The sequence below is a fragment of the Microbacterium sp. A20 genome (assembly GCF_004794515.1).
GTDB lineage: Bacteria > Actinomycetota > Actinomycetes > Actinomycetales > Microbacteriaceae > Microbacterium.
The window spans coordinates 57,180-111,973 of the sequence record NZ_SSDF01000085.1 but is presented as its reverse complement, the minus strand read 5'-3'; the positions used below and the strand labels follow the sequence as shown (position 1 = coordinate 111,973).

Below are 54,794 nucleotides of genomic sequence, written 5' to 3'. Positions count from 1 at the left end.
TGCAGCTCACCCAGGTTCTGCTGTCCGGCCGCGGTGCGGAAGCGGCCCGTGAGCCAGTTCTGCATCGGGAACGGCGCGATCGTGCCGCTCGCCTCGATCGCCCGCACGGCGCGGTTGCGCGTGCCGCGCGCCAGTCGACCGCTCATGGCCCGCGTGAGCACGGTCTCGTCGGCGGCGGTCGAGCGGATGGCGTCGCGGTGCGCCGGATTCGTGGCCGACTCCGACGTCGCGAGGAACGCCGTCCCCACCTGCACGCCCGAAGCCCCCAGCGCGAACGCCGCGGCCACCCCCCGCCGATCGGCGATCCCACCCGCCGCGATCACGGGCACTCCGACCGCGTCCACGACCTGCGGCACCAGGGCGAACGTCCCCACCAGCGACTCCTCGGCCGGGCGCAGGAACGACACCCGGTGGCCGGCCGCTTCTGCCCCGGTCGCGACGACGGCATCCACGCCCGCCTCGTCCAGGGCGACGGCCTCGGCCACGGTGGTCGCCGTACCGACGACACGGATGCCGCGGCGACGCGCCTCTTCGACGACCGCCGCTGTCGGCACGCCGAACACCACGCTCAGCACTGCGGGCGCGATCTCCCAGATCGCCTCGAGCTGTTCCTCGAGCGGCGGGTTGTACCGCTCCGGCCGGGCCGGCACGTCGACACCGACCGCCTCGTAGAACGGCTGCAGCGCCTGCGCGAAGATCGTGTGCTGCGGGTTCGGCTCGACCTCGTCGCCCGTGGGCAGCCAGATGTTCACCGCGAACGGCCGGTCGGTCGCCGCACGCAGCTCGGCCCCGGTCGCGCGGATGCGGTCGCCGTCGTATCCGTACAGGCCGAACGAGCCGAGTCCGCCGGCGTTGCTCACCGCGGCGGTGAGCGAGGTCGAGGAGAGCCCGCCGAACGGGCCGAGGATGATCGGATGCTCGATCCCGAGCAGGGCGCGAAGGTCACTCATGCTTCGACGTTACGCCCGCAGCGCAGGCGGACGGTCGACCGTGACGGCCGGTCTCGCAGGCCCCGGTGCTACCCTCGGCTGCAGAGGGGAGTGCGCATGAGCGAGTGGTTCGGGCAGATGCTGAGCTTCGTCGCGACCGCACTCGGACTCGTCTCGATGCCGGATGCCGCGGCCCTCGGCCTCGCCATCGCACTGCTCGCCGTGACGGCGCTCACGCTCGCGGTCGTGCTGAGCGTGCGCCCCGGAGCCACCTCAGATGCCCCGCATCCGCTGCGGGCCATCGACGTCGGAACCCTTCTCACGCAGAGCGATCCTGATGCTGCAGGGCATCCGCGCCCACGGGCGCCGGGAGTCGCGACCGCCGCGTAGTCCGTCCGTACGACGGGACAGCGCGGCCTTCGCCGACCCTTCCCGACGCCACGAACGGACACTTCCATGGACCCCTTTGCCTTCCCCCCTCTCGCCGCCCTGCTCGACGCCGCCTACGGCGCACTGACCGGGCTCTCCGACCTCCTCACCCCGATCGCCGGGGCGTCCGCCGCCGCCCTCGCCGTCGTGCTCGTCACGCTCTTGGTGCGGGCACTGCTCATCCCCGTCGGCATCTCGCAGGCCAAGGCCGAGCAGACCAGGGCGCGCCTCGCCCCGAAGCTCCGCGAACTGCAGCGCCGCCACAAGAAGAACCCCGAACGCCTGCAGAAGGAGATGATGGCGCTGTACAAGGCCGAGAACACCTCGCCGTTCGCAGGCATACTCCCGGTGCTGGCGCAGGCCCCCGTGGTCGGCATCCTCTACACGCTGTTCCTCCGGCCGGAGATCGCCGGGCACCCGAACGAGCTGCTCGCGCACGACCTGTTCGGCGCTCCGCTGGGCACGAGCCTGGTCTCGGCGCTGTTCGGCGGCACGGCGACGCCTGCGACGTTCCTCGTCTTCGGGGTGCTGCTCGCGGTGATGATCGCGGTCGCCGAGGTCACCCGCCGGGTGTTCCGCCCGACGCCGGTCGAGGGCGACGACTCGCCGCTCAACTCCCGGACGATGCTGCGTGTGATGTCGTCCCTGCACTACCTGACGGCCGTGTTCGCGGCGTTCGTGCCGCTCGCGGCTGCGCTGTATCTGACCGTCACCGTGGTGTGGACGCTCGTGCAGCGCGTCATCCTGCGTCGACGGTTCCCGCTGCCGACGCCGGAGGTCAGTCGGGCAGCGGTATCGGGGCGGTGAAGGGGCCGGAAGGGCCGCCGTCACGGCGGTCCTTCCGCACACCGAGTGTCGTCCCCACACTGGCGGCGATCACGAGGGCGACGGCCAGCATCCGCAACGGAGTCGCGTCCTGACCGAGGATCAGCCAGCCGGCCAACGTCGCGAACGCGGGCTCCAGGCTCAGGAGCACCCCGAACACGCGCTGCGGCAGACGGCGCAGCGCGGCCAGTTCGAAGCTGTACGGGATCACCGACGACAGCACCGCGGTGATGGCGGCGAGCAGCAGCAGCTGCGGATCCATCGCGACGGTCGACGCTGCCGGGATGCCGACCGGGATGAGCAGCACGGCCGCCACGACGAGCCCCATCGCGAGGCCGCTGTTGCCCGGGATGAGGGCGCCGACGCGGGCGCTCATGCGGATATACATCACCCAGAACCCGGCGGCGATGAGGATGAACACGAGCCCGAGCGGGTCGAGCGGCTCGGCCCCGATCAGGCCGTCGATGCCCAGCGCGACCATGCCGAGGAGGGCGACGCCGACCCAGGCGGCATCCGCGAGGCGACGGGTCAGCACCGCGGCGAGCACGAGCGGGCCGAGGAACTCGATCGCGACCGCCGGGCCGAGCGGGATGCGGTCGATCGCGGCGTAGAAGAAGCCGTTCATCGCGGCGAGCGAGACGCCGAAGAGCACGGCGGCGAGCCACTGCGAGCGGGTCCACTTTCCGGGCCGCGGCCGCACGATGACGACGAGGAGGATCGCGGCGATCGCGACGCGCAGCGAGGTGACACCCCACGGCCCGAGCACCGGGAAAAGCTGTGCAGCCACGGCCGCCCCGAAGGGCAGCGAGAGGCACGAGCCGATGACGAGTGCGACGCCCACGAGGGGTCCGGACGCCGCGGGCTTCTGCACCAGACAAGCTTAGGCGGGCGGCCCGCGTCGCCGCGTCGCCGCGTCGCCGAGACCCCCGGTACGCGCCGAGACCCCGGGCTGCATGCGCCGCTACCCGGGGGTTTCGACGCGAAGGCGGGGTCTCGGCGGCAGAACCGAGCTCAGAGCGGCTTGCCGCCCGTCACCGCGATCACCGAGCCCGATGTGTACGACGACTCGGCCGAGGCGAGGTACACGTAGGCCCCCGCGAGCTCCGCCGGCTGGCCCGCGCGTCCGAGAGGCGTGTCCTGGCCGAAGGTCGCCAACCGCTCGGCATCCCAGCCGGTCGCGGGGATCAACGGCGTCCAGATCGGACCGGGCGCCACGGCGTTCACCCGGATGCCCTTGGGGCCGGCCTCCTCGGCGAGTGCCTTCACGAAAGCGACCTGAGCGGCCTTGGTCATCGCGTAGTCGATGAGGCCCGGCGACGGGTTGTAGGCCTGGACGGATGCCGTCACGATGATGCTCGCGCCCGGCTCCAGGTCGGGGTATGCGGCGCGGGCCGAGAACAGCAGGCCGACGAGGTTCGTGTCGAACACGCGCCGCATCCGGTCGGTCTCCAGGCTGTCGAAGCCGTCGATGTCGTGCTGGTAGGCGGCATTGAGCACGAGGGTGTCGAGTCCGCCGAGCTCGCTCCGCGTCCGGGCGACGATATCGGTCGCGAAGGCCTCGTCCCGCAGGTCGCCGGCAAAGCTCACACCGGTGCGTCCGGCCTCCCGGACCAGGGCGAGCGTGTCCTCCGCGTCGTCCTGCTCCTCCGGCATGTGTGCGATCGCGACATCGGCACCCTCTCGCGCGAAGGCGATCGCGACCGCCCGACCGATGCCAGAGTCGCCACCGGTGATGAGCGCGCGGCGCCCTGCCAGGCGGCCGTGGCCGACGTAGCTCTCCTCGCCGTGGTCGGGGTCGGGACGTGTCAGCTCCGTGAGCCCTGGCTGATCCTGCTGCTGCGCGGGGAAGCCTTCTTCGCGATGCGCGTGCCGCGGGTCGGAAGTGCTGTCGGTCATGGCCGATCCTCCTCGTCTCGGGGTGTCCGACCGACTCTTCCCGATCGACGGCCGCGGGTGCAGGGGGTTGACAGCCCGGCAGGGAGGCGGCGACGTGCGGGGTCCATCCCCGGCCGCTCTCGAGGCCGTGCGCGACGGCAGCGGCGCGGACGCCGCAGCGGATCAGAGCTGAGGCGTGACCGGGATCTCTTCCGTGCCCGGCTCCGTACCGGCCTCGGCGGGCTCGGGTACGAGGTACAGGCCGCTCGGCGCGTTCGCGGTGAAGGCCAGCGCCTCGATCCACGCCCGGTTGATGGACGGCTGGCGGCTGCCGAAGTACTTGAACACCAAGGAGCTGCCCGGCTGGATCCACACGGTCGTGCGTCCGCCACCGACGCTCGCGTCTTCACGCCAGCTGAACGGGAACGGCTCCCCGCGCCGCAGCTTGGCGGTGATGACCAGCTGCAGGTGGGTGAGAGCGCGGTCCTCGATCTCGGTCTTCACTCCGCCTTCGTAGACGAACTTGCCCATTCTGTGCTCCTTGGTCGCAGCCTGGCCGAGACGACGGCTCACTCCATTCTCGCTCACGCGGCGACAGTATTCCGCCTCTGTTCCGCACGAAGGCGGGTGCGTGTCCGCCATCGCGAAGTCAACCCCCTCGGCAGAACACGCACGCCCGCTTAATCTCGGATACCCGAGCTCGAGGAGGGCACTGCCATGAACGCACGACACATCGACGACCGCCCCGACGAGGGCTACACCCCCGGAACCACACACGCCGAATGGGGCGCGGGCAACCCGCGGCTGCGCATCACCCGCGACGACGAGCGCACCGAATTCGCGCTCGAAGCGGATGAGGTGCGGATCGGGTCCGCCGAGGGCAATGAGCTGCGCCTGGCCGACACCGACCCGGTGCACGCCACGATCACGCACGATGACCGCGACGAGTACGTGCTGACCCTGCACGGCGCAGGTGAGATGAACGCCAGTGCCGGCGCAGACGCCACGCACCCGGGCGAGGACACCGAGACGCTCCGCACCGGAGCACACTTCACGGCGGGGCCGTGGACTCTGGTGTTCGCCCGCGACGAGTTCGCCGACCACGGGCGCCCGTACGGCGGCCGCAAGGGTGGCGAGTACTCCGATCAGCCGCTGCAGCCACCGCGTCCGGACTACGACGGCGACGGCGACGGATCCACGCAGGATGGGTCTGCTCAGCCTGACGCCGCGGAGAACGCGTAGGGAAGACACGGGCTGAAGGGCATCTCCCAGTGACCGAACACATCGAGCGACTGAGCGACCTCGCGCGCGAACGCGGTCTCCGTGTGGCCGTGGCCGAATCTCTCACCTCCGGCCAGCTGGCGAGCACGGTGGGAGCGGGTTCCGAGGCGTCCGAGTGGTTCGCCGGCGGCGTCGTGGCGTATCTGACCGATGTGAAGGAGCGCGTGCTCGGGCTCGTCCCCGGCACGGATCCGTGTTCCGCGGCGTGCGCCGAGCAGCTCGCGACGGGGGCTCGCGACCTGCTCGACGCCGACCTCTGCGTGTCGACGACCGGAGTCGGCGGGCCCGATCCCGAGGGAGGCCATCCCCCGGGCACGGTCTACCTCGGATGGGCGACTGCCGATGCCGTCGGACACCGTCGGCTGGCGCTCACCGGCGACCCCGAAGAAGTGCTGGCGGCGACGGTCGAGGCTGCCGTCCGGCTGCTCGCCTTCCATGCGGAAGGTCTGCGACAGGCGGGTCCTCGCCGGAGCGGACAGCAGCCCGCGTAGGTCGTCGGTGGGGCTGGCTGGCGTCGGCGGGTCAGTGCCCCGGCAGCAGGCCGATCCGCAGGGGTGCGCCGGGCGCCGCCGCCTCCGCGAGCGCGGCATCGATCTCGTGGAGCCCGCGCACCGCGCCGACCGCGTCGCCGAACGGATAGGCGCGTCCGCGTCCCGCCAGGAACCCGACGGCTTCGGCGAGCTCGGTTCCCGTGTAGTTGTGGATGCCGGTGACGGTGACCAGGCGCCGCACGATGCTCTCGGCGTCGAACGGCACGGGGTCGGCGGGAAACACGCTGCCGACGAGCACCACCGTGCCGCCGACGGCCACCCCGTCGACGGCCGCGCTCACGGCATGCCCCGAGGCCTCGATAACGACGTCGGGCTCCCGGTCCAGACTCGTCGCCCCGAATCGGGCGGCGAGCGCGCGGCGTTCCGGGTTCGGGTCGAGAACCTCGACCGTCGCTCCCTGCTCCGCGGCGATCGCGGCGGCGGAGAGCCCGACGAGCCCGGCCCCGTGGATCCGCACGGCGGCACCCTCGAGGTCATGGTCTCGCGCAGCCCTGGCGACTGCCGCCCAGGCCGTCGCGGTCGCACACCCTGCGGGGGCGAGGACGGATGCCGGCAGCGCCTCGGGCACGCGCACGATGGCGGTTCCCTCACGCAGCTGCACGTGACTCGCGAACGCACCGGTCAGGTCGCCGTGGGCGCCGACCCGGTCGTGCCCGTACTTTCCCAGGTTGCGGCACTTCTGCGGCATCCCCCGCAGGCATCGGTCGCAGCTCGCGCACGAGATCGTCACCGACCACACCACGCGATCGCCGATGCGCAGCGGGGTGCCGTCGACGGTGTTCGCACCGGTGTCACCGGTCGCGATCACCCTGCCGACGCTCTCGTGACCGAGCACGAGAGGGGTCGGGGCGGATCGTCGTCCCTGCACCGTGTGCACGTCGGAGCCGCAGATCGTCGACATCTCGACCGCCACGAGCACGTCGCCGTCGGCCAGCGCGACCCCCGGCACGGCGATCGTCTCGTGCGGGTGGCCCTCGCCGATCCAGACCATCGCCGTCGCCGCCGGGCGCAGCGCGACGTCACGGCGGTGACCGGGTGGACGGACCAGCAGCGTTCCCATGTCGATCCCGCTCAGGAGGTGGCGACGAGGGGAAGCAGCTCGCGCTGCGCGAGCACGCCGCGGAGGGCCGTCACATCGCTCAGCACGGCATCCGCCCCCGCGGCGCTCAGCGCCGGGCGATCATGGGCACCGCTGAGCACACCGGCGACGAAGCCGGCACCGGCCCGACGCCCGGACTCGACGTCGCTGACGGTGTCTCCGGCGACGGCGACCGCCTGCACCGAGGAGGTCTGGGTGCGGAGCAGCGCCGTGAGCACGAGGTCGGGCGCCGGGCGGCCACGACCCGCGTCGACGGGAGACAGGGCGACATCGACGAGGTCGCGCCAGCCGAGTCCGTCGATCAGCGCATCGCGGGTCACCGGCGCGAACCCGGTCGTCAGCACGACCTTCAGTCCGGCATCCTTCAGATCCTGGATGGCGTCCGCTGCGCCGGGGATCTCGGAGACACCCTGCTCGACGACGATCTCGGCGTACGCCGCCTCGAACGCGGCGGTGGCGCGTTCCGCCGCAGCCCGGTCGCCGGAGGCGAGGTGGGTGAACACGTCGATCTTTGACTGCCCCATCGTCACGCGCACGTAGTCGAGGGCTTCGGCCCACGGCATCCGGTCGGCGACGCCCGTGCGCTCGGCAGCGCGCTGGAACGCCTGCTCCACGACGCCGTCGTCGAGCACGGTGGTCCCCGCCATGTCGAGGACGATGAGTTCGAGAGAGGTGGTCATGATGTTCCTTCCATTGCGGCCGTCCACCCGAAGGCGGCGGTGAGGTTCTCTTCGGCGAGTCCGAGACCCGTCGTCATCCCGATGCCGGTGGTCGCGGCGATCACCAGCACGCCGTCGTCGCCGCGGTCGACCAGGAACTCCTGCGGCCCCTTCGCGTAGACGCCCTGCCACCGCTCGATCACGCGCGGAGCGGGTGCGTCGAACAGCGCCGCAGCCTCGTCGAGGAACGCCGTGAAGGCCGCCTCGGGCTGGAACGGCGCCGGGGCGACCGCGGTCGCATGCGAGTCGCCGATGATGAGCGTTCCGTCCGGCAGCTGCGTGTACATCTGGTTGAGGTCGAGTGCGGCCAGGTCGGGGCGCTCGGTGTGCAGGCGCTCCCGCAGTGCGGTCGCCTCCGGACCGTCCGCGAACCGGCCGTAGCGCACGAGCGACCAGCCGGTGAGCAGCGGTGCGGCCAGCGGATGCCGGAACGACACCGCCGCCCGCATCATGTCGAGGGCGCAGCGCTCGATCCCGTGCCGCTCGGCGACCTCGGGGAGCAGTTGGTCGATGTCGTGGTTCACCGCGACGACGACGCTCCCGCCGCGGATCGGGCCGCGGGTGGTCTCGACCCGCCCCGCTCCCACCGCGGTGACCGCGGTCCGGAACCGGAACTCCACCCCGAGGCTCGCGAGATGACGCACGATCGCGGTGGCCGCGGTGCGCGGATCGGTCTGCAGGTCGACCTCGATGTGCGCGCCGCCGACGAGGCCCTCGGCCCGCAGCGGGGCGAGGCGCAGCATCTCGTCGGCCTCGAGCATGCGGATGCCGCCGTCGCGGGATGCGGCTTCGAGCACTGCGAGCTCGTCGCCGTGGCGAGCGGCCACGAGCGTGCCGGACTCGCGCAGCCAGAAGCCGGCGTCCTGGGCGAGGCGCAGCCACAGCTCGCGGGAGACATCTGCGTAGCGTCGCGCCTCCCCACCCTGTGCGCCGACGCAGAGATGCCCGAAGTTGCGGATCGTGGCGCCGACCGGGGCGTCGGTGCGGTCGACCACGATCACGCGCAGCCCGCGACGGACCGCCGCATAGGCCGCGCCGAGACCGACGATGCCGGAGCCGACGACGACGACATCTGCCGTGTTCTGCGTGCCGTTCATCGGAACACCTTCCGCATCCACATGGCGAGCCCTTCGACCACGAGCACGGTGGCGAGGATCATCAGGACGATCGCGGTCACGGTCTCGTAGCGCGACCCCTGGCTCGCGTTGAGCAGGTAGTACCCGACGCCGCCGCCGCCGACGATGCCGAGGATCGTCGCCGCACGGATGTTCGTGTCGAGCATGTAGAAGCTGTGTCCGATGAGCGCCTGCATCCCCTGCGGCACGGTCGCCGACGCGTAGGTCTGCAGACGCGTCGCACCGACCGCGCGCAGCGCCCGCTCGGGGCCGCGATCGACCTCTTCGAAGGAGTCGGCGATGAGCTTGCCGAGCAGTCCGATGCCGCCGATCGCGAGGGCGATGACGCCCGCCTGCGCGCCGAGGCCGGTGATGACGACGAGCACGATCGCCAGGATCAGCTCGGGGATGCCGCGGATGCCGACGAGCAGCAGCCGAGCCGTTCCCCGTGCCCCTGAGCTCGGAGCGACGTTGCGCGCAGCGAGCGAGCCGAGCAGCAGCGACGGGAGCAGCGTGAGCACGGTGGCGGCGAGCGCGATCGCGACGGTGTCGCGCATGGCTTCGAACATCGCGCTCGCTTCGTAGCTGCCGAACGAGGGCGGCCAGAACCGGGCGGCGACCTCAGGCAGCTTGGCCCAGAAGGTGAAGAAGTCCATCCAGTTGATCTGGCTGACCACGACGCTGCCGATCACGACGAGCACGGCGACGACACCGGCGATCGTGTGGCGCACGCGCTGCGCGGTCCAGGGGCGCCGCACGGCCATCTGCGGGCTGACGGCCCAGGCGGGTCGCCCGTCGGCTGCCGATGTGGTCTGCGCGCCCAGCCGGGGGTGCAGCATCCGGTCCATCCAGGAGCGGGTGTGCCTCTGCTCGCCGAGCATCGCCCCGCGGACCAGGCTGGAGACGATCTCCATCACGATGCAGAGGATGAAGATGACGAGGGCGATGCCGAGGCCCTTGCCGTAGTTGAGCGACTTGAACGCGTACGACATCTCAAGACCGAGGCCGGCGACGCCGACGTAGCCGAGCACGACACTGCCGCGCAGGTTGATGTCGTTGCGGTGCAGCACCGTCGCGACCCAGCTGGGCAGTACCTGCGGGAGGATGCCGGCACTGAACTCCTGCATCTTCGAGCCGCCGGCGGCGCGGATGGCGAGACGGGGGCCCTCGTCGATCTGCTCGATCGCGTCGGCGAACATCTTCGAGATCATGCCGATCGAGTGGATGCCGATGGCGAGGATGCCGGGGAGCGTTCCGAGCGAGAACATCAGCACGAACGCCATCGCGAGCACCACGTCGGGCAGCGCACGGGTGAGCACGCCGATGAACCGGGCTGCCGCGCGCCAGCCGCTCCCCGGTGTCGTGTTGGACGCGGCGAGGTAGGCGATCGGCACGGACAGCACGGCGGCCAGCAGGGTTCCGACCAGCACGAGGCCGACGGTCAGGGCGATCAGCCAGGCCAGGTCGGCGGGCTCGGGGAACGACAGACCGCCGACGCGGGCCATGAAGTTCTCGGCGTTGCCCCAGCTCTGCACCATCGCCGGGATCGAGATGTCGACGTCGCGGACGGCGAGGATGCCGAGCACCACGAGGGCTACGAGGGTGAGGGATGCCGCGATGCGCTCCGCCGAGATCGGCCGCTTCGGTGCACGCTCGGCGACGGTGTGGGCGCCGCCCCGGGGGGACGCTCCCCCGCTCTGGGTCGCCGAGCTCGTCGACGCGTCCAGCGCCGTCATGATGCCGCCACCTGCGCCGCCGCCACGACCAGCTCTTCCTGCACGGCGCGGATCTCGGCGGTGGTGGTCGCGACGCGACCGTAGATCTCCATGACGGCGGCCTTGGTGAGGTCGGTCGTGGGGGTGTCGAGCACGACCTCGCCGTGGCGGAGCCCGACGATGCGGTCGGCCCAGCTGATGGCGAGGTCGACCTGGTGCAGGCTGCACACCACGGTGAGTCCCTCGTCGGCGGCGATCTCGCGGATGAGAGCCATGACCTGCTCGCTGGACTCCGGGTCGAGCGAGGCGACCGGCTCATCGGCGAGCAGGATGTCTGGCTTCTGCATGAGGGCGCGGGCGATGGCGACGCGCTGCTGCTGTCCGCCGGAGAGGGTGTCGCTGCGCTGGTAGGCACGGTCGAGCAGTCCCACGCGGTCGAGGTGCTCGAGCGCGGTGAGCTTGGCGGCCCGCGAGTAGCCCCAGAGCCCGAGGCGCGGCCCCCGCACGCTCGAGAGCGATCCGGTGAGCACGTTCTCGAGCACGGTGAGCGAGGGCACGAGCTCGAACTGCTGGAAGATGAAGCCGACGCGGCTGCGGAGGCCTCGGAGCGCGCGGCCCTTCAGTGAGGGAACCTGCGAGCCGAGCACCTCCACCGAGCCCGCGGTGGGGACCTCGAGCCCGTCGAGGTGGCGCAGCAGGGTCGACTTCCCCGAGCCGGAGAGGCCGAGGAGAACGACGATCTCGCCACGGGAGACCTCGAGCGAGGCGCCCTTCAGTGCAGTGGTCGTGCCGAAGGTCTTCGTCACGCCGTCGAGACGGATGAGGGCGTCGGATGCCGAGGCGGTCATGTCGTAGCTCCTGTGATGTGGTGTGTCGAGCGGCGGGCCCTCCGTCTCGCCGCGCGGGGCGGACGAGGCGGAGGGCACCGGGTGAGGCGAAGGGTCAGACCGGGCTCAGCCCTGGCACTGCTCCGCTTCGGTCTCCTTGCAGATGTCGCGGATCAGGTCGTAGTAGGCGTCATCGACCGGCTTGGTGGCGTAGAAGACGCTGCGGAAGGAGTCGCTGTCGGCGCTGTCGATGCCCGCGGCGATGATGTCGTCGATCGTGACCTCGGAGAGTCCGTCGATGAGCTGCTTCGAGACCTCGTCCGGAAGCGTCGAGGAGTACACGAGCGGGGCGCCGGGCACCATCGTCTCGTCGATGACCTTGACCTTGTCCGACTTCTCGACCTCGGAGTCCTCGGCGAAACCGACCTCGCACTCGACGCCTTCGCCGACCTTGGTGACGCTGACGTCGTGCTTGCCTGCGAAGACCGGGGTGATGTCGGTCTTGGGGTCGATGCCGGCCTCGAGCAGGTTGTACGACGGGAACAGGTAGCCCGAGGTCGAGGACGGGTCGACGAAGCAGACCTTCTTGCCCTTGAAGTCCTCGAGGCTGGAGATGTCGCTGTCCGCGGGGACGATCGCCTGCGAGTAGTAGCCGGGCTCCTGACCCTCTGCGGTCACGATCGAGGAGATCGGGGTGAGCTTGGCGCCGTTGTTCGTGGCGGTGACGTAGGTGAAGCCGGAGAACGAGGCCACGTCGACCTTGCCGGCGACGGCGGCCTCGATGAGCGCCGCGTAGTCGGTGGACTCGTGGTACTCGACGGTCTTGCCGGTGAGGTCGGCGATGTAGTCCATGAGCGGCTGGTAGTTCGTCTCAGTGTCGACCGAGTCGGGGACGACACCGAACACGAGGGTGTTCTCGTCGACGGCGAAACCGCTCGTGGTCGACGAGTCGTCGGCGCCGGGGGTGCCGGTGGCCTCGGCGGAGCCGGCACAGGCGGCGAGGCCGAGGGCGAGGAGCGCGACGCCGGCGAGGGCGGGAAGAGCGCGAAGCTTCATGAGGACCTTTCAGGGTGTGAGGGGTGATCCACGGAAGACTCTCGCAGGTGGAACGCCGAGATATGTACCTAACTCGGATTTGTTCAGAGCTCGTTTACCGAGCATTCGTCTGGATGAACACTCCAGAAACGGGGTCGCAGTCTCCCGCCCTGACCAAGTAATGTACCTATGTGGCTGAAGCTGTGTACACCCAGATCGCCGACGACCTCCGCGCGCAGATCGCTGCCGGAGGGCTTCGTCCCGGCGACGACGTCCCGACCGAGGCGGAGCTCGCCGAGAGATGGCACACCTCTCGTGGCCCGATCCGCAACGCTCTGGCGGCGCTGCGTGGCGAGGGCCTGATCGAGACCAGCCGGGGCCGACCGGCCAGGGTCGTCGCCCGCAAGGCGAATCAGGCAGTGGACGTGTCGGTGCCGTTCACGCGCTGGGCACGCGAGCTGGGGGTCTCCCCCGGGGCCGAGACCCAGGAGCTGAGCCTGCGCCGCGCCGGTGACATGGCGGCGGCACTCGATGTCGACCCGAGCGACACGATCGTCAGCGTCGTGCGGCTGCGGCTGCTCGACGGGCGGCCGACCATGCTCGAGCGCCTCAACTACACCGAGGTCGCGGGCCGGCCGCTGTTCGACGTGGATCTCGACCAGGTGTCGATCACCGAGCACCTCGCGTCGGTCGGGCACCCGATCGTCACGCTGCAGCATGTGATCGATGCAGTGGCCGCCGACGATCAGGATGCCGCCCTGCTGCGCGTTCCGCGCGGCACACCCATCCTCCGCCTGACCCGCACGTCCCGCGACGCGGAGGGGCGGATCTTCGAAGCCTCGGAGGACCGCTACCTGAGCGAGGTCGTGCGCTTCACGGTCGCCGCGTCCGGCATCTCGACCGACGGGCACTACATGCGCGCAGTCGGCGGATAGCGAAGACGAGGACCCCTGCTCGGAGGCCGCAGAATCGGCCGTTAACGCAGAAGGCGATCGCGAGCGCGCAAGTATTTCAGAAGCCAGAAAGACCGCGCCCGCGATCGCAGCGCTGGGGACGCTTTATCTGGGGAGCCTTCAGAATACGGCCGCCTGCAACACGTTCCACAGGGTCGAACGTCGAGACTTTCTTAGACTTTCGTCTAGAATTCCGCGGATCGTGGAAAGGGCGCTCCCACACTCTAGAGCATCAGACCACCGGAAGGCGGGCCGACACGACCCAGGATCCTTCCACTTCGCCGGCACTGAACTCTCCGCTCGCTCCCATGACGCGCTCGGCCATGCGGCCGAGGCCCGTGCGGCTCGAGGAGAGCTCGCGCCGCGGCGTGGTCGGCAGTGGGCTGCGGAGGGTGAGGAGCGCCACCTCATCGTCCACGGCGAGGGTGATCTGCACCTCGCCGGGTCCGGCGTATTTGAGGATGTTCGTGGCCGACTCCCGCGTGATGCGTGCCAGCACGATCTCGACCGCTCGCGGAATTCGCTCGTCCTGCGGATCACCCGCTCGGACGACGGAGTGCCCGGCGGCTTCGAATTCCTCCGCCGCCTCGTCGATCGCGGCGGCGAGGTCGCCGGTCTGCACGCTCGACGACTGCGGTCCGTCGTCGGCGAGTTCGATCACGAAGCGGACATCGGTCATCGCCTTGCGGGCGGCGACACGGATCGCCTCCTGAGAGTCGGAACTCGTCTGAGGGTCTTCGAGCATCTGCACGTGCAGCGCGACCACCGTGAGGTGGTGCGCGATGCTGTCGTGCAGCTCGCCGGCGATCCAGCGTCGCTCGGCGAGGACGGCCTGCCGTTCCTGCTCGGCGCGCGCCTCGAGTTCCCGTTCGAGACGGCTGCCACGGGCGAACGCGAGCCGGAGGGCGAACCCGACGGCTCCGGCCACCGTGGCGAAGACGAGATAGAGACCGACGTTCACGTTGACACCGGGTTCCGCGGCGAAAGGAACGAGCGCCGCGGCGACCAGGAATCCGCCGGTGTAGGAGAGGATCAGCGAGGTCCAGCCGAGCCTCATGACGAGGGCCGCCGAAACGGCGGCGGCTGTGAGGACCTGGAGTTCTGATCCGGGGATGAAGGAGAGCGCGAACACGACGGCGAGAGCGCACGTCGCGAAGAGCGGCTTCCAGAGATAGAGCGCGAACACTGCTGTGGACGCGACGCTCACCAAGAGAGCGACCGGGTTGACCCCCGGTGTGGTGAAGAAGCCGATGACGTCTGCGGCGATGGTGATCGAGACGATCACCAGAACGACGATGCGTTCTATCGCACTGAGCTTCTCGCCGCGGGTGAGGCGGAGCGTGTCCGCGGATTCCCGGGTCGAGTGGTCAAAGGCCATGCTTCACTATCTCCTATTTGCCAACTAGATTAGTTGTGGAGACCAAAGAACTTGCCAACCTGCTGCCAGAAAGTCATAACGTTCACCTCCATTTTGTAGTCGTTCGTCGATGTCTGTATTCATCTTCTCGGCGAATCACGGAGCGCACATCTGTCTCTCGTCTAGAGGTTTTTGGCCAAAGGTCTACATCGCCATCGCCCGTCGCCCGCGCCGTTAGGCTTCCCCCATGCAGGAAATCCGTGTCGTGATCGTCGATGACGATCCCCTGGTCCGCTCGGCGCTGTCGCACTTCGTCTCCCGCGACCCCGAGATCACCGTGATAGCCCAGGCGGAAGACGGCGTGGAAGCGATCGCCACGGTCGAACGCGAGCAGCCGGACGTCGTGATGATGGACGTCCAGATGCCGGAGATGGACGGCATCGAGGCCACCGGTGTGATCGCGGAACGCTGGCCGCACGTCCGCGTCCTCGCGGTCACGACCCTCGACGGCAGCGACACGGTGCTCCCCATGCTGAGCGCCGGCGCCTCGGGTTACCTCCTCAAGGACTCCAGCGCCGAAGAGATCGTCATCGGCGTCCGCGAGGTGCACAGCGGCGCGAGCTCGCTCTCCCCGCGGATCGCCTCGATGCTGATCAAGCACGTGCGCGACTCCACGCCCGTCGCCGCCGACGCCGATGCCCTCGAACCTCTCACCGAACGCGAGACCGAGGTGCTGAACTGCCTCGCGAAGGGCATGTCGAACGCCGAGATCGCGAAGGCGCTGATCGTCTCCGAGGGCACGGTGAAGGCGCACCTCGGACGCATGATGTCGAAGTGGCACCTGCGCGACCGCGTGCAGATCCTCGTCACGGCCGCGCACGCCGGGCTCGTCAGCTTCCGCTGATCACAAGGCCAGCAGGACGATCCCCGCGACCACGACGAGGGATGCTGCGATCCGCCAGCCCGGACGCGACTCCCGCAGCACGAACACGCCGAACAGGCTCACCAACACGACGCTCACCTCGCGCAGCGGCGCCACCAGCGCCACCGGAGCGATCTGGATCGCGGTCAGCACCAGGATGTACGACAGCGGCGACAGGATGCCGAAGACGAGGATCCGCCGCCACTGCGTGCGGCCGAGCGCCCAGACGGCGTCCCAGCGCCGACGCACCGCGATCGAGTAGAACGGCACCTGCAGCAGGCTCGTACCGACCATGAACGCGACCGGTGAGAGGTTCCAGGTGCGCACCGCGTGCGCGTCCCAGATCGTGTAGACCGCGATCGCGACACCCGTGAGCAAGCCGAACAGGATGCCGGGATCGATGCGCCGGGAACGGCTGCCCGTCCCCCGATCGACCAGGCCGATCGCCACGACGCCGACGATCACCGCCGCCACCCCGATCAGCGCCACCACCGAGGGCCGCTCCCCGAGCAGCAGCACCGCCACGATCACCGACAGGAACGGCCCGGTCCCCCGCGCGGTCGCGTACACGGTGGAGAGGTTCCCCTCGCGGTAGCCGCGCTGCAGCACCGTCATGTAGGCGACGTGCAGCACCGCCGAGACCGAGACACCGAGAGCGAAGGAGCCGAGGTCGTCGGCGCCGAGACCGCCGGTGAACGGCACGACGCCGATCCACACGAGCGTGCTGCTCACGGCTCCCCACCAGAGGAACGGCGACCCCGCTCGGCTGACGCCGTGGGCGATGACGTTCCACGCAGCGTGGGCGATGGCCGCCCCGAAGACGAGGACGAACGCGAGAGGGGACACGACGAGACCCTTCCGTCCGACGCGCGGCGCGACGAACAGGGTCCTCCGGGCTTTTGTCCTGTCAGATGACGGCCCTCCTGCGGAGGAGGACCGTGGCGCCGCTCGGACCAGACGGGTGCGAACCCCGGAACCCTAGGCGCTATCGGGACGAGCCTAACGCGCGATTGTGAACGTCCGGCAAACGACGGGCTCCCCGGCCGGGAGCGGAACGGCGCACCGCCCCGACTACGCTCGAAGGACCGCCCGTCTCCAGGAAGGTCCGTCATGCCCGTCACCCCGGTCGCCCTCGCTCACGCCGAGGACCTCGCCGACTTCATCGCCGCCTCACCCTCGAGCTACCACGCGGCGGCGGAGGTCGCTCGACGACTGGAAGCCGCAGGATTCACACGGCTGCGCGAAGAGGATGCCTGGCCGACCGAGGCGGGCGGCCGGTATGTCATCGTGCGCGACGGCGCCGCGATCGCCTGGTCCGTGCCGGCGGATGCCACCGCGACGACCCCCGTGCAGATCTTCGGCGCGCACACCGACTCCCCCGGCTTCAAGCTCAAGCCGCAGCCGACCACGGGTTCGCGGGGCTGGCTGCAGGCCGCCGTCGAGGTGTACGGCGGACCGCTGCTGAACTCGTGGCTCGACCGTGAGCTGCGCCTCGCCGGGCGGCTGGCGCTGGCCGACGGTCGGGTCGTGCTGGCGGACACGGGTCCCCTGCTGCGCCTGCCGCAGCTGGCGATCCATCTCGACCGCGGCGTGAACAACGGACTCGCCCTCGACAAGCAGACCGAGACGCAGCCGGTGTGGGGACTCGGCGACCCGACGGAAGCCGACATCCTGGCCGAGCTCGCCTCGTCCGCCGACGTCTCGGCGTCCGACATCCGCGGGTATGACGTGGTCGTCGCCGACTCCGCACACGGAGCGGTGTTCGGCAAGGACGACGCGTTCTTCGCCTCCGGGCGCCTCGACGACCTCGCCTCGGTGCACGCCGGCCTGGTGGCCCTCGAGCCTCACGGTCCGGCAGCGGGCGGACCCATCGCCGTGCTCGCCGTCTTCGATCACGAGGAGCTCGGCTCGGAGTCGCGCTCCGGTGCAGCCGGTCCCTTCCTCGAAGACGTGCTCGAGCGCGTGTACGCGGGGCTCGGCGCCGATGGATCCGCGCGCCGCCAGGCCTACGCCTCGTCGTGGTGCCTGTCGAGCGATGTCGGACACTCGGTGCACCCGAACTACGCCGCCAAGCACGACCCCGTGGTGCAGCCGGTGCTCGGCTCCGGCCCGATCCTGAAGCTCAACGCCAACCAGCGGTACGCGACCGATGCCGTCGGCACGGCATCCTGGCGGTCCTGGTGCGAGCGCGCGGGTGTTGCGACGCAGGATTTCGTGTCGAACAACAGCGTCCCGTGCGGATCCACGATCGGCCCGATCACCGCGACGCGGCTCGGCATCCGCACCGTCGACGTCGGCATCCCGATCCTCTCGATGCACTCCGCGCGCGAGCTCGCCGGGGTCTCCGACCTGCATGACCTGACCCGCACCGCGCAGGCGTTCTTCGCGGGCTGACTCCGGGGGCGATCCGCGAGGAATCCGCGCCGTGAAGTCCGCCCGGTGGCGTCCCGGCAGTGCCAGGATGTCAGCATGACGGACATCAAGCCGGCCCTGATCGAGCGTGCGGGCATCGAGATCATCCCCGAGTCCGAGCGCACCGCGAAGCCGCGCGACCTCTTCTGGCCCTGGTTCGCGGCGAACGTCTCGGTGTTCGGCATGTCGTACGGCTCCTTCGTCCTGGGCTTCGGCATCTCGTTCTGGCAGGCGACGATCGTCTCGGTGATCGGCATCGTCGTGTCCTTCCTGCTGTGCGGGCTCATCGCCATCGCCGGCAAGCGCGGGTCGGCGCCGACCATGGTCCTCTCGCGAGCGGCCTTCGGCGTACACGGTCAGAAGGTGCCGGGCGTCGTCTCGTGGCTGACGTCGATCGGGTGGGAGACGTTCCTCGCGATCATGGCCGTGCTCGCCACCGCCACCGTGATCACGCAGCTCGGCGGCGACGGCGACAGCATCGCGCTCAAGATCATCGCGACCGTGATCGTCGCAGCCCTGATCGTCACCGCATCCGTGCTCGGCTATCACACGATCATGAAGCTGCAGTCGGTGCTCACCTGGGTCACCGGCGTGGTCACCGTGCTCTACATCATCCTCGCGGCGCCGAGCATCGACCTCGCCGCGGTGCTGGCCCGCCCCGACGGCGGCATCGGCCAGGTCGTCGGCGCCCTGGTCATGGTGATGACCGGGTTCGGACTCGGCTGGATCAACATCGCCGCCGACTGGTCGCGCTACCAGAAGCGCACGGCATCCGACGGGGCGATCGTCGCCTGGAACACGATCGGCGGATCGGTGGCCCCGGTGATCCTCGTGGTGTTCGGTCTGCTGCTGGGTGGCTCGAACGACGACCTCATGGCCGCGATCGCCGCCGACCCGATCGGCGCGCTCGCCTCGATCCTCCCGGTGTGGGTGCTCGTGCCGTTCCTACTCACGGCTGTGCTCGCCCTCGTCTCGGGCGCCGTGCTGGGCATCTACTCCTCGGGCCTCACGCTGCTCAGCCTCGGCATCCGCATCCCGCGCCCCTCTGCCGCCGCGATCGACGGAGTGATCCTCACGATCGGCACGATCTACGTGGTGTTCTTCGCGACGGACTTCCTCGGCCCGTTCCAGAGCTTCCTGATCACGCTCGGCGTGCCGCTCGCGTCATGGGCAGGCATCCTGATCGCCGACATCCTGCGCCGGAAGAAGGACTACGACGAGGAGGCGCTGTTCGACAGCCGTGGCCGCTACGGGGCCTGGGACTGGACCTCGATCGGCACCATGGTCGTCACGAGCGTGATCGGCTGGGGTCTGGTGCTCAACGGCTTCGCCGAGGACGCGCCCTGGAACAACTGGCAGGGCTATCTGCTGTTCCTCGTCGGCGGCCCCGACGGCGCCTGGGCGTACGCCAACCTCGGAGTGTTCTTCGCGCTGGTGCTGTCGTTCCTCGTGACGTACTTCGCGCGGGCCGGGAAGATCCGCCGACAGGAGGGCGTGTGACCGCTCGGGCCCTCGATGACGCCTGGCTCGTGGTGATCGACCCGCAGGCGATCTTCGCTGCCCCCGACTCCGCCTGGGGCTCGCCGTTCTTCGCCGAGGCGATGCCGCGCATCCGCGCGCTGGCCGATGCGTTCGGCGACCGGGTGCTGGTGACCCGGTGGATGCCGACCGCCGACCGGTCGACCTCGTGGGGCGACTACTTCGCCAGCTGGCCGTTCGCCGACCAGCCGCCGAGCCACCCGCTGTTCGACCTCGTCCCTGACGCGGTGGGGTTGTCGCCGCATCCGACGATCGACCTGCCGACGTTCGGCAAGTGGGGTTCCGAGATCGAAGCTGTCGTGGGGCGCGGAGCGCACGTCGTGCTGGCCGGCGTCTCGACCGACTGCTGCGTCCTCTCGACCGCACTGGCCGCCGCCGATGCCGGCGCGCACGTCACGATCGCCGCGGACGCCTGCGCCGGTTCGACCGCCGAGAACCATGCGGCCGCCCTGCAGGTCATGGGGCTCTATCCCCCGCAGATCACGATCGGCGACACGGCCGCCATCCTCGCCTGACGAAACGCCGAGCCGATGACGATCCGCCGACGAATTGACTTTGATCGTTCGGCGAATCGTCCGGGGCTCGGCGAACCGTCCGGCGCTCGGTCCGTCAGTGGCTCGGGCGATCGTCCGGGGGGCGGTCCGTCAGCCCGCGGCCCGCACGGAGGCCGCGATGTCGGAGGGAGAGCCGTGCCAGGGAGCCCCGTGCCCCGGCAGCACCCACGACGCCGAGACGGCGGCCAGGCGGTCGAGCGAAGCACGCGCCTCTTCGGGCTCGTCCGTGAACGGCGCGGGCTGCGGTCCCGTGCGCCCGGTGAGCACGTGCCGGGTGGTCAGAGCGTCACCGACGAAGACCGCGTCGACGGCGGGCACATGCACCGCGATGCTCCCTGGCGAGTGGCCGGGCATGCCGATCACGACGGGAGCACCCGGCAGGTCGAGCACATCGCCGTCTGCCACCTCCGTCACCACGGATACGTGGTGCGTGCGCAGCGCGCTCTTGCGGATGCCGTAGGCGAAGAAGCCCGCCGTCGGGCCGAGCTTGGCCGGCCCCATCGGCGTCTTCGGCTTCTCGCCCGTGCGTACGCGGTGGCTGTCCGCGGCATGGATGAACACCGGCACTCCCGCCTCCCGCCGCAGCCGCTCCGCGAAACCGATGTGGTCGCTGTCGCCGTGGGTGAGGACGAGGCCGCGGATGTCGGAGAGCGGACGACCGATCTCGTCGAGCTCGCGCTGGAGATCATGCCAGTGCCCGGGGAGACCCGCGTCGACGAGGGTGATGCCCTCGGGCAGGTCGACCAGATTCGCGGCGACGATGTCGTTGCCGATGCGGTGCAGGTGGGGTGCGAGCTTCATGGCGGATCCTCTCGGGATGTTTGCGATGGCTACGATACGTAGCTATCATGGCTATTGTCAATAGCCATGAAGGAGGCGCCATGCCGGCACCCGAGCGCACATCCGTCGCCGAGATCGTCGAGGCCGGGCGGGAGATCCTCGAGACCGTCGGCCCTGCGGGGCTGACGATGCAGGCGGTCGCGACGCGGGTGGGCGTGCGCGCGCCGTCGCTGTACAAGCGGATCCGCGACCGAGACGCCCTGCTCGCCGCGGTGGCGACCGCATCCATCGAGGCGCTCACGGCTCGACTCGATCCCTCAGGCGACGACCTCACCGCCCTCGCCCGCGGCTATCGCGCGTTCGCACACGCGCATCCGGAGGGTTTCCGGATCATGTTCACCGTCGCCGCGCCGCAGGATGCGCTCGAGCGCTCGGCCGCGCCGGTCATCCGCGCCGCGTCCGCACTGGTCGGCGAAGACGATGCCCTCGATGCCGCCCGCCTCTTCACCGCGTGGGCGACGGGTTTCCTGCAGATGGAGCTCTCGGGGGCCTTCCGCCTCGGGGGCGACGTCGACCGCGCCTTCGACTACGGGCTGCAGCGACTCCTCGCCGGACTCACCAGCTGATCCCCCTCGGGCGTTCGAGTCGCGTGGATGCGCGATTCGAACGGCGGCGGGGGCACCGGAGTGCTGGCACACTGATCGGTGGAGGGGTCCATGAGCATCGACGCGCATACCGAAGAACCCGCACGCCCGACGAAGGTGCGCAAGCCGTGGCACCGAACGAAGGTCACACTCGGCATCATCGTGGCCGTGATCGCCGTGGTCGCGATCGTCGGGACGATCACGCCCTGGCCGTCAGCGATGGTCATCCGTTCCGTGTTCACGAAGGGCGGGAACGAGACGGCCGCCGAGATGGACAAGCACGTCCCCGACACGAAGCTCTCCGTGCAGGAGGATGTCGCGTACGGTGACGACGGCGCCGACACCACGATGGACGTCTTCCGCCCGGCATCCGCCGACGACCCCCTGCCGACCGTCGTCTGGATCCACGGCGGCGCCTGGATCTCGGGCTCGAAGGAGAACGTCGACCCGTACATGCGCATCCTCGCCGCCGAGGGCTACACGACCATCGCGGTCAACTACACGATCGGTCCGGAGGGCGTGTACCCGCTCGCCGTGCACCAGCTCGACGCCGCCCTCGCCTACATCGACGAGCACGCCGAGGAACTGGGCGTCGATGCGAAGCAGATCGTCCTCGCGGGCGACTCGGCGGGAGGACAGCTCGCCAGCCAGATGGCGACCCTCATCACCAGTCCGGAGTACGCCGAGATCATGGGCATCACCCCGTCGCTCGAGGCCGACCAACTGGCCGCGACCATCCTCAACTGCGGCGTGTACGACCTCGCGGCGCTGGCGCAACTCGACGGGCTCGCCGGCTGGGGGTTGAAGTCGGCCATGTGGGCGTACTCGGGCACGAAGACCTGGGCCGAGGACTCGACCGGTGCCACGATGTCGACGATCGACTGGGTCACCGAGGACTTCCCCACGACCTACATCTCCGGCGGCAACGGCGACGGACTCACCTGGCTGCAGTCGATCCCGATGGCGCAGCGCCTGGACGAGCTCGGCGTCGACGTGACGACCCAGTTCTGGCCAGCCCCGCACGAGCCGCAGCTCCCGCACGAGTATCAGTTCCACCTCGACCTGCCGGATGCGCGGACCGCCCTGCAGAAGACGATCGACTTCCTGGACGCGAACACCACGCGCTGACGCGACCTTTCCTGATCTGCTCCGACCGGGCGATTGTCGGGAGAACGGACGGATGTCGGGAGAATCGCCGCGGATCCTTCCTGCATCCGTGATTCCTCCCGACGGATGGGCCGTCGCTCGGCGCACACCGACCCAGACATTTCACTTCTGTGACGCTCGCCGCAGAAGTGATATGTTCGGCGCATGCACACCGAGAACGAACGCGCCCTCGAGTCCGGGATCGTCACCGACCTGTCCGGACGGATGACCTACGGGTCATACCTGGCGCTGGACCAGCTGCTCACTGCGCAGCATCCGGTGAGCGAACCGCAGCACCACGACGAGATGCTGTTCATCATCCAGCATCAGACCACCGAGCTCTGGCTCAAGCAGCTCCTGCACGAGCTCTCCTCAGCGCGCGAGCTGCTGGCACGCGACGACCTGCGTGAGGCGCTCAAGCGCATCGCCCGGGTCAAGCGCATCCAGGACGTGATGACGCAGCAGTGGTCGGTGCTCGCCACCCTCACCCCCACCGAATACGCGCAGTTCCGCGGCGCACTCGGCAACTCGTCCGGGTTCCAGTCGGTGCAGTACCGCGCGGTGGAGTTCGCCCTCGGCAACAAGAACGAGAAGATGCTGACCGTCTTCGCCGACCACCCCGCCAACCTCGCGCTGCTCACCGCCGAGTGGGAGAAGCCCACGCTGTACGACGAGTTCCTGCGCTTCGCCGCGCGTCGTGGACTGCCCGTGCCGGCTGCGATCCTCGACCGCGACGTGCGCGAGCCCTACCGCGAGACGCCCGAACTCGTGCCGGCGATCCGCGAGATCTACCAGGACCCGAGCCGGTACTGGGATCTGTACGAGGCGTGCGAAGACCTGGTCGACCTCGAGGACAACTTCCAGTTCTGGCGCTTCCGACACCTCAAGACCGTCGCGCGCACGATCGGCATGAAGGTCGGCACCGGCGGCTCCAGCGGCGTCGGCTTCCTGCAGCGCGCCCTGGATCTCACCTTCTTCCCCGAGCTCTACACGGTGCGCACGGAGATCGGCAGCTGATGAAGGCCGTCACGTTCTTCGACGGGATCGGCTGGCGCGAGGGCGTCGTCGAGCTCGTCGAGGGGCGCGTGCGATTGCGGGACGAGGTTCCGGCCACCGGGCTCCCCCGCCTCGACGGCGTCGTCGTCGGCGGATTCACCGACCACCACGTGCACCTGCAACTGGTGGATCACGCCCAGCTGTCGGGTTCGCGCCTCGGCCGCGTGGTCGATCTCGGCGGAAATCCCGAGGTGGTCCGGCGGCTCGCCGTTCACCCGGTCCGCATCGAGTTCGCCGGGGCCTTCCTGACCGCGCCGCTCGGCTACCCGTCCGACCGCGCCTGGGCACCGGACGGCTCGGTGCGCGAGATCTCCGATGCGGATGCCGCCGCCGCGGCGGTGAGCGAGATGGCCGAGGCCGGAGCCTCGTGCATCAAGGTCACCAGCAACAGCGTCGCCGGGCCCGTCTTCACGGACGAGCTCCTGCGCACCATCGTCGAGCTGGCCGCCGACCACGGACTCCTCGTCGTCGCGCACGCCGAGGGCCCGGGCGAAGCCGAGCGCGTCGTCCGTCTCGGCGCCGCCCGACTCGCACACGCGCCCTTCACCGAACGCCTCGACGATGACGAGATCGCCCGGCAGTCGGCCGGCGCTTCGTGGATCTCGACCCTCGCGATCCACGACGACCCCGCGCGCGCGGTCGCGATCGACAACGTGCGTCGCTTCCACGCGGCGGGTGGCACCGTGCTCTACGGCACCGATCTGGGCAACGGCCCGATGCCCGTCGACCTGAATCCGCGTGAGGTCGCCGCCCTCCGCGAGGCCGGGCTCGACGATGCCGCTCTCGTGCGGGCACTCTCCCCGGTCGACCCGCTCGACCCCGACTCGAATCTCCTGTTGCTCCCCGGGGGCTCCCCCGCAGCCGCCGACGCGCTCGCCGCCCGCCCCCTCACCCCCGCCGACCTGAAGGTGTGACCATGACCGACCCCCGCGACACCGACCTGCTCGACACCGCCCGTGCCCTCGACGCCGCCGACCCGCTGCGCGCCCACCTCGACGCATTCGCCGAGGCACCGGGCGTCACGGCCTACCTCGACGGCAACTCGCTCGGCCGTCCGCTGCGCGACATCCCGGAGAAGCTCGCCGCGTTCGTGCGGGAGGACTGGGGCACCCGGCTGATCCGTTCCTGGGACGAGCAGTGGATGGCGCTGCCGATGGAGCTCGGAGACCGCATCGGCCGGGTGGCGCTCGGTGCCGCCGCCGGCCAGACCGTGGTGGCCGACTCGACGAGCGTGCTGATCTACAAGCTCATGCGCGCCGCCGCAGCCGCCGACCCTGACCGCACCGAGCTCGTGATCGAGGCCGGCAACTTCCCCACCGACAGGTTCCTCGCCGAGGGTGTCGCCGCCGAGACCGGCATGACCCTGCGCTGGCTCGAACCCGATCCGGTGCACGGCGTGACCGTCGCCGACGTCGAGGCCGTCGTCTCCGAGCGCACGGCCCTGGTCTCGCTGAGCCACGTCGACTACCGCTCCGGCGCCCTGGCAGATATGCCCGGCATCACGGCGGCGGCGCACGAAGCCGGAGCGCTCATGATGTGGGACCTCTGCCATTCGGCCGGCGTGGTCCCGATGCAGCTCGACGAGTGGGGCGTCGACATGGCGGTGGGCTGCACCTACAAGTACCTCAACGGCGGGCCGGGCTCCCCCGCGTTCGCCTACCTGCGCCACGGACTCCAGGGCGTGCTGCGTCAGCCGATCCAGGGCTGGTGGAGCGCGGCCGACATCTTCGCGATGGGACCTGCGTACGTGCCGTCGGGCGACATCCGTCAGCTGCTGAGCGGCACCCCGCCGGTGACCTCGATGCTCGCGATGCAGGGGATGCTCGACCTCATCGAGCAGTCCACGATCGCCGGAGTCCGGGCGAAGTCGCAGTCGCTGACCGACCTCGCGGTGCGTGCGTACGACCAGGTGCTCGCGCCCCTCGGCGTGCGGCTGCTGAGCCCGCGCGACGCCGATCTCCGCGGCGGCCATGTGACGATCGGGCACCCGGACTTCCGCGATGTGACGCGGCGACTGTGGGCCGACGGCATCATCCCCGACTTCCGCTTCCCGAACGGCATCCGGCTCGGGCTCTCCCCGCTGAGCACCTCGCACGTCGAGACGATCACCGGCGTGCTGGCCGTGCGTGACGCCCTGGAGTCCGGTGACTTCTGACCTCGCCGCCGCGCCCGTGCTCGACGACATCGATGCGCGCCCGGGCAGTACCGCCTCGCTGCTGCGGACGCTCATCGGAGTGTTCCTGCGCCCGCTCGGCGGCTGGATCTCGACGGCGGACCTGGTGTCGCTGGCCGGCGACCTCGGGATCGCGGCAGGCCCCGCCCGCACCGGCATCACGCGTCTGAAGCAGAAGGGGCTCCTGCTCGCAGAGCGCGATGACGGTATCGGCTACCGCCTCAACCCGGCGGCGATCGGGATGCTCGAACGCGGTGACCGCCGCATCTTCGAGATGCGCGAGATGACGGATGCCGATCCCTGGTGCCTGGTCTCGTTCTCTATCCCTGAGAGCGCACGGAGCATCCGTCATCAGCTGCGTCGCCGCCTGCAGTGGATCGGCGCGGGCGTCGTGTCACCGGCGCTGTGGATCTGTCCCGGGCATCTCCAGGACGAGGTGGAGCAGATCCTCGAGGAACTCGACGCGCGCCGCTGGGCGACCCTGTTCCAGGCATCCGCCCCCGCACCGGCCGGCACGCTCGTCGAGGCCGCCGCGCAGTGGTGGGACCTCGAGGCCCTGCGTACCGAGCACCTCACCTTCCAGACCTCTCTCCGCACCCTGCCCGCCGAGCCGTTCGCCGCGTACGTGCACCTCATCGACCGCTGGCGGGTGCTGCCGTACACCGATCCGGGGCTCCCCCCGTCGATGCTGCCGGCCGACTGGCCGGGACGCCGCAGCTTCGACGAGTTCGCCCGCCGGTCGGCGCAGCTGTCAACACCCGCCTGGGCGCACGTGCGCGCCCGGATGGCCTAGCTCGGTCATCCACCCCCGCCGTTCCGGTCGCAGTTTCTGTCGCCCACGCGCCTCGCGAGCGGCAGAAACTGCGACCGGAGCAACCGAAGTCGGGATCAGCCGGCGACCTCGGCGAGGAAGCCCGCAACGTGCTCCTGCAGACGCAGGATGCGCAGGTCGCGCGCGAACTCACGGTCGAAGCCCTGATAGGCGAGCGGCGGGAGGATGCGCACGTTCCGGTTGCAGCCGAACTCGGCGCACGTGAGAACGCCGACCGAGTCGCCCTTGCGCCCGGCAGCGCCGGCCTTGCGTGCCACGAACAGCTGCACGTCGTTGCGGAGCGTGACGTCTTCGCACCAGGAGCACTGCGCCCGGACGATCACGCGCTGCTCGGCACGCTGCAGGAAGACGCCGACCGGGGCGTCGTCGATCCAGGTGATGACGTAGGCGCGGCGGGGCATCTTCGGGTCGACCCAGCCGAGGAAGTCGAGACGATCGAAGTCGATCTCGGCGAAGCCGGGCGGGAGGGTCAGGTCGGAGACCTCCTTGCGGGAGGCGTTGAGGAAGGAGGCGCGGATGCCGCGCTCGTCGATGGGACGCATGAGAGAAGTGCTTTCGGAGTGGTCGCCACGAAGGGCGAGTCGATCGGGTGAGGGTCCCGGACGGATGCCGGGGTATGACGCAGCACCGGGGACGGGGGTTCCGCCTCCGGCTGGTCCTCAGCCTCTGCCTGCGGCGCGGAAGGCGCCTGCAGCTCCGCTCTGCGCCCGAAGGGCGCTCATCGACGACAGCACCCCGAGAGCCTACACCCGTTTGTTTCACTGCGTGTCGGACGGCCTGGCTCCGACACCGAAGCCGTCTTAGTCTTTCCGGAACGTCGACCCCGAAGGAGACCACCGTGTCCACGCCGCTGAACCGCCTTTCGCCCCTCCCGGTGCGTGAGCGTGCGGCGTGCATGTGCAGCCACGGCGACCGGTGCTCCTCGTTCGCACCCGGCCACGCGCTGCATCTGATCCAGGCGCGCATCGCTTCGGCGACGCCCGCGGGGTGGGTCGACGCCCTGGTCGTGGCGACGGATGCCGTGACCGGCGACCTCGTGGTGCGCACCCTGGACGGTGAGGTCCACGCACTGTGGAACGCCTCGGGTGCCGCGCTCGAAGCGGCCCCGGGAACGCCGGTCGCACTGCACGTCCGCTACGGCGTGCTCGCCGTCGGGCGCACGCAGTTCAACGTCGCCTCCGTCTGACCCGACCCGTCACCGTCTGACCCGACCCGTGACCGCCGGGCCGTGAAGAGCGACCGCCGCTCAGGCGCTCGCCATCATCATGTCCTTCATGGCCATGCAGGCATCCATGCACGCCTGGGATGCCTGAGCGCACATGCGGCACACGTCGCTGTCGTCGGCGTGCCGCATGCACTGGTCCATGCAGACCTGGCACATCGCGATGCACGCGTTGAGCATCGCCATCATCGCGGCCGGGGTCATGCCCTGCATCCGCATCATCGAGCGCATCATGGTGTTTGCCATGTCGGCGCAGTTCATGCACGCCGGCGAACAGTCCATCATCTGCGTCGAGCACACCGTGCAGGCCTGCTCGCAGGCGGCGCACGCATCCATGCACGCCTGCATGACGGACATGTCCATCATCCCCATGTCGGGCATCGACTCCATGTTCTTCGACATGGCGCCCATCATCATCGAGTCCATCGCTCACCGCTTCCTTCGAGGTCCGCGGGCAGGACCACCCGCCTGGCGCCAGGCTAGCCCCTCGCCGGGCCCGCGTCGATGGGGCGGAGCGCTGACATGACCCGCGCTGATTGTCAATCCCGTGGCCCGTTCCGCGCCCGCGTGGAAGTGTCGGGATCAATCGAATCCGCCCCATGAGAGGAGCAAGCATGAGTGCTGCAGATGACATCAAGAACGCCGCCGAGAAGGCCGCCGGAAAGGTCAAGGAAGGCGTCGGCAAGCTCACCGACAACGAGCGACTCGAGACCGAGGGTCAGGCGGACCAGGTGAAGGCGTCGACCAAGCAGGCCGGCGAGAACGTCAAGGACGCGGCTCAGAAGACCGGCGACAGCGTGCGCGACGCGTTCGACAAGAAGTAGGACGAGAATCCCCGGAAACTGAAAAGAGGTGGGGCCCGCCATCGGGCGGGCCCCACCTCTTCGGGATCAGACCTCGGTCAGACCTTGCGGCTGCCGCTGATCGCTCGGATCAACCAGGCGATCACAGCGATCGCGAGGAGGACGAGTCCGACCCACAGGAGGAACTGGAGCGACTGCACCAGTCCTCCGGTGATCGCGAGGATCACTGCGACGACGATGACGATGATCAGGAGGATGTTCATCGGTCTTTCCCTTCTTTCGGGGCGCGAACGCCCGACTGCGGTGACCCCACGCTAGCCTCCACGAGCCATCTCCCAGAGGGGGTTGACTTCCACCCTCCGAGTGCGCGAAAGGAAAGAGCACATGCCAGGACGACGGAACAATTCGCTGAAGGACCCCGAGCTGTACGAAGAGCTCAGGGGCGACGGGGCTTCGAAGGAGAAGGCCGCACGGATCTCGAATGCCGCCGCCAAGGAAGGGCGCAGCGCCGTCGGGCGCCGGGGCGGAGAGCACGGTGACTACGACGACTGGACCGTCCCGGAGCTGCGCAAGCGGGCGAAGGAGCTTGGCCTGACCGGCTACAGCGGCAAGCGGAAGTCCGAGCTGATCTCCGCCCTCAGGAATCACTGAGGCCGGGGATGACCCGCTTCGGCGTCGAGGAGGAGTTCCTCTTCCTCGACGAGCACTCGCTGGCGCCCGTGGCTCTGGCCGCCGGCACGCGCGAGCGCATCACCCGGCTCCGCACGGGCGGCGAGGTCACGACGGAGTATCTGACCTCGCAGATCGAATGCCTCACCGAGCCCGTGTCGACCGGAGCGGATGCCGCGGCGCAGCTGCGTCACCTGCGGGAGCTGATCGGGTGGCACGCCCAGGAGCAGCACGCGATCGCGGCCTCGTCCGGGACGCCCTTCGCGACGACGCGCTCTTCGACGATCTCCCCCTCCCCGCACTACGACGTGGTCGCCGAGCAGCTCGGCCATCTGAGCCGCGATCATGAGGTCAACGGGCTCCACGTGCACGTCGAGGTCCTGGATGAGGAGGAGCGCGTGCGCGCACTCGACCGGGTGCGCGGCTGGCTGCCGGTGCTGCTCGCCCTCACCGGGAACAGCCCGTTCGTGGAGGGCCGTGACACGGGTTTCGCCAGCTGGCGCAGCATCCAGATCCGTCGGCTGCCCGCATCGTGGAGCCCGCCGCACTTCCGCGATCTCACCGACTACCGCGCGGGGGTGCAGCGACTCATCGACCTCCATGCCATCGCCGATGCCGCGTCGCTCGCCTGGGCGGTGCGGATCTCGGACCGCTACCCGACGGTCGAGGTGCGGGTCTTCGATGCGCAACTGACTCCGGAGGAATCGGTGCTCGCCGCGCTGCTCAGTCGCGCGATCGTGCTGACGGATGACCAGCCTCCGGCCATGATCGGTGCGGATGTGATCGATGCGTCGCTGTGGACCGCCGCTCGTCGCGGCATGGATGCCCGCGTGATCGACCCGACCACCGGCGAGGTCGACGATGCGCGCACCGTCGCCGAGCGCATGCAGGCCGTGATCGCCCCCGCGCTTCGTCGACTCGGCGACGAGGAGCGGGTCCGCGATGGTCTCGCTCGGCTGCGCAGCGCCGGCACCGGGGCGAGCCGGCAGCGCCGCAGCGTCGCGCAGGACGGGACGGCCGGGCTCGCGCGCCTCCTCCGCGCCGGAGCACCCGCACCCATTCCTGCACCGCCTGCACCGCCTGCACCGCGACTCGACGCCCAGGAGGAACGACAGGAGCCCGAACCGACACCGGCATCCTGACCGCCGTCGCCCCACTGTCCCCCGCCGGGAGTAATGTCGGCCTGTGGCCTCCTTCGCCCCTCTCCAGCGGCTCGTCATCTCGATCGCCGTGCTCGCATCGTTCGTGACGTTCCTCGACGGCACCGTCGTGAACGTCGCCCTGCCCGCGATCAGCCGTGAACTCGGCGGCGGCATCACCACTCAGCAGTGGGTGGTCGATGCGTACCTGATCACGCTGAGCGCGCTGATCCTGCTCGCCGGCTCGGTCTCCGACGCCTACGGGCGCGTGCTCGTGATGCGCATCGGCCTGATCGCGTTCGGCGTGGCATCGATCGCCGTGGCCGCAGCCTTCGACCCGCTGATGCTGATCATCGCCCGCGCTGCACAGGGTGCGGCCGGCGCGCTGCTGGTGCCGAGTTCGCTCGCACTCATCACCGCGACCATGCGCGCCGACGTGCAGTCCAGGGCGATCGGCGTGTGGACCGCGTTCACCACCGCGGCGCAACTGGTGGGCCCGCTGCTCGGCGGCCTGTTCGTCGACTACCTCTCCTGGCGCTTCGTCTTCCTCATCAACGTGATCCCCATCGGCATCACCCTGCTGCTCCTCGCCCGTCTCAAGCTGCCGGAGCACCCGCGCGGCATCAAAGTCGACTGGTGGAGCGGTGCCCTGTGCGCGGTCAGCCTCGGCGCCGTCGTGTTCGCCCTGATCGAGCAGCCCAACATGGGGTGGCAGTCGCCGGCGATCTGGATCCCCGCGGTCGTCGGCGCTGCCCTGTTCGCCCTGTTCCTGTGGCGCCAGCAGCACTCGACCGCGCCGCTCATGCCGCTGTGGCTGTTCCGGGTGCGCGACTTCGGCTGGGGCAACCTCGCCACCCTCTTCGTGTACGCCGCCCTGTCGCTCAACGGGTTCGTGGTCGGCGTGTACCTGCAGCAGGGCGCGGGGCTGAGCGCCACGGCCGCCGGGCTCGCGAGCCTGCCGATGACCATCCTGATGATCCTCCTCTCCTCGCGCGCCGGGCAGTGGGCCGGCCGGTGGGGGCCGCGGATCTTCATGACGGTCGGCCCGCTGATCATGGCGGTCGGTGCACTCATGCTGCTGCTCGTCGCGGCCGACTTCGACTACTGGTGGCAGGTGCTGCCCGCGATGATCGTGATGGGCCTCGGCCTCTCGCTCACCGTGGCGCCGCTGACCGCAGCCATCCTCGGCGCGATCGACGAGAACCACTCCGGCATCGCCTCGGCGGTGAACAACGCCGTCTCCCGCGTCGCCGGTCTGCTCGTCGTGGCCATGCTCTCGACCATCGTCGGCGGCACGCTCGACCTCGACGGATTCCACAGCGCCGCCTGGGTGACCGCCGCGTTGCTCGTCGTGGGCGGAGTGGTGTCGTGGATCGGCATCCGCCGCAACCCTTCCGAGCCGGCAGCGGCCGACGTCGCCGCCTCCGGCGCCCCGCAGTGAGCATGACCACGCGCACGCGCCGTGCGGGGACACTGCTCGCCGTCGCGATCCTGGCATCGGGGCTCGGCGGATGCGCGACGCCCTCCGATCCATCCGGCGCCGGCGAATCGCCCGCACCCGCCGCGTCCTACGACCTTCCGCCGGCCGGAGCGACCCCCGACTATCAGCTCGGCGGCGCCTACGAACCGGCGCCCGAGGTCGGGATCGTCGGCCGGGATCGGAGCGCGGAACCGGCCGAAGGCGTGTACTCCATCTGCTACGTCAACGGCTTCCAGACGCAGCCCGCCGAACTCGACTCCTGGCCCCGCGACCTCCTGCTCCAGCGCGACGGCGAGGTGGTCTTCGACCCGGATTGGCCCGACGAGGCGCTGCTCGACACATCGAGCGCCGAACGCCGTGACCGGATCGCCGCCACGGTGATCCCCTGGATCGAGGGATGCGCGGATGACGGTTTCGATGCGGTCGAGTTCGACAACCTCGACTCGTACTCGCGGTCGGACGGGACCCTCTCGCTCGACGACAACCTGGCTCTGGCCGCCGCATTCGTCGACGCCGCCCATGCGGCCGGACTCGCGGCCGGACAGAAGAATGCCGCCGAAGATGCGGCTGTGCTGCATAAGCAGGCCGGTTTCGACTTCGCCGTGACCGAGGAGTGCGCGGTCTACGTCGAGTGCGGCGCCTACGCGGCCGTCTACGGCGAGCACGTCATCGACATCGAGTACGCCGACGAGCTCCCCCGCCCGTTCGCCGAGATGTGCGCGGACGACGACTCCCCGGCGTCGATGGTGCTCCGCGACCGCGACCTGGTCACCCCGTCCGACGACGACCACGTCTTCGAGACCTGCCGCTGACGGCGACGGCGGATCAGCGCGGGGTGAGCACGATGACGCGCCCGCCGATCACCCACTCCGATATCGCGATCGTCCCTGCGTCGTCGACCGCGATGCCGTGCGGGCTCCGGAAGACCCCCGGGGTGAGGGCGGAGCGCTCCACCTCCTCGCCGACGATCGTGTTCGGCCAGCCCGGCGCGTCCACTCCGTCGGTGTCGCCCAACCTGGCGGCGACCGTCTCATCCGACCCGAAGGCCACGATCGCGCCGTGCAGCTCGGTGACCCACACCCAGTCCCCGTCGAACGCGAACCCCGAAGGGCTCGTCAGCTCGCCTTCGCCATAGGCGCGGAGGAACCGGCCATCCGTGTCGAGCACGACGATCCGCCTGTTGTTCCGGTCCGCCACCAGCAGCTCGGGCACGGGTCGACGCGTGTCGAGGATGATCGCGTGCGGCGAGGCGAGAGCCAGACCGCTGTCGCCGCCATCGGTCGTCCACAGCGGTTCGCCCTCTCGGGAGAAGCAGTGCACGCGGCTGCGGCCGTAGCCGTCGGCGACCCAGATGCGTCCTCCGTCCTTCTCCGACTCGCTCGTCACACCCGTCGGACGCCACCCGCGGGAGCCGTCGTCGAGCCCCCTGTCGTCGATGACCTGCTGCACCCGGCCCGAGACATCGACCCGCACGACCTGGCCCGGTCGATCGATGTCGAGGTGTTCGCCTCGCTCGCGGTGGTCGAACTTCGTACCGTTGTCCGCGATCCAGATGGCGTACGCCGAACCGAACGCGTCCACGCTCATGCCATGGCACTCCGTCACGGGAAGGTCGGCGGTGCGCGACCCTCGTCCTCCGCGAAGTCGCACGAGCGCGTGACCATCGGGCGAAGCCACCACGAGCCCCTCACCGCCGGGGCCGACCACGACGCCGTGATGCGACCATCCCTTGACCGGCTCGGCGCTGGTCGCATACTCGCTCCAGTCGTAGAGCCAGCCGCCGATGTCGACGGCGCTCCGGGCGGAGCGGTTCTCGGCGTCCCAGTCGGGGGCGGAGTTCCCGAGGTCGAACACGTCGTTCACAATCCGTCGTCCTCGTGCCAGTGCTCCTGCCACCGCCAGTCGATCGGCTCGGACGCACGCTGGTAGCGGATGTCGGTGGACAGCCGGATGCGGTCGAGCGGATCGACGTTGTCGGTGCTGGCATGCACGACGTACGAAGAGTGGACCATCACGTCGCCCGCCCGGTAGTTCGCCAGGAGCCACCGGGCGTCGTGCTTCTCGGCGAGGCCCGGAAGATCGGCCGTGATCGATGCGGCCGGGGGCTTGTCGCCTCGCTCGCGCTCGTCGGCGAGGGCCCAGTGGTGGCTGCCCTCCAGGTAGGCGAGGCCGCCCTGCTCGACCGGGCAGTCGCCGAGTGGGATCCACATCGACAGCACGCGCTCACTTCCCTCACGCAGATACACGAGGTCGTAGTGAGCCTGCGTCGCGGTGCCGATCCCGGACTCCCCCGGACGGATGTGGCGGATGATCTTGCGCTTGTGCAGGTGCACGTCCTCGCCGAGGAACCACTCGAACCACCCGCGTACATCGGGGTGGCCGGTGAGCGCCGCGTAGCGCTCGCCGGGAACGATGTCGTCGAACAGAGCGGAGCGGATCTTCGCCCGGTCGATCTCGCCCTGAGCGCCGACACCGACGGCGGGATCGGAGTCCGCAGCGATGATCCCGGTGTCGGCCATCGCCGTGAAGTAGTACTCGCGGAACTCCTGCACCAGGGTGGGGTCGAGCTGCTGCGGCAGGAACAGGTAGCCGTCGCGACGCAGTCTCTCCCACAGCGCGTCCTTGTCGCCGCGGATCGCGTCCGGGACGGGCTCCATCCAGCCCATCCGCGCGGCAGATTCGTCGAGGGTGTATCCGTTGGAGGTGAACATGAATCCAGGATCGGCGCCGCACGGACTTCAGTCCATGGACCATTGCGCACAGGTATTGGATTCTCTGAGGCCATACCGCGATGACGGAGTGCGGCGGTAGCCGACCCCCCGCATGCCCTGAGCGAGCGCCCGAGTCAAGTCCCTATATCCGCTCCGCGCTTCCGCGCGAGGATGCTGATGACCGCACCGATCGGAGTCAGAATCATGTCCGCATCCGCCGCTGCCTCGGCCCTCACCACCACCCTCCCCTTCACCGACCGCGGACCGCTGAGCCGCGCCATCATCTCCCGCCTCACGGTCGACGACAACTCCGACCACACGGCCCTCGCGAGCGCCGCCGTCGCCGCGAGCGCCGACATCGTGCGCGATGACGACATCCAGCTCGCGCTCTTCGTCCTCTACGCCTCGGCCTACGGGTCTCTCCCGCAGCTCGACGCCGACCTGGAGTGGGATCCCGCCCTCCTCGCCACCCGGCGCGTGCTCGAGGAGGCGTTCGAGAGCACGCTGCGCGCGAGGGTGCCGATGCCGGAATCCCCCGAGCCGACCGTCGATGCCGTCGGGCGCGCTCTGTTCGCACTGGCCGCCGCCGACACGGGTCCGAGCGTCGCGCGGCACATGGCGAAGAAGGCCACCAGGGAGCAGGCGGAGGAGACGCTCATCCTGCGCTCGGTCTACACGCTGCGTGAGGCGGATCCGCACTCGTGGGCCATCCCCCGGTTGGAGGGACGCGCCAAGGCCGCGCTCGTCGAGATCCAGTCGGACGAGTACGGCGGAGGTCGTCCGCAGCGCGTGCACGCCGAGCTGTTCGCGCGCGCGATGCGTGCCGCGGGTCTCGACGCGACCTACGGCGCGTACGTCGATGATGTCCCGGCGATCACCCTCGCGTCTCACAACATGATGTCGCTGTTCGGGCTCAATCGCCGTCTCGTCGGCTCGATCATCGGGCACCTGGCCGCCTACGAGATGACCTCGTCGATCCCCTGCCGCCTGTATGCGGACGGCCTGCACCGGCTGGGCTTCGATCCGGATGTGGCGGCCTACTTCGAAGAGCACGTCGAGGCGGATGCGGTGCACGAGCAGATCGCCGCACGCGACCTCGCCGGGAGTCTCGCCGAGGACCACCCCGAGATGCTGCCGGACATCCTGTTCGGCGCGGTGGCCTGCCTGACCGTGGACGGCTGGAGCGGCGAGCACATCCTGGAGTCCTGGTCGGCCGGCACCTCTTCCCTCCGACCGCGGGTGGCGTCATGAGCGCCCGCAGCGAGCCGGCGTCGATCACGCCGTATCCGGACGGACCGCTGCTCGTGCGCGGGGCCGTCGAGCTGTACACGGCCGACGGGGAGACGATCGAGCCGCATCGCCGCACCATGGCCCTGTGTCGTTGCGGGCTGTCGGCGGTGAAGCCGTTCTGCGACGGCACCCACAAGGCGGCAGGCTTCCGGACCGACGACTGAACGCGGCCGCACCGCCGCACGCGGTCTCAGGCCTCGGGCCAGTAGTAGCTGTCCGGCAGGGCGCGGGCGCCGAAGATCGCCTGTCCGACGCGCACGCAGGTCGCCCCCTCCTCGACGGCGATCTCGTAGTCGCCGGACATGCCCATCGACAGCTCGCCGGCGCCGATGAGGTCGGGGGCGTCGTCTCTGGCCTGGTCTCGCAGCGTGCGCAGGAGCGAGAAGCACTCCCGCACCCGTTGGTCGTCGGGCGTCAGGATGGCGAGCGTCATGAGTCCGCGCACGCGAAGGCTCTGGTACGAGGGCAGCGCCTCGAGGAACGGGGGCAGCTCCTCCGGAGGCATCCCGAACTTGGAGTCCTCGGCCGAGGTGTTCACCTGCACGAAGACGTCGAGACTGCGTCCGGCCGCCTGCAGACGTCGGTCGAGCGCTTCGGCGACGCGCAGTCGGTCGAGCGCCTGGAACTCCGAGGCGAAAGCGGCGACGTCTCTGGCCTTGTTGGTCTGCAGGTGCCCGATGATCGACCACGACACGTCGAGGTCGGTCGTCTCGCCGTGCTTGCGCACCGCCTCCTGGACCTTGTTCTCTCCGAGCAGTCGCATGCCCGACTCGATGGCGACCCTGACGCGCTCGGTGGGGACGGTCTTGCTCACGGGAAGCAGCGTGACCTCTTCCGGGCGCCGCCAGGCTCGGCGCGCCGCCTCGTCGATACGCGCCCGAACATCCGCGATGTTGTGGTGGAAATCGTCGACGGTGAACGCCGTGGGGTATCGATCCTCGACCCCATCCGATCGTTCTGTTTTTGACATAGGCCAAAGCGTAACACGGCCGCCGGTCGATCGAGGATGCGCGCAGACTCACCGGTCGACGCGCCTCAGTCGCGGACGCCCTCCACATCCACGGCCAGGACCCCATCACGCCACCGCACATCGCGAAGGTCGCCGATCACCAGATCGGGGTTACCTCCCGCCGACGCGGCCCCGATGCCGATCACCACTCCGGCACCAGCCGCCCGTGCGGACCGGATGCCGGGCACCGAGTCTTCGAACACGACGCATTCCTCGGGGCTGCGCCCGAGGCGGCGCGCGCCGAGGAGGTAGGGGTCGGGTTCAGGCTTGCCGCGCTCGACATCTTCCGCGGCGACGAGGATCGTCGGCTCGGGCACTCTCGCGCTCCGCAGCCGCGCCGTCGCGACAGCGCGGTTACTGCTCGTGACGACCGCCCACGCTCCCGAGGGCAGGGAGCCGACGATCCGCGCGGCACCGGCGATCTCGGTCGTGTGCACGGCCGCTTCGATCTCGAGGGCGACGAGATGCGCCGTCGCCGCATCCGCAGCCCGCCGACCCACGAGAGCGGCGACCACCTCGCTCGGACGCATGCCGTGCTCTGCGTCCCGCAGGAAGTCGAAGGACGGCGCGTAGCTGCGCGCCCACTCCGCCCACGCCGGGGCGGCAGCGGCCGCAGAATCCACCAGCACGCCGTCGCAGTCGAAGAGCAGCCCCGCATCCGTGAACTGCCACGATCCAGCGCGGGTGACATGTGGTAATTTTGGCATAGGTCAAAATTACCATCCCACACCTTCGCCTCCCTTTCTCCGAGAGACTCCGATTCATGACCACCCCCGCATCGCCGCCACGCCTCGCCCTCGCATTCCGGCACGTGCACTTCGAAGATCTGGGCATCCTCGAACCGCTGCTGATCGAGCGCGGCTATCACGTGGAGTACGTCGACCTCGGCACGCAGGCGATCGACATCGAGCGCGTCGACGATGCCGACCTGCTCATCGTGCTGGGTGGCCCGATCGGGGGGTACGACACCGCGACCTATCCGTTCCTGCACGCGTCGAAGGAGGCGATCGCCCACCGGCTGCGCCAGGGCCGGGCACTGCTGGGCATCTGCCTGGGTGCACAGCTGATCGCCGAGGAGATGGGCGCCGAGGTGCGTCCGACGGGTGCGGTGGAGATCGGCTATGCCCCGCTCCAGCTCACCAAGGAAGGGCACGACTCCCCCCTCCGCCCCCTCGACGGACTTCCCGTCCTGCACTGGCACGGCGATGCCTTCACCATTCCCGACGGCGCCCGCCATCTGGCTCGCACTCCGGACTTCCCGAACCAGGCGTTCTGCACCGACGCCGTGCTCGCACTGCAGTTCCACCTCGAGGCCGACCATCGCACGATCGGGAACTGGCTCATCGGACACGCGCACGAACTGCATCACCACGGCATCGACCCGCGCACGATACGCGAGCAGGCCAGGAACCACGGTCCGCGGCTCGAGGCCGCTGCTCGCACCGCGATCGGCGCCTGGCTGGACGACGTCGAAGGCCGGGCACGCTCCACCGACGCGGGCTAGGCAGGCACGACGAAGGGCCGGGACCTCACGGACCCGGCCCTTTCTCTGCGGCGTTTCAGCTCGCGCGGCGCAGTGCCACGCTCGGGAAGTCCACCGGGACGTCGAGGGCGATGTTCACGTAGTTCGTGAACAGGTTCAGCGCCACCTGACCGATGGTCTCGACGATCTGCTCGTCGTTCCACCCCTGCGCGCGGACCGCGTCGACATCGGCCGCAGACACCTGACCGCGGGCGTCGACGAGCTTCAGCGCGAACGCGAGCAGCGCCGCGGTGCGCGGATCGTCGGACTCGCCGAGCTGTGCTGCGGCGAGCGTCTCGCGCGTCAGGCCGGCCTTCTTGCCGAGCGCGGTGTGCGCGGCGAGGCAGTAGTCGCACGAATTGCGGTCGGCGACCGCCACGGCGATCTGCTCGCCGAGCGCCGCACCGAGGGTGCCGCCCCCGTACGCACCGAATGCGCTCCACATGCTCGTCAGGGCAGCCGGGGAGTTGGCGACGGCGCGGAACATCGCCGGCACGGTGCCGAAGGCACCATGGATCTGGTCGAGCTGCTCCTTGACGGGACCGGTGGCCGCTTCGCGTTCGATGAGTGAGACGTTGGGCATGTGATGCTCCTTCGTTAGCCGAGTGAGGCCGATCGGCCTCACCTCGAGTCTTCCGGGTACCGTCGGACGATGCGCACCAGAACGTCTTGCATTCATGACGGATCGTCCAGATACTGGAGGTATGCCCTCCGTCGACCGCCTCACTGCGCTGCTCGAGCGGTTCCGCGTGCGCACGCGCCTGTTTCACTCCGGCCCCCTGTGCGGCACGACGGTCTTCCCCGCGAGCAGCGGCCATGGCTACCTGCACGTGCTGCGTCGCGGCGAGATGGAGGTGACGCACCGCCGCCCCGACGGCAGCACCGAGCGCGAGCTCATCACGCGACCCAGCCTGCTGTTCTTCCCCCGCCCGCTCGATCACACCTTCCTCAACGCGCCGACCGACGAATCGGACTTCGCCTGCGCGACGCTGGACTTCGACGGCGGTGCCACTCATCCGCTCGTGCGCACGCTCCCCTCGACGATCGTCCTGCCCCTCGACGAGGTCGCCGCCCTCGCCCCGGCGCTCGATCTGCTGTTCTCCGAGGTCGACAACGTCCGCTGCGGACGCCCGCTCGTCGCCGACCGCATGTTCGAGGTGGTCCTGATCCAGCTGCTGCGGTGGATGCTCGACAACAGCGGTCGACTCGATCTCCCGCCCGGCCTGCTTCCCGGCCTTGCGGACGAACGCCTCGCCCCGGCACTGGTCGCCATGCACGAGGCACCCGGCGACCCCTGGAACCTGGAGTCGCTGGCCCGCCGGTCGAACATGTCGCGCAGCGCATTCGCCGCACGCTTCAAGGACGTCCTCGGGCGATCGCCGGGAGACCACCTCACCGACTGGCGGCTGACCGTCGCACAGGAGCAGCTCCGCGCCGGGATGTCGGTCAGCACCGTCGCCGCCGAGCTCGGCTACGCCAGCGCCTCGGCGTTCTCGCGGGTCTTCGCCCAGCGCATCGGCCGTTCGCCGCGCGCGTGGCTCGCCCTGGCCGCCTGACCCCGCAGCGGAGGCCCGGCGGTCATCCGCCGGCCGACATCACAACCTCGAGGCCGCTGACGATCCGGCCGAGGTCGTCGGGCGTGAGCGACGGGTGCACCGGGATCGAGAGCACCTCCTGCGCGGCCCGCTCGGTCTCGGGCAGGTCGGCCTCCGGGGCGTACCGCTGCAGCGAGGGCAGCCGGTGGTTGGGGATCGGGTAGTAGACGCCCGCTCCGACCGCGTGCTCGTCGCGCAGGGCATCTCGCACGCGGTCGCGCTCACCGTCGGCGATGCGCACCGTGTACTGGTGATACACGTGCTCGACGCCGTCGGCGACCCGCGGGATCGTGAGCCCGTCGATGCCGGCGAGCGCCGCATCCAGCACTGCCGCGTTCCGCTGCCGCTGCCGGGTCCACTCCCCCACCTTGCGCAGCTGCACGCGCCCCACGGCCGCATGCACCTCGCTCATCCGGTTGTTGTACCCGACGATCTCGTTCGCGTACTGCGTCTCCATCCCCTGGTTGCGCAGCAGCCGCACGGTGCGGGCGATGTCCTCGTCCGCGCACGCGACGATGCCGCCTTCGATGGCCGTCATGTTCTTGGTCGGATACAGGCTGAACATCCCGAACGCGCCGATGGTGCCGGCCGGACGACCGCGCCAGGCCGCGCCGTGCGCCTGCGCCGCATCCTCGTAGATCGCCAGACCGTGCTCGGCCGCCACGGCTTCGATCTCGTCGACGAGGAACGGGTGCCCGTACAGATGCACCGGCATGATGCCCTTCGTCCGCGGGGTGATCGCCGCGCGCACCCGCGCCGGATCGAGGGTGAAGTGCACCGGCTCGATGTCGACGAACACCGGGGTCGCACCCGCGAGGACGACGGAGTTCGCCACCGCGGCGAACGTGAACGAGGGCACGATCACCTCGTCTCCCGGGCCCACCCCCGAAGCGATCAGGCCCAGCAGCTGCCCGCTCGTGCCCGAGTTGACCGCGACGGCAGTGCGCCCCTGCAGGAACTGCTCCGCGAACTCCGCCTCGAACGCGGCGACCTCCGGGCCCTGCGCGAGCATCCCGCTGCGCAGAACTCGCTCGACGGCCGCCACCTCCTCGTCGCCGATGAGCGGTTTGGCTGCGGGGATGAAAGCGTCGTCCATGAGGGATGCCCTTCGTCGGCGTCGGCTCTCTCGAGCCCGGTCTGAGGTGGAGGCAGGAATCGAACCTGCGTGCACGGTCTTGCGGACCGCGACCTGGCCACTCGGTCACTCCACCGGGTCGGAGGCGCTCAGCTCCCCGGCGGCGAATACCCGCTCAGGAAGGCACCGAAGCGCCGGAGCGCATCGGTGAGCACGTCGGTCTCGGGGAGGAAGGCGATCCGGAGGTGATCGGGGGTGCGCAGGTTGAACGCCCTTCCGTGCACGAGGAGGATGCGCTCCGCATCGAGGAGGTCGAGGACCAGTCGCTCGTCGTCGTCGATGCGGTGCAGCTCCGGATCGAGGCGCGGGAAGAGATACAGCCCGCCACCCGCGGCCTGGGCGCGGACACCCGGAATCACGTTGAACGCATCGAGCGCCGCATCCCGTTGCCGCGTGAGCCGGCCATCGGGAGCGACCAGTGCGCCGAGCGACTCATCCTGCGTCAGAGCCGCCGTGATCGCATGCTGCGCGGGCACCGACGCGCACATCCGCATGGATGCCAGCAGTCGGACGCCCGAGAGGAACGGGTCGTCGGCGTCGAACCCCGTGGTCGTCATCCAGGCGGCACGGCAGCCGGCGACACGATGGGTCTTGGACAGCCCGGCGAACGTGACGCAGGGCACGTCCGGCGCGACCTGCGCAGTGGAGTGATGCACGAAGCCCGGATAGACGACACGGTCGTAGATCTCGTCGGAGAGCAGCAGCAGTCCGTGACGCCGGGCGAGCTCGGCGATCTGCTCGAGCACTTCGCGCCCGTACACCGCTCCGGTCGGGTTGTTCGGGTTGATGATGACGATCGCCGCGGTGCTCGGGCCGATCAGCGACTCCATGGCCGCGACATCCGGAATCCAGCCCTCGGACTCGACGCAGGGATAGTGCACCGCCCGCCCTCCGGAGAGCACGGTCGATGCGGTCCACAGCGGATAGTCCGGGCTCGGGATCAGCACCTCGTCGCCCGGTTCGAGCAGCGCCTGCAGCGTCAGCCCGACCAGCTCGGAGACGCCGTTGCCGACCGTGATGTCGTCGATCGAGAGAGCGGGGAAGCCGCGGCGGTGGGCGTAGTGCGCGGCGATGGCCTCGCGCGTCTCGGGCAGACCAGCCGATTCCGAGTACCCGTGCGCGTGCGGGAGCGCGGAGCGCAGCGCCTCGACGATCGCTGCCGGAGCCTCGAACCCGAAGGGGGCCGGGTTGCCGATGTCGAGCCGGAGGATGGACTCGCCACTCCGCTCGAGCTCGGCTGCTCGCGCGGCCACGGGTCCGCGCAGGTCGTACAGCACGCCTTCGAGACGAGAGGAGCGTCCGATGCGGTGCGTCGCGCTCGCCATACTGCCCGCGGTCATGCCTCGGCCCGCACGCCGGCGATGACGGTGGCGAGGTCGTCGACGAGACGCTGTGCATCGGCGTCGTCGAGGTCGTGCACGGTCAGACGCAGGCGCGAGCCGCCGGGCGAGCTCTCCGGATCGAGCGCGAACTCCGCACCGGAGCGGACCAGCCAGCCCCGCACCGCCAGAAGACGGGCGGCCTCGGCGGTATCGCCCTCGACGTCGACCCAGACGTTGAGTCCGTCGTCGCTCTGCGCGCGCACTCCTCGTGCGGCCAGCAGCGCGACGAACGCGCGGTTGCGTGCCGCGTAGTGTGCGCCGGCTTCCGCGATCGAACTCTGCGTGGCGGCATCGCGCAGCATCCCGGCGGCGAGCCGCTGCATCACATGGCTCACCCACATCGTGCCAGGGCTGAGCCGCAGGGCCAGCCGGTTCGCGGTGACCGGATCGGATGCCGTGACGGCGAGGCGCATGTCGGGTCCGAGGAACTTCGACACCGAGCGCACCAGCGCCCACCGCTCGTGCGTCGGCGCGATGATGCTCGAGTACGGCGTCGTGGAGAGCAGGGAGAAGTGATCGTCTTCGATGATCAGGACGTGCGGGTGGTCGGCGAGCACCTCGCGAAGAGCCATCGCCCGCGTCGCGGTGATGCCGACCCCGGTCGGGTTGTGCGCGCGCGGCGTGCAGACGATCGCGCGGGCCCCGCTCTCCAGGGCGGTGCGCAGCCCCTCGACCGTCATGCCCTCGCGGTCGACGGGGATCGCGACGGGCGCGTATCCGGCGAGGCGTGCGGTGTGGATGCTGGAGAGGAAGCACGGGTCTTCGAGGCCGATGCGGTCGCCCTGGACCAGGCTCTGGGCGAGCAGGCGCTCGACGGCGTCCACGGCCCCGGCGGTGATCGACAGACGGAACGGGCGAGGGTGGTCTGCGGCGATCCACTCCGTAGCCCATTCGGCCAGGGCGGGGTCGATCACGGATTCCCCGTAGAGCACGTGCGCGGGCTCTACACCGGCGAAGGCGGCGGCGAGGTCAGGAAGGTGCGCGGCATCGGGATTGCCGCTGCCGATGTCGCGGAGCACCGTCCCCGCGGTGAAGCCCTCGTCAGGGTTCTGCGCGGGACCGAGCACCGTCGTGCCGGTGCGACCGCCCGTGATCGCGATGCGCGCCGTGACCAGCGAACGGTAGGCAGCGAGCACCGTGTTGCGGTTGACGCCGAGCCGCGTCGCGAGCGCTCGCACCGAGGGAAGATGATCGCCCGGGGCGATCTCGCCGCGCTCCACGAGATCGCGCACGCTCTCGGAGATCTCGGCGGCGGTGGAACCGGTGATGCGGTCGGAGACGACGTCGCGATCGGGTGCCTGAGCCATGGCTCGACGCTATTCGAGATTTTGACCTATGTCAAAGTCGTGCGTTCGATGGAGAAGCGGGACCGGCGTGGGCGGCCCCGCTTCTCCTCCCTCGCCGCTACGACGCGACCAGTACCGCCTGCGCCGCTTCGAGCCCACTGGAGTGCGCGCTCGCGACCGAGCTCTTGATCGCACCCGCCCAGAACAGCGTGTCCTTCGACGGGCGGTAGATCGTGTCCTCGTCGCGCTCCCCCGTGGCGTACGCACCGAGGGCGAACTCGTCGTTTCGCCAGTCGTAGTTCGACGCGTTCACGTAGTTCAGCCCCTGGTCGCCGGCGAGCTTGCGCACTCCGGCGAGCGCCGCATCGAACCGCTCCTTCTCCGGCAGCGCGAGCAGCTCCCGCGCGCGATCCCCGGTGTCCCAGGCCACGATGAGCTGGCCGTCGTAGCCGGGCATCCCGGTGGACTCGTCCCAGAACTGGCACGGACCCTCGTCATGCTGGTTGACCATGTCGAAGCTCTCCGGGCGCACCGGGTGGTCGAACTCGAGGATGGTCTTGTACGCGACGGTCTGCTTCACGGCGTAGATGGCCGCCATCCGGTCGTCTTCCAGCGGCGGCGAGAACGTGATCGACCGCTTCTGAAGCACCCCGATGGGCACCGTGACGACGCAGGCATCCGCCTCGAACGTCTCGGATCCCGCCTGCACGCTCACTCCGGATCCGGAGTAGTCGATCGTCTCGATCGGCGTCTCCAACCGCACCTCCACGCCTTCCCCCACGGCGTTCAGGATGTCGACGTACGGGGCGAGCAGCTTGTAATCACCGGCGTAGCCGTCGGGCTCGATCACCCCGGTCTTCGACACCGTCAGGCAGGCGGTCAGCGTGTCGACCACCCCGTAGGCCGGGTAGACGGCGAACTGCTCGGTGTCGACCTGGATGCCCAGCAGCGCGAGCGGGTAGTTCGTCGGCGCGATACCGAGACGTTCCAGGTACTGCAGCGCCGACTCCTTCTCCGTCGGCTCGGGTAACGGCACCGCGAGCGCGGGCGTGCCCTCGGGGAAGGCGTAGAAGTCGGGGGTGTCCCAGCCGACCCACGGCGTGCTCGGGCTGTAGCGGGAGAACTTGTTCTCGAACTTCCGCCCCTCGATCCCGAGCTTCTGCGCCCAGGCCCAGGTCTCGGTGTCCGGGCCGCCGTGACACAGCGATGCGCCCCGCTCGTGCGGGATGCTCATCAGCGTGCGGTCGGTCCACATGCGCCCGCCCACGCGGTCGCGCGCCTCGAGCACGATCACCTTCTTGCCGGCGTCCATCAGCTCCCGCGCGGCCGCCATTCCGGCGGAACCAGCCCCGATGACGATGACGTCGTAGGACCCTCCTCCGCTCCCCGCGGAAGGCGAGGGCGATGCCTCATCCGGCCCGCACCCGACGAGCATGATCGCACCCGCTCCGAGCATCCCGCCCAGCAATGCACGCCGTGAGAAGACGACGTCGCTCATGCGCTTTTCCATCAACGAACTCCTTTGATCGTGGAAGACCGAAAACTGCTGTGTGCCTGACTGCAGCCCCCTGCAGTCCCCCAGATCGGAGCGAGCACCGCATCCGGCGACGCCCGCGCCCGCGTCAGTGGCGCTCGTCGACCTCCTTCCCGAGCCGCTGTGAGATCCACACCGGGATGAAGGACGCGACGATGACGACCGTCGCGACGACGTTGACGACGTTGGCCTCGTTGGGCCGCGCCATCTGGTTCATGATCCACAGCGGCAGGGTGTCGACGCCGGGAGGAGCGGTGAAGATCGTGACGTACACCTCGTCGAAGCTGAGGGCGAAGGCGAGGATGGCGCCGGCGATGAGAGCGCTGCGGAACTGCGGGAGGGTCACCAACACGAACGTCTGCCACGGGCTCGCCCCGAGATCCTTCGACGCCTCTTCGATGCCGGGGTTCATCCGTCGCAGCCGGGCGAGCACGTTGTTGAACACCATGACGATGCAGAAGGTGCCGTGCGCGATGATCATGCCGTAGAAGCCGACCTGGATGCCGATGGGCTCGAGCAGCTGGTTGTAGGTGTTGTTGAGCGCGACACCGGTGACGATGCCCGGCAGGGCGATCGGCAGCACCACGAGGAGGTTCACGGCGCGCTGGCCGAAGAACGAGTACCGCTGGAGCGCGAAGGCCACGAGCGTTCCGAGGATCACCGCGATCACCGTCGCCCCGGAGGCGACGAGCACCGAGTTCAGCAGAGCTGCGCGCACGGGTTCGCTCGTGAACGCCTTGCCCCACCATTCGAGCGAGAACCCGGCGACCGGCCAGCTCACGATGCGGGCGGAGTTGAACGAGTTGAGCACGACGAGCGCGAGCGGGATGTACATGAACGCGAGCACGATCGCGACGATGACGCCGAGCACGATCTTGGAGGTGCGGGACAGTCTCAGCATGCGCGACTCACATCCTTTCCAGGGCACCGGTGCGCTGAACGCTCACCAGGTAGACGACGACGAACGCGATGGGGACCAGCGAGTACGCGGCCGCCAGCGGCGGGTTCAGGTTGATGTTCGACGCGATCACGCTGCCGATCATCTGCGTGTCGCCGCCGACGAACCGGGCGACGAGGTAGTCGCCGAGGCTCAGCGAGAACGTGAAGACCGATCCGGCGATCAGGGCCGGTTTGATGAGCGGGAGCACGACCGAGATGATCGTGCGCCACGACCCCGCACCGAGATCGGCGGAGGCGTCGAAGAGGTTGGGCGGCACCTGGCGGATCGCGGTGTAGACGGGCACCGCCATGTACGGCAGCCACAGGTACGTGAGGGTCAGCACGACGGTCAGGATGCTGAAGCCGGGGCCGGAGAGCCCGAACGGCGCGAGCAGCCAGTTCGCGAAGCCCTGCTCCGTGAACGTGATCCGCATCGCGAGCACCTTGACCAGGTATCCGGCCCACAGCGGCAGAGTGATCGAAACCGCGAGCAGCGCCCGCAGCCAGGGCGACGCGACCTTCGCCATGAAGATGCCGAGAGGCACGGAGATGAGCACCGCGAGCACCGTCACGGCCAGCGCGATCCCGAGGGTGCGTAGAGACGTCGACAGGTAGGCGGGGTTGACGAAGAGCTGCTCGAAGTTGCGCAGCGTGAATCCGGGCTTCACTTTCGAGGTGAAGGGGTCGGTGATCCAGAAGGCGGTCACGAGGAGCATGACCAGCGAGAAGATGTAGATCCCGATGAGCCAGGTCATCGGAAGAGCGAGGAGCCCGGCGATGCGGAGGCGGCGCTTCATGTCGATCCCGTTCGTGGTGGCGGAAGATCTGCGGAGGTGAGGGGCGGGCCGGGAGACCCGCCCCTCGATGCGGCTCAGCCCTTGACCGAGAGCCAGGCGTCCGTCCACTGCTGGAAGTTGGTGCAGGTGACTTCGGTGCGGCCGTCGATGCACTGCTCGATCGGAGTCGTCCAGAACCACACGTCCTTGAAGTACTCCTCGTCCGTGGCGTTGAAGTAGTCGCAGTGCGCCTTCGCCTCGTCGCTGGTGTCGCAGAAGGCGGCGTTCGCGGGAGCCATGCCGAAGTTCATCGCGATCGCGCCGTTCACCTCCGGCGAGGACGAGTAGTCCATCCACGCGTAGGCGCAGTTCGGGTTCTTCGACTCGGTCGCCATCATCCAGGCGTCCGACCACCCGGTCGAGCCCTCTTCCGGGAGCACGCTCTTGAACTTGTCGTCCTCGGTCAGCTTGCGCAGCACCTCCCACGACGTGCCGAGCACCGTGGTGCCGCCCGCGAACGAGGTGATCTGCGCGGCCGGGTCGGACCAGTACTCGGAGACGATGTCGTTCTGCTGCTTGAGCAGCTCGATCGCCGCATCCAGCTGCTCCTGGTCGAGCGCGTAGGGGTTCGTGATGCCGAGGTCGGGCTCGTGCGCCATCAGGTACACCGCGGCGTCGGCGATGTAGATCGGGGCGTCGTAGGCGATGACCTTGCCCGCGTAGGGGCTGTCCTTCTCCCACGCGATGTCCCAGCTGGTGGGCTCCTCGGTGACGACCTCGCTGTTGTACTGGAGGATGTTCGCGCCGCGGCCGATCGGGATGCCGTAGGACTTGCCGTTGATGGTGTCGTAGATCTGGCCCTTCATGCCCTCGACGATGTCGTCGCCGAAGTTCGGGATGAGCTCGAGGTTCAGCGGCTGCACGTCGCCGCCCGCGATCAGGCGCAGGCTCGCGTCACCCGAGGCCGAGACCAGGTCGTAGTCGCCGGTGCGCATGAGCTGGACCATCTCGTCGCTGGTGCCGGCGACGCGGCGGTTCACGACGCAGCCGGTCTCGGTGGTGAAGGCGTCGCTCCAGGCGGGCTCGACGAAGCCACTCCAGGCGACGATGTTGACCTCGCCCTCGTAGTCGCCGAGCTCCTCCTGCATGGCGATGTCGGGAACGTCGATCTGGAGTCCGCCGCCTCCTTCGGCCGGCGCCTCCTCTCCGCCGGTGGAACAGCCGGACAGGGCCAGGGCGGCGACCGCGGTCATCGCCGCGGTGGCCAGGATCTTCTTACGCATGGATCGCTCCTTCGTGATCGGTGCTGCAGGTATGTGCATGGGTGTTCGTGTGTTGCGGTGTTTCGGGTTCGGTGTTTCAGGGAAGCCGAGCCGCGTGGTCGGGAGACCAGACGGCACGGACGTGGTGCCCTCGGCCGAGATCGTCGTCGGCGGAGTGGCGCGCGTTCGGGCGCTCGGCGATGAGGTCGAGGCCCGCGTCGGTCGCGACGAGGTAGCGGGTGGCGGGGCCGGTGTAGACGACCTCGCTGATCGTGCCCGTGAGAGACACCTCGCCCGCGGCGAGCGCCGCATCCGGTCCGGTCAGCCGCATGCGCTCGGGCCGCACGCTCATGGTGCGTCGGTCGCCGGTCAGGCTCTCGGCCAGCTCTCCGCCGATGAGGTTCGACAGCCCGAGGAAGCGTGCGACGAACTCGGTCTGCGGGCGCTCGTACACGTCGCGTGCAGTGCCCACCTGCTCGATCCGGCCGCCGTTGAACACCGCGACGCGGTCGCTGAGAGTGAGGGCCTCCTCCTGGTCGTGCGTGACGAAGATGAAGGTGATGCCGACCTCGCGCTGGATCTGCTTGAGCTCGATCTGCATCTGCTCGCGGAGTTGCTTGTCGAGCGCGCCGAGCGGCTCGTCGAGCAGCAGCACCTGGGGGCGCAGGATGAGGGCGCGGGCCAGCGCGATCCGCTGCCGCTGCCCGCCGGAGAGCTGGTGCGGCAGGCGGTCGGCGACGTGGTCGAGGCGCACTTGCTCCAGCGAGGTCTGCACCCGTGCAGCCCTGGCGCTCTTGCCCTCGCCGCGGACGCGCAGTCCGTAGCCGACGTTGTCGGCGATGGTCAGGTGCGGGAAGAGCGCGTAGTCCTGGAAGACGGTGTTGACCGGACGGGCGTGCGGAGGGGTCTTGGTCACGTCGACGCCGGAGAGGCGGATGCTGCCGGACGTGGTGTCTTCGAAGCCGGCGATCATGCGCAGCACCGTCGTCTTGCCCGAGCCGGAGGGCCCGAGCATCGACAGGAACTCCCCCGAGGCGACCTCGAGGTCGAGGTCGCGGACGGCGGTGAACTCGCCGAACGACTTCGTGACGCCGCTCAGGGTCACCGTCCCGTCGGGGCGGGCGGCCTCTGAGGGTGCGGGTGCTGCGGGTGCCGTGGCGATCATCTCGCGCTCCTCGGTCATCGTCGAACTCGGAAGATTCCCAAAACATATAAACCCAGAGGTAATATGTCAACAGCGAGTTTCTTGGGTATGGTGAGCGCGGAAGGGAGAATCGCAGAATGGCATCGAGCACGACGACGCATCCGACGCACGCCCCTGCCGCGCCTTCTCCCGACGCGGAGCACGAACAACCGCACCGACTGCAGGGGGCTCTGTTCCAGCCCATCGGCGACGAGGGCAGGGCCGAGCTCGTCGAGCGTCGCCTGGTCGACGCGATCACCCGCGGCCACCTCCGTGCCGGCGAGCGCCTCCCCTCCGAGGCCGACCTCAGCAAGAGCCTCGGGGTCGCTCCGGTGACCGTGCGCGAGGCGTTGCTCGCGCTGCGTGGCCGCGGCCTCGTCGTGACCCGACGGGGGCGCAACGGCGGCAGCTTCGTCGCTGCGCACGCCGATCCCCTGACCTTCGCGCGGGAAGCGGTGCGGCGCACCTCGCGCCTCGCCCTGCGCGATCTGGGCGCGCACTACGCCGCCATCACCGGTGCGTGCGTCCGCCTGGCCGCGAGGCGCGCCGACCCCAGCGAGACGCAGCGGGTGCGCCGCCGGATGGACCGGATCGACGAGCTCGACACCGAGGCGCAGCGCCGGCTGCTCGACGACGTGCAGATCGAGATCGTCGCCCTCAGCCAGTCCGCGCGACTGACGCGCGAGCAGATGAAGCTGCAGGCCGAGCTCTCGCCGTACCTGCGTCTCGTCGCGCACGAGACCGAGAACCTTCGACGGCAGGCCGCGCACCTCGCCGCCGTCATCGACGCCGTGGAGGCCGGAGACCCCGACGCCGCCGGGGCGAGGACCGAGCTCATGGCCGCCGAGACCATCGACGCGCTGATCCGGCTCCAGGCCGCGAACGGCTAGTTCCGAAGACCCGCATCGACGTGCACAGGAGGACGCGATGAACACAGCAACCGACACCGCCACCCAGGCCGCGGCCGCGATCGTGGAGGACTACTTCTCCGCGCCCGTGCGCGCCCTCGTCGACTGGGTGGGGCCGTTCGCCACCCAGGTCGCCGGTGCCAGGGCCACCGGACCGCTCACCCGCTCGAAGATCGATGCCCTGGTGCGCCCGCATGCCCTGAAGACACTCGACCTGCGCGGCGTGCCCGTCTACGGCGCCGGGTTCATCGCGGCGATCGATCTGCTCGCCGACGCCCACAGTCACCTGGCGTGGTGGCAGGGCGACGACCGGCGCCAGCTCGTGCTCGCCTCGCAGTCGCTCAACAAGGAGAACATCGACTACAGCGCGCTCGAGTGGTACCGCGTGCCGATGACCACCGGCGAGCCGCATGTGGCCGGCCCGTACGTCGACTACCTCTGCAGCGACGAGTACACGATCACGATCGCCGTGCCCGCCGATGTGGACGGACAGCGGATCGGCGTCGCCGGACTCGATCTGCTCGTCTCAGCGGTCGAGCGGGACCTGACCCACCGGTTCGCCGCGCTGGGCAGCGAGGTCACGCTGACGAACGGCGTCGGGCGGGTGGTGGTGTCGACCGATCCGCGATGGGCGACCGGCGACTCGGTGCGCGGCAGCGGTCTCGCCGACCTCCCGCGGGTGGCGTGCCCCACCGTCGCGCTCGACGTGATCGTCGGCTGAACTGACTGACCTGAGCTGTGCGCGCGTCGGTGGCACCGGGCACGATGGAGACATGACCGACGGCTACGACCCGGAATTCCTCGCCGACCGAGTGCCCCTCCCGCGCCCGGCACAGGCCGTGCGCCCGCTTCCCTATCCGCGCTTCACGGTGCTCCTCGATCCCGCGCGGCGGCTCGCCGCAGTGACCGCGGTGAACATCGACGGCGCGTCCCTGCAGGACCTGCCGCGCACCGGCGACTGGCGGCTCGACGAACGCGTACCGGCCGCCGAGCAGACCGGAGCCGAGGTATACGCGCGCAATGACCTCGACCGCGGGCACCTCGTGCGCCGCCGTGATCCCGGATGGGGGTCGGCCGACGCGGCACGAGCCGCCACCGAGGCGACCTTCTTCTACCCGAACGCCGCGCCGCAGGCTGCGGGGTTCAACCAGTCGAAGGAACTCTGGCTCGGCCTCGAAGACCATGTACTGGCCTACGCCGAGGCCACCGATCAGCGGGTGTCGGTCTTCACCGCGCCGATCCTCGCCGACGACGACCCGCCCTACCGCGGGATCCGGATCCCGCTGCGGTTCTGGAAGATCGCCGCCTGGCAGGGTTCCGAGGGGCTCGCCGCCACCGGCTTCGTGCTCGATCAGTCCGAGCTCGTCGACACGCGGGAGGGGGCGCTCGCCGTGCCGCCTCTCGGGGCTTTCCGCACCTTCCAAGTGCCGGTCGCCGACATCGCGGCCCTGACCGGCATCGGCCTCGGACCGCTGCCGGAAGCGGATGTGGGAGAGCGACGGGGAGCCCGCGAGATGGGATGGCGGAGTCTGGACTCTGCGGACGACATCCTGTTGTGACGCGGCCCGACGGGGCACACTGGACCGATGGAGTTCAGCGGAGTGGTCCCGATGGATGCGCCGGACCCGAGCATCGAGTCGGAGGCCCGGGTACGCAGCCTTCCCTTCCCCGTCTTCGAGCTCAGGCCGCAACCGGCGCTCACGCGCATACCGATCGCCAGCTTCACGGAGATCGGCGGCGCAACCGGGCGCGAAGAGATCTCCGCGGCGTTCAGCTACACGCTGTGGCGGTATCCCGACGACCACGCCGACCCGCGCAATGAGATCGAGCTGGACGAGGCGACGAGGCGTTCCCTCGACGACGAACCTCCGTGGGGACGACCGGCCTGGCTGATCGAGCAGGTGAAGGTGTTCCGGTACCCGATGCTGTGGGAGGCGGTGCGCACCACCTGGAATGCCTCGCCTGCCCGCGAGGGGACCAGCCTCGCTGAGCAGCTCGTCGACCACACCAACCACATCCTGCGCAACCAGTTCCGCGAAGAGCTCGGCCTCTCCTGGGATCCGCGCGCCGACGATGACGCGTGGGCCGCCACGACCACCGCGGCATCCGAGACCTCGGTCGAGGTCGACGGACGTGATCACCCCGCGTTGCAGATCGACACCGACCCGTTCGTCTACGGCGTCGGATTCCGGATCGACGAGCATGTCGTGTGCACGGCCGTGGTTCCGCGCGACGCTCTGCCCCTCGTCGACCTCTCCTTCACGCTGTTCTCGACGCGGGAAGAGGAGCCTCATCCCTAAGCGTCGAGAGCTTTACGACGTTGTATCATCAAGGACGGTGTTGACGTCTGGGAGGTCGAATGGCAGCCACCCTCCACGACGTGGCGAATCTCGCCGGCGTCTCGATAAAGACGGTCTCGAACGTCGTCAACGACTATCCGCACGTCAAGGAGTCGACGAGAACCCGCGTTCGCGAGGCGATCGAGGAGCTCAACTACCAGCCGAACCTGTCGGCACGCTCGCTGCGTTCCGGGCGGAGCGGGGTGATCGGGCTGGTGCTTCCCGAGTTGAGCCTCAGCTACTTCGGGGAACTCGCTGACGCGGTCATCGCCGAGGCGGAGAAGCACGGTCTCGTGGTCTTGATCGAGAAGACCGGCGCCGACCGCGACCGCGAGATCGCCGTTCTGACGAGCCCGCGCATGCAACTCACCGACGGACTCATCTTCAGCCCGCTCGGCATGGGCCCGGCGGATGCTCATCACTTCGAGGTCGACTTCCCGGTGGTGCTGCTCGGTGAGCGCATCTTCGGCGGACCGGTCGATCACGTCACCATGCGCAACGTCGAGGCTGCGCAGGCCGCGACGGAACTCCTCCTGAAGGCCGGGCGACGACGCATCGCCCTCGTCGGCGCGCACGTCGATGAGGATGTCGGGTCCGCCGCCCTGCGCACGCAGGGCTACGAGCAGGCACTCGCCGCAGCCGGCATCGAGATCGATCCGTCGCTGGTGCGGTACACGACCCTCTGGCATCGATCGAACGGCGCCGCCGCGATCCGGGACCTTCTGAACGACGGCGTCGCGTTCGATGCCGTCTTCGGGCTCAACGACGCCCTCGCGCTGGGTGCGATGCGCGCCCTCCAGGAGGCCGGTCTCCGCATCCCCGACGACGTCTCGGTGGTGGGCTTCGACGACATCGACGAGGCCCAGTACACGCTCCCGAGCCTGTCGACCATCGATCCCGGCCGGGAGCAGATCGCCGCTCTCGCCGTGGAGCTCCTCCTCGCCCGCATCCGCGACGGCGGCGGTCGACCAGCGGAGCCTCGAGAAGTGCTGGTCGACTTCGAGGTGGTCGTCCGCGAATCCGCCGTCCCTGCGGACTGAACCGCGTCGGGCAGAGACGCGGAGCGGCCGATGTCTCCGACCGCTCCGCGCCCCTCATCACTCCGGCGTCACTGGATGCCCTCCTTGACGAGGCGCCACTCCTGGCACGCCGCTCCTGTCGGGCCCCACTGCTGCGCGACCGCACCGTCGGTCGTCGAGCAGGAGCCGATCTCGAGGAGCTTCGCGCTGTTCGCGTTGGCGACGGTCCAATACCCCGCGCTGTTGGGCGACAGGTTCCAGCGCTGCGTCGCGGTGCCGGTCGCCGACCGCTGGACTGCGCCGACACCGTCAGCGGTGGAGGCGCCCGGGATCTCGAGCAGCTTCCGGCTGTTCTTGTTCACGAGCTCGAACGTCCCCCCGGTCGCGGGCTGCACCTTCCACACCTGAGTGGCGTTCGCCGTCGGCCCCCACTGCCCGGCGGCGGCGCCGTCGGTCGTGAGTGCCGACAGGATCTCGAGGAGTTTCCCGCTGTTGCGGTTCTGCACCTGGAACGTCGCCGGCAGGGTCGTGCCGCTCTTGTGGAGCTGGATCTGATCGAGTTCCGCGAAGGTTCCCGAGTAGGCGAACCGCACCGTGTTCGAACCAGCGTTGAGGGTCACGGTCTTCTGCGCCCAGAGGTAGCGCCCCCAGTCAGCGGTGGCGGGATAGCTGATGTTCGTCGCTGCCCCTCCGTTCACCGAGACCGCGTGACCGCTCGTGGACCCCATGCCGTTGGCGTACCTCACGTTGAGCTCGTAGGTACCCGCCTGCGGAGCATCGACGGTGAAGGTCACCGAGCTGTCCGCGAAGTTGATGTTGCCGA

The 54,794-nt window shown here is 69.6% G+C and carries 60 protein-coding genes and 1 tRNA gene (2 of these 61 cut by a window edge); 30 read left to right on the top strand and 31 right to left on the bottom strand.

All coding sequences use genetic code 11. The annotated features are described in order from the left end of the window. Positions 1-950, bottom strand: the 5' portion of a protein-coding gene (locus DW298_RS14560; protein ID WP_136043177.1) for a nitronate monooxygenase. 97 nt of this gene lie to the left of the window's left edge; only the first 950 of its 1,047 coding nucleotides appear in the window; it begins with the start codon at positions 948-950; its stop codon lies beyond the left edge, outside the window. A 96-nt stretch (positions 951-1,046) separates the two neighbouring features. Here DW298_RS14560 and DW298_RS14555 point away from each other — a divergent pair, with 96 nt between their 5' ends. Beyond that, positions 1,047-1,319, top strand: coding sequence for a DUF6412 domain-containing protein (locus tag DW298_RS14555; protein ID WP_136043176.1), 273 nt, complete (start codon positions 1,047-1,049; stop codon positions 1,317-1,319). Positions 1,320-1,385: 66 nt separating this feature from the next. Next, on the top strand, positions 1,386-2,165 hold the full coding sequence (yidC, locus tag DW298_RS14550; RefSeq protein ID WP_136043175.1) for a membrane protein insertase YidC: 780 nt from the start codon (positions 1,386-1,388) through the stop codon (positions 2,163-2,165). Here the strand turns inward: yidC and DW298_RS14545 are convergent. The 3 genes from DW298_RS14545 to DW298_RS14535 all read right to left on the bottom strand — a co-directional run bounded on the left by DW298_RS14545 (position 2,137) and on the right by DW298_RS14535 (position 4,589). Next, the gene (locus DW298_RS14545) at positions 2,137-3,054 is read right to left on the bottom strand and encodes a DMT family transporter (RefSeq protein ID WP_136043174.1); all 918 of its coding nucleotides are present in this window, start codon (positions 3,052-3,054) and stop codon (positions 2,137-2,139) included. The two genes, yidC and DW298_RS14545, sit on opposite strands and share 29 nt — an antisense overlap. 140 nt (positions 3,055-3,194) lie before the next feature. Further along, positions 3,195-4,079, bottom strand: a complete 885-nt coding sequence (locus DW298_RS14540; RefSeq protein ID WP_136043173.1) for an SDR family oxidoreductase — start codon at positions 4,077-4,079, stop codon at positions 3,195-3,197. Between the two features lie 162 nt (positions 4,080-4,241). Continuing rightward, on the bottom strand, positions 4,242-4,589 hold the full coding sequence (locus DW298_RS14535; RefSeq protein ID WP_136043207.1) for an ATP-dependent DNA ligase: 348 nt from the start codon (positions 4,587-4,589) through the stop codon (positions 4,242-4,244). Positions 4,590-4,775: 186 nt separating this feature from the next. On the opposite strand from DW298_RS14535, the gene DW298_RS14530 reads away from it, so the two are divergent. Together DW298_RS14530 and DW298_RS14525 are read left to right on the top strand one after the other, a co-directional pair. Beyond that, a complete protein-coding gene (locus DW298_RS14530) occupies positions 4,776-5,300 on the top strand; it encodes an FHA domain-containing protein (RefSeq protein WP_240745146.1) in 525 nt (174 codons plus the stop codon). 29 nt (positions 5,301-5,329) lie between these two features. Continuing rightward, positions 5,330-5,830 carry a CinA family protein gene (locus DW298_RS14525; protein ID WP_136043172.1) on the top strand — a complete coding sequence of 167 codons (501 nt, stop codon included), beginning with the start codon at positions 5,330-5,332 and terminating at the stop codon, positions 5,828-5,830. A 31-nt stretch (positions 5,831-5,861) separates the two neighbouring features. Here the strand turns inward: DW298_RS14525 and DW298_RS14520 are convergent, their stop codons facing one another. The 6 genes from DW298_RS14520 to DW298_RS14495 form a co-directional block, all read right to left on the bottom strand. After that, a complete protein-coding gene (locus tag DW298_RS14520) occupies positions 5,862-6,950 on the bottom strand; it encodes an alcohol dehydrogenase catalytic domain-containing protein (RefSeq protein WP_136043171.1) in 1,089 nt (362 codons plus the stop codon). 11 nt (positions 6,951-6,961) lie between these two features. Then, entirely contained in the window at positions 6,962-7,669 is a 708-nt protein-coding gene (locus tag DW298_RS14515) for a phosphonatase-like hydrolase (RefSeq protein WP_136043170.1), read from the bottom strand. Beyond that, positions 7,666-8,805, bottom strand: a complete 1,140-nt coding sequence (locus DW298_RS14510; protein ID WP_136043169.1) for a TIGR03364 family FAD-dependent oxidoreductase — start codon at positions 8,803-8,805, stop codon at positions 7,666-7,668. Before DW298_RS14510 ends, DW298_RS14515 begins: the two co-directional genes overlap by 4 nt. After that, complete coding sequence (phnE, locus tag DW298_RS14505; protein ID WP_168429574.1) at positions 8,802-10,559, bottom strand: phosphonate ABC transporter, permease protein PhnE; 1,758 nt, start codon at positions 10,557-10,559, stop codon at positions 8,802-8,804. The genes DW298_RS14510 and phnE overlap by 4 nt, the downstream gene beginning before the upstream one ends. After that, on the bottom strand, positions 10,556-11,386 hold the full coding sequence (gene phnC, locus DW298_RS14500) for a phosphonate ABC transporter ATP-binding protein (protein ID WP_136043168.1): 831 nt from the start codon (positions 11,384-11,386) through the stop codon (positions 10,556-10,558). Before phnC ends, phnE begins: the two co-directional genes overlap by 4 nt. A 105-nt stretch (positions 11,387-11,491) precedes the next feature. Continuing rightward, entirely contained in the window at positions 11,492-12,421 is a 930-nt protein-coding gene (locus DW298_RS14495; RefSeq protein ID WP_136043167.1) for a phosphate/phosphite/phosphonate ABC transporter substrate-binding protein, read from the bottom strand. 170 nt (positions 12,422-12,591) lie between these two features. On the opposite strand from DW298_RS14495, the gene DW298_RS14490 reads away from it, so the two are divergent. Beyond that, the gene (locus DW298_RS14490; RefSeq protein ID WP_240745145.1) at positions 12,592-13,335 is read left to right on the top strand and encodes a GntR family transcriptional regulator; all 744 of its coding nucleotides are present in this window, start codon (positions 12,592-12,594) and stop codon (positions 13,333-13,335) included. Between the two features lie 250 nt (positions 13,336-13,585). On the opposite strand, the gene DW298_RS14485 is transcribed toward DW298_RS14490, so the two are convergent. Continuing rightward, positions 13,586-14,731 carry a histidine kinase gene (locus DW298_RS14485; protein ID WP_136043166.1) on the bottom strand — a complete coding sequence of 382 codons (1,146 nt, stop codon included), beginning with the start codon at positions 14,729-14,731 and terminating at the stop codon, positions 13,586-13,588. A 226-nt stretch (positions 14,732-14,957) separates the two neighbouring features. Between DW298_RS14485 and DW298_RS14480 the strand changes: the two genes are divergently transcribed. After that, positions 14,958-15,614 carry a response regulator transcription factor gene (locus DW298_RS14480; RefSeq protein ID WP_240745144.1) on the top strand — a complete coding sequence of 219 codons (657 nt, stop codon included), beginning with the start codon at positions 14,958-14,960 and terminating at the stop codon, positions 15,612-15,614. On the opposite strand, the gene DW298_RS14475 is transcribed toward DW298_RS14480, so the two are convergent. Further along, the gene (locus DW298_RS14475) at positions 15,615-16,478 is read right to left on the bottom strand and encodes an EamA family transporter (protein WP_136043165.1); all 864 of its coding nucleotides are present in this window, start codon (positions 16,476-16,478) and stop codon (positions 15,615-15,617) included. A 264-nt stretch (positions 16,479-16,742) separates the two neighbouring features. Here DW298_RS14475 and DW298_RS14470 point away from each other — a divergent pair, with 264 nt between their 5' ends. The 3 genes from DW298_RS14470 (at position 16,743) to DW298_RS14460 (ending at position 20,098) form a co-directional block, all read left to right on the top strand. Further along, on the top strand, positions 16,743-18,026 hold the full coding sequence (locus DW298_RS14470; protein ID WP_136043164.1) for a M18 family aminopeptidase: 1,284 nt from the start codon (positions 16,743-16,745) through the stop codon (positions 18,024-18,026). Between the two features lie 75 nt (positions 18,027-18,101). Then, the gene (locus tag DW298_RS14465; protein ID WP_136043163.1) at positions 18,102-19,544 is read left to right on the top strand and encodes a cytosine permease; all 1,443 of its coding nucleotides are present in this window, start codon (positions 18,102-18,104) and stop codon (positions 19,542-19,544) included. Further along, a complete protein-coding gene (locus DW298_RS14460; RefSeq protein WP_136043162.1) occupies positions 19,541-20,098 on the top strand; it encodes an isochorismatase family protein in 558 nt (185 codons plus the stop codon). Before DW298_RS14465 ends, DW298_RS14460 begins: the two co-directional genes overlap by 4 nt. Positions 20,099-20,227: 129 nt before the next feature. Here DW298_RS14460 and DW298_RS14455 read toward each other — a convergent pair whose 3' ends face one another. Next, a complete protein-coding gene (locus DW298_RS14455) occupies positions 20,228-20,938 on the bottom strand; it encodes an MBL fold metallo-hydrolase (RefSeq protein WP_136043161.1) in 711 nt (236 codons plus the stop codon). 80 nt (positions 20,939-21,018) lie between these two features. On the opposite strand from DW298_RS14455, the gene DW298_RS14450 reads away from it, so the two are divergent. The 6 genes from DW298_RS14450 (at position 21,019) to DW298_RS14425 (ending at position 26,729) form a co-directional block, all read left to right on the top strand. Then, entirely contained in the window at positions 21,019-21,543 is a 525-nt protein-coding gene (locus tag DW298_RS14450) for a TetR-like C-terminal domain-containing protein (RefSeq protein WP_136043160.1), read from the top strand. A 90-nt stretch (positions 21,544-21,633) separates the two neighbouring features. After that, positions 21,634-22,689, top strand: coding sequence for an alpha/beta hydrolase (locus DW298_RS14445; protein WP_136043159.1), 1,056 nt, complete (start codon positions 21,634-21,636; stop codon positions 22,687-22,689). 183 nt (positions 22,690-22,872) lie between these two features. Further along, complete coding sequence (locus DW298_RS14440; protein WP_136043158.1) at positions 22,873-23,724, top strand: tryptophan 2,3-dioxygenase family protein; 852 nt, start codon at positions 22,873-22,875, stop codon at positions 23,722-23,724. Beyond that, positions 23,724-24,677 carry a hydrolase gene (locus DW298_RS14435; protein ID WP_136043157.1) on the top strand — a complete coding sequence of 318 codons (954 nt, stop codon included), beginning with the start codon at positions 23,724-23,726 and terminating at the stop codon, positions 24,675-24,677. Before DW298_RS14440 ends, DW298_RS14435 begins: the two co-directional genes overlap by 1 nt. Positions 24,678-24,679: 2 nt before the next feature. Then, positions 24,680-25,918 (top strand): aminotransferase class V-fold PLP-dependent enzyme, encoded by a 1,239-nt coding sequence (locus tag DW298_RS14430; protein ID WP_136043156.1) that lies wholly within the window; start codon positions 24,680-24,682, stop codon positions 25,916-25,918. Then, positions 25,908-26,729 carry a PaaX family transcriptional regulator C-terminal domain-containing protein gene (locus tag DW298_RS14425; RefSeq protein ID WP_136043155.1) on the top strand — a complete coding sequence of 274 codons (822 nt, stop codon included), beginning with the start codon at positions 25,908-25,910 and terminating at the stop codon, positions 26,727-26,729. The genes DW298_RS14430 and DW298_RS14425 overlap by 11 nt, the downstream gene beginning before the upstream one ends. Positions 26,730-26,824: 95 nt before the next feature. Here DW298_RS14425 and DW298_RS14420 read toward each other — a convergent pair whose 3' ends face one another. Next, positions 26,825-27,310: an FBP domain-containing protein gene (locus DW298_RS14420; protein WP_136043154.1), complete on the bottom strand. Its 486-nt coding sequence runs from the start codon at positions 27,308-27,310 to the stop codon at positions 26,825-26,827. A gap of 296 nt (positions 27,311-27,606) precedes the next feature. On the opposite strand from DW298_RS14420, the gene DW298_RS14415 reads away from it, so the two are divergent. Further along, entirely contained in the window at positions 27,607-27,954 is a 348-nt protein-coding gene (locus DW298_RS14415) for a hypothetical protein (RefSeq protein WP_136043153.1), read from the top strand. A gap of 60 nt (positions 27,955-28,014) precedes the next feature. Here the strand turns inward: DW298_RS14415 and DW298_RS14410 are convergent, their stop codons facing one another. Continuing rightward, entirely contained in the window at positions 28,015-28,416 is a 402-nt protein-coding gene (locus DW298_RS14410; RefSeq protein ID WP_136043152.1) for a hypothetical protein, read from the bottom strand. Positions 28,417-28,604: 188 nt separating this feature from the next. Here DW298_RS14410 and DW298_RS14405 point away from each other — a divergent pair, with 188 nt between their 5' ends. Then, a complete protein-coding gene (locus DW298_RS14405; RefSeq protein ID WP_136043151.1) occupies positions 28,605-28,814 on the top strand; it encodes a CsbD family protein in 210 nt (69 codons plus the stop codon). Positions 28,815-28,891: 77 nt separating this feature from the next. On the opposite strand, the gene DW298_RS19390 is transcribed toward DW298_RS14405, so the two are convergent. Further along, positions 28,892-29,056 carry a hypothetical protein gene (locus tag DW298_RS19390; RefSeq protein ID WP_017201713.1) on the bottom strand — a complete coding sequence of 55 codons (165 nt, stop codon included), beginning with the start codon at positions 29,054-29,056 and terminating at the stop codon, positions 28,892-28,894. Between the two features lie 121 nt (positions 29,057-29,177). Between DW298_RS19390 and DW298_RS14400 the strand changes: the two genes are divergently transcribed. Genes DW298_RS14400 through DW298_RS14385 form a run of 4 tightly spaced genes read left to right on the top strand, consistent with a single transcriptional unit; the run spans position 29,178 to position 32,893 of the window. Then, positions 29,178-29,444 carry a Rho termination factor N-terminal domain-containing protein gene (locus tag DW298_RS14400; protein WP_136043150.1) on the top strand — a complete coding sequence of 89 codons (267 nt, stop codon included), beginning with the start codon at positions 29,178-29,180 and terminating at the stop codon, positions 29,442-29,444. Between the two features lie 8 nt (positions 29,445-29,452). Continuing rightward, a complete protein-coding gene (locus DW298_RS14395; protein WP_136043149.1) occupies positions 29,453-30,604 on the top strand; it encodes a YbdK family carboxylate-amine ligase in 1,152 nt (383 codons plus the stop codon). 43 nt (positions 30,605-30,647) lie between these two features. Beyond that, positions 30,648-32,042 carry an MFS transporter gene (locus DW298_RS14390; RefSeq protein ID WP_136043148.1) on the top strand — a complete coding sequence of 465 codons (1,395 nt, stop codon included), beginning with the start codon at positions 30,648-30,650 and terminating at the stop codon, positions 32,040-32,042. A gap of 2 nt (positions 32,043-32,044) precedes the next feature. Continuing rightward, on the top strand, positions 32,045-32,893 hold the full coding sequence (locus DW298_RS14385) for an endo alpha-1,4 polygalactosaminidase (protein WP_136043147.1): 849 nt from the start codon (positions 32,045-32,047) through the stop codon (positions 32,891-32,893). Positions 32,894-32,906: 13 nt separating this feature from the next. Here DW298_RS14385 and DW298_RS14380 read toward each other — a convergent pair whose 3' ends face one another. Next, complete coding sequence (locus DW298_RS14380; RefSeq protein ID WP_136043146.1) at positions 32,907-33,944, bottom strand: hypothetical protein; 1,038 nt, start codon at positions 33,942-33,944, stop codon at positions 32,907-32,909. Continuing rightward, positions 33,941-34,792 carry a phytanoyl-CoA dioxygenase family protein gene (locus DW298_RS14375; protein ID WP_136043145.1) on the bottom strand — a complete coding sequence of 284 codons (852 nt, stop codon included), beginning with the start codon at positions 34,790-34,792 and terminating at the stop codon, positions 33,941-33,943. Before DW298_RS14375 ends, DW298_RS14380 begins: the two co-directional genes overlap by 4 nt. A gap of 177 nt (positions 34,793-34,969) precedes the next feature. Between DW298_RS14375 and DW298_RS14370 the strand changes: the two genes are divergently transcribed. Then, positions 34,970-36,043, top strand: a complete 1,074-nt coding sequence (locus tag DW298_RS14370; RefSeq protein ID WP_240745143.1) for an iron-containing redox enzyme family protein — start codon at positions 34,970-34,972, stop codon at positions 36,041-36,043. Then, positions 36,040-36,246, top strand: a complete 207-nt coding sequence (locus tag DW298_RS14365; RefSeq protein ID WP_136043144.1) for a CDGSH iron-sulfur domain-containing protein — start codon at positions 36,040-36,042, stop codon at positions 36,244-36,246. Before DW298_RS14370 ends, DW298_RS14365 begins: the two co-directional genes overlap by 4 nt. A gap of 26 nt (positions 36,247-36,272) precedes the next feature. Here the strand turns inward: DW298_RS14365 and DW298_RS14360 are convergent, their stop codons facing one another. Together DW298_RS14360 and DW298_RS14355 are read right to left on the bottom strand one after the other, a co-directional pair. Continuing rightward, positions 36,273-37,052 carry a YggS family pyridoxal phosphate-dependent enzyme gene (locus DW298_RS14360; protein WP_136043143.1) on the bottom strand — a complete coding sequence of 260 codons (780 nt, stop codon included), beginning with the start codon at positions 37,050-37,052 and terminating at the stop codon, positions 36,273-36,275. 65 nt (positions 37,053-37,117) lie between these two features. Then, positions 37,118-37,798, bottom strand: a complete 681-nt coding sequence (locus tag DW298_RS14355; protein WP_136043142.1) for an HAD-IA family hydrolase — start codon at positions 37,796-37,798, stop codon at positions 37,118-37,120. 56 nt (positions 37,799-37,854) lie between these two features. On the opposite strand from DW298_RS14355, the gene DW298_RS14350 reads away from it, so the two are divergent. After that, entirely contained in the window at positions 37,855-38,595 is a 741-nt protein-coding gene (locus tag DW298_RS14350) for a glutamine amidotransferase (RefSeq protein WP_136043141.1), read from the top strand. Positions 38,596-38,650: 55 nt separating this feature from the next. On the opposite strand, the gene DW298_RS14345 is transcribed toward DW298_RS14350, so the two are convergent. Next, the gene (locus tag DW298_RS14345) at positions 38,651-39,196 is read right to left on the bottom strand and encodes a peroxidase-related enzyme (RefSeq protein ID WP_136043140.1); all 546 of its coding nucleotides are present in this window, start codon (positions 39,194-39,196) and stop codon (positions 38,651-38,653) included. A gap of 121 nt (positions 39,197-39,317) precedes the next feature. Here DW298_RS14345 and DW298_RS14340 point away from each other — a divergent pair, with 121 nt between their 5' ends. Then, positions 39,318-40,169: an AraC family transcriptional regulator gene (locus DW298_RS14340; protein WP_136043139.1), complete on the top strand. Its 852-nt coding sequence runs from the start codon at positions 39,318-39,320 to the stop codon at positions 40,167-40,169. Positions 40,170-40,191: 22 nt separating this feature from the next. Here the strand turns inward: DW298_RS14340 and DW298_RS14335 are convergent, their stop codons facing one another. The 9 genes from DW298_RS14335 to DW298_RS14295 form a co-directional block, all read right to left on the bottom strand. Beyond that, positions 40,192-41,304, bottom strand: coding sequence for a DegT/DnrJ/EryC1/StrS family aminotransferase (locus DW298_RS14335; RefSeq protein ID WP_136043138.1), 1,113 nt, complete (start codon positions 41,302-41,304; stop codon positions 40,192-40,194). 44 nt (positions 41,305-41,348) lie between these two features. Further along, positions 41,349-41,419: transfer RNA gene (locus DW298_RS14330), tRNA-Cys, on the bottom strand. A gap of 13 nt (positions 41,420-41,432) precedes the next feature. Further along, entirely contained in the window at positions 41,433-42,683 is a 1,251-nt protein-coding gene (locus DW298_RS14325) for an aminotransferase class I/II-fold pyridoxal phosphate-dependent enzyme (protein ID WP_240745142.1), read from the bottom strand. Then, positions 42,680-44,032 (bottom strand): aminotransferase class I/II-fold pyridoxal phosphate-dependent enzyme, encoded by a 1,353-nt coding sequence (locus DW298_RS14320; protein WP_136043137.1) that lies wholly within the window; start codon positions 44,030-44,032, stop codon positions 42,680-42,682. The genes DW298_RS14325 and DW298_RS14320 overlap by 4 nt, the downstream gene beginning before the upstream one ends. Before the next feature lie 97 nt (positions 44,033-44,129). Continuing rightward, the gene (locus DW298_RS14315; RefSeq protein WP_205820380.1) at positions 44,130-45,509 is read right to left on the bottom strand and encodes an NAD(P)/FAD-dependent oxidoreductase; all 1,380 of its coding nucleotides are present in this window, start codon (positions 45,507-45,509) and stop codon (positions 44,130-44,132) included. Positions 45,510-45,633: 124 nt separating this feature from the next. Next, the gene (locus DW298_RS14310) at positions 45,634-46,446 is read right to left on the bottom strand and encodes an ABC transporter permease (RefSeq protein WP_136043135.1); all 813 of its coding nucleotides are present in this window, start codon (positions 46,444-46,446) and stop codon (positions 45,634-45,636) included. A gap of 7 nt (positions 46,447-46,453) precedes the next feature. Next, a complete protein-coding gene (locus DW298_RS14305; RefSeq protein ID WP_136043134.1) occupies positions 46,454-47,281 on the bottom strand; it encodes an ABC transporter permease in 828 nt (275 codons plus the stop codon). Positions 47,282-47,355: 74 nt separating this feature from the next. Continuing rightward, positions 47,356-48,543, bottom strand: coding sequence for an extracellular solute-binding protein (locus DW298_RS14300; RefSeq protein WP_136043133.1), 1,188 nt, complete (start codon positions 48,541-48,543; stop codon positions 47,356-47,358). Positions 48,544-48,619: 76 nt separating this feature from the next. Beyond that, entirely contained in the window at positions 48,620-49,687 is a 1,068-nt protein-coding gene (locus DW298_RS14295) for an ABC transporter ATP-binding protein (RefSeq protein WP_136043201.1), read from the bottom strand. A 116-nt stretch (positions 49,688-49,803) separates the two neighbouring features. Between DW298_RS14295 and DW298_RS14290 the strand changes: the two genes are divergently transcribed. Genes DW298_RS14290 through DW298_RS14270 form a run of 5 tightly spaced genes read left to right on the top strand, consistent with a single transcriptional unit; the run spans position 49,804 to position 53,992 of the window. Next, on the top strand, positions 49,804-50,595 hold the full coding sequence (locus tag DW298_RS14290; RefSeq protein WP_136043132.1) for a GntR family transcriptional regulator: 792 nt from the start codon (positions 49,804-49,806) through the stop codon (positions 50,593-50,595). A gap of 37 nt (positions 50,596-50,632) precedes the next feature. Further along, a complete protein-coding gene (locus tag DW298_RS14285; RefSeq protein ID WP_136043131.1) occupies positions 50,633-51,334 on the top strand; it encodes a cache domain-containing protein in 702 nt (233 codons plus the stop codon). 52 nt (positions 51,335-51,386) lie between these two features. Then, on the top strand, positions 51,387-52,172 hold the full coding sequence (locus DW298_RS14280; RefSeq protein WP_136043130.1) for a DNA/RNA non-specific endonuclease: 786 nt from the start codon (positions 51,387-51,389) through the stop codon (positions 52,170-52,172). 27 nt (positions 52,173-52,199) lie between these two features. Further along, on the top strand, positions 52,200-52,913 hold the full coding sequence (locus DW298_RS14275) for a hypothetical protein (protein WP_136043129.1): 714 nt from the start codon (positions 52,200-52,202) through the stop codon (positions 52,911-52,913). 59 nt (positions 52,914-52,972) lie between these two features. Beyond that, the gene (locus DW298_RS14270; protein WP_136043128.1) at positions 52,973-53,992 is read left to right on the top strand and encodes a LacI family DNA-binding transcriptional regulator; all 1,020 of its coding nucleotides are present in this window, start codon (positions 52,973-52,975) and stop codon (positions 53,990-53,992) included. Between the two features lie 68 nt (positions 53,993-54,060). Here the strand turns inward: DW298_RS14270 and DW298_RS14265 are convergent, their stop codons facing one another. Continuing rightward, positions 54,061-54,794 carry the 3' end of an RICIN domain-containing protein gene (locus tag DW298_RS14265; RefSeq protein ID WP_240745141.1) on the bottom strand. Its footprint extends 1,420 nt past the window's final position, so only the last 734 of its 2,154 coding nucleotides appear in the window; the start codon falls outside the window, past its right edge; it ends in the stop codon at positions 54,061-54,063.

Coding starts and splice junctions, on each gene's coding strand:
- DW298_RS14365 (WP_136043144.1), top strand. CDS start 36,040: ATGAGCGCCCGCAGCGAGCCGGCGTCGATCACGCCGTATCCGGACGGA.
- DW298_RS14420 (WP_136043154.1), bottom strand. CDS start 27,310: ATGCGTCCCATCGACGAGCGCGGCATCCGCGCCTCCTTCCTCAACGCC.
- DW298_RS14315 (WP_205820380.1), bottom strand. CDS start 45,509: ATGAGCGACGTCGTCTTCTCACGGCGTGCATTGCTGGGCGGGATGCTC.
- DW298_RS14535 (WP_136043207.1), bottom strand. CDS start 4,589: ATGGGCAAGTTCGTCTACGAAGGCGGAGTGAAGACCGAGATCGAGGAC.
- DW298_RS14530 (WP_240745146.1), top strand. CDS start 4,776: ATGAACGCACGACACATCGACGACCGCCCCGACGAGGGCTACACCCCC.
- DW298_RS14450 (WP_136043160.1), top strand. CDS start 21,019: ATGCCGGCACCCGAGCGCACATCCGTCGCCGAGATCGTCGAGGCCGGG.
- DW298_RS14405 (WP_136043151.1), top strand. CDS start 28,605: ATGAGTGCTGCAGATGACATCAAGAACGCCGCCGAGAAGGCCGCCGGA.
- DW298_RS14440 (WP_136043158.1), top strand. CDS start 22,873: ATGCACACCGAGAACGAACGCGCCCTCGAGTCCGGGATCGTCACCGAC.
- DW298_RS14480 (WP_240745144.1), top strand. CDS start 14,958: ATGCAGGAAATCCGTGTCGTGATCGTCGATGACGATCCCCTGGTCCGC.
- DW298_RS14270 (WP_136043128.1), top strand. CDS start 52,973: ATGGCAGCCACCCTCCACGACGTGGCGAATCTCGCCGGCGTCTCGATA.
- DW298_RS14410 (WP_136043152.1), bottom strand. CDS start 28,416: ATGGACTCGATGATGATGGGCGCCATGTCGAAGAACATGGAGTCGATG.
- DW298_RS14350 (WP_136043141.1), top strand. CDS start 37,855: ATGACCACCCCCGCATCGCCGCCACGCCTCGCCCTCGCATTCCGGCAC.
- DW298_RS14335 (WP_136043138.1), bottom strand. CDS start 41,304: ATGGACGACGCTTTCATCCCCGCAGCCAAACCGCTCATCGGCGACGAG.
- DW298_RS14370 (WP_240745143.1), top strand. CDS start 34,970: ATGACCGCACCGATCGGAGTCAGAATCATGTCCGCATCCGCCGCTGCC.
- DW298_RS14400 (WP_136043150.1), top strand. CDS start 29,178: ATGCCAGGACGACGGAACAATTCGCTGAAGGACCCCGAGCTGTACGAA.
- DW298_RS14375 (WP_136043145.1), bottom strand. CDS start 34,792: ATGTTCACCTCCAACGGATACACCCTCGACGAATCTGCCGCGCGGATG.
- DW298_RS14305 (WP_136043134.1), bottom strand. CDS start 47,281: ATGAAGCGCCGCCTCCGCATCGCCGGGCTCCTCGCTCTTCCGATGACC.
- DW298_RS14345 (WP_136043140.1), bottom strand. CDS start 39,196: ATGCCCAACGTCTCACTCATCGAACGCGAAGCGGCCACCGGTCCCGTC.
- DW298_RS14320 (WP_136043137.1), bottom strand. CDS start 44,032: ATGGCTCAGGCACCCGATCGCGACGTCGTCTCCGACCGCATCACCGGT.
- DW298_RS14435 (WP_136043157.1), top strand. CDS start 23,724: ATGAAGGCCGTCACGTTCTTCGACGGGATCGGCTGGCGCGAGGGCGTC.
- phnC (WP_136043168.1), bottom strand. CDS start 11,386: ATGACCGCCTCGGCATCCGACGCCCTCATCCGTCTCGACGGCGTGACG.
- DW298_RS14280 (WP_136043130.1), top strand. CDS start 51,387: ATGACCGACGGCTACGACCCGGAATTCCTCGCCGACCGAGTGCCCCTC.
- DW298_RS14295 (WP_136043201.1), bottom strand. CDS start 49,687: ATGATCGCCACGGCACCCGCAGCACCCGCACCCTCAGAGGCCGCCCGC.
- DW298_RS14325 (WP_240745142.1), bottom strand. CDS start 42,683: ATGACCGCGGGCAGTATGGCGAGCGCGACGCACCGCATCGGACGCTCC.
- DW298_RS14340 (WP_136043139.1), top strand. CDS start 39,318: ATGCCCTCCGTCGACCGCCTCACTGCGCTGCTCGAGCGGTTCCGCGTG.
- DW298_RS14455 (WP_136043161.1), bottom strand. CDS start 20,938: ATGAAGCTCGCACCCCACCTGCACCGCATCGGCAACGACATCGTCGCC.
- DW298_RS14520 (WP_136043171.1), bottom strand. CDS start 6,950: ATGGGAACGCTGCTGGTCCGTCCACCCGGTCACCGCCGTGACGTCGCG.
- DW298_RS14300 (WP_136043133.1), bottom strand. CDS start 48,543: ATGCGTAAGAAGATCCTGGCCACCGCGGCGATGACCGCGGTCGCCGCC.
- DW298_RS14495 (WP_136043167.1), bottom strand. CDS start 12,421: ATGAAGCTTCGCGCTCTTCCCGCCCTCGCCGGCGTCGCGCTCCTCGCC.
- DW298_RS14275 (WP_136043129.1), top strand. CDS start 52,200: ATGGAGTTCAGCGGAGTGGTCCCGATGGATGCGCCGGACCCGAGCATC.
- DW298_RS14555 (WP_136043176.1), top strand. CDS start 1,047: ATGAGCGAGTGGTTCGGGCAGATGCTGAGCTTCGTCGCGACCGCACTC.
- phnE (WP_168429574.1), bottom strand. CDS start 10,559: ATGACGGCGCTGGACGCGTCGACGAGCTCGGCGACCCAGAGCGGGGGA.
- DW298_RS14485 (WP_136043166.1), bottom strand. CDS start 14,731: ATGGCCTTTGACCACTCGACCCGGGAATCCGCGGACACGCTCCGCCTC.
- DW298_RS14285 (WP_136043131.1), top strand. CDS start 50,633: ATGAACACAGCAACCGACACCGCCACCCAGGCCGCGGCCGCGATCGTG.
- DW298_RS14360 (WP_136043143.1), bottom strand. CDS start 37,052: ATGTCAAAAACAGAACGATCGGATGGGGTCGAGGATCGATACCCCACG.
- DW298_RS14515 (WP_136043170.1), bottom strand. CDS start 7,669: ATGACCACCTCTCTCGAACTCATCGTCCTCGACATGGCGGGGACCACC.
- DW298_RS14510 (WP_136043169.1), bottom strand. CDS start 8,805: ATGAACGGCACGCAGAACACGGCAGATGTCGTCGTCGTCGGCTCCGGC.
- DW298_RS14540 (WP_136043173.1), bottom strand. CDS start 4,079: ATGACCGACAGCACTTCCGACCCGCGGCACGCGCATCGCGAAGAAGGC.
- DW298_RS14290 (WP_136043132.1), top strand. CDS start 49,804: ATGGCATCGAGCACGACGACGCATCCGACGCACGCCCCTGCCGCGCCT.
- DW298_RS14465 (WP_136043163.1), top strand. CDS start 18,102: ATGACGGACATCAAGCCGGCCCTGATCGAGCGTGCGGGCATCGAGATC.
- DW298_RS14470 (WP_136043164.1), top strand. CDS start 16,743: ATGCCCGTCACCCCGGTCGCCCTCGCTCACGCCGAGGACCTCGCCGAC.
- DW298_RS14355 (WP_136043142.1), bottom strand. CDS start 37,798: ATGCCAAAATTACCACATGTCACCCGCGCTGGATCGTGGCAGTTCACG.
- DW298_RS14430 (WP_136043156.1), top strand. CDS start 24,680: ATGACCGACCCCCGCGACACCGACCTGCTCGACACCGCCCGTGCCCTC.
- yidC (WP_136043175.1), top strand. CDS start 1,386: ATGGACCCCTTTGCCTTCCCCCCTCTCGCCGCCCTGCTCGACGCCGCC.
- DW298_RS14395 (WP_136043149.1), top strand. CDS start 29,453: ATGACCCGCTTCGGCGTCGAGGAGGAGTTCCTCTTCCTCGACGAGCAC.
- DW298_RS14445 (WP_136043159.1), top strand. CDS start 21,634: ATGAGCATCGACGCGCATACCGAAGAACCCGCACGCCCGACGAAGGTG.
- DW298_RS14385 (WP_136043147.1), top strand. CDS start 32,045: ATGACCACGCGCACGCGCCGTGCGGGGACACTGCTCGCCGTCGCGATC.
- DW298_RS19390 (WP_017201713.1), bottom strand. CDS start 29,056: ATGAACATCCTCCTGATCATCGTCATCGTCGTCGCAGTGATCCTCGCG.
- DW298_RS14310 (WP_136043135.1), bottom strand. CDS start 46,446: ATGCTGAGACTGTCCCGCACCTCCAAGATCGTGCTCGGCGTCATCGTC.